Here is a 57,359-nt window from a genome sequence, read left to right as displayed (position 1 = left end):
GCTTTCGTGATGGATGCAAGAATAGAAGATATGGAAGCTTTGTTAGGCGATGTCGATATAATCATTGATGCAACAGATAATTTTGATATTCGATTTGTGATAAATGATCTATCACAAAAATATGATATTCCGTGGATTTATGGTTCTTGTGTCGGGGGGTATGGCATGAGCTATACGATTATTCCAAAGAAAACACCGTGCTTACATTGTGTACTTAAAAGTGTTCCAGTTACAGGAGCGACGTGTGACACAGTTGGAATTATTAGTCCCGCTGTCCAAATAGTGGCAGCATATCAAGTGACAGAAGCATTCAAAATTTTAGTGGAAGATTTCGCAGCAATTAGAAAAACTTTTTTAATGTTTGATATATGGAGTAATCAACATCATTCTATCAAACTAGGAAAAATAAAAGCGGACAATTGTCCTTCGTGCGGACCGCATAGAACTTATCCTTATTTATCTTATGAAAATCAAACAAAGACAGTTGTTTTATGCGGAAGAAATACGATTCAAATTAGACCGATGCATAATAGTTGTTACAACTTTGACCAGTTAGAAAAACAACTAAAAAAACACGGGAAAGTAGATCAAAACCCGTATTTGTTATCTTGCCAACTAGAGGATTATCGTGTGGTCATTTTTCAAGATGGTCGTGTATTTATTCACGGGACAAATGAAATTCAAAAAGCGAAACAAATATACTATCGTTTATTAGGATAACAGAAGGAGTGAGGGGAATGATGGAAAAAAGAATACCGATTGCATTTGGAGAGGCCGTCCATAAAGTAATGGAATTTGCCAATCGTGGTTTAAAAGAACTACTGCCACTTGAACTAGCTTATGGGCGTACATTAGCAGAGGATTTAATAGCTGATCATGATGTTCCTTCCTTCGATCGCTCACCATATGATGGATTTGCTATTAGGGCAGAAGATACTGCCTGGGCAAGTTATGAGAATCCAATTTTGTTCGAAGTAATTGGCGAAATTGGGGCAGGTTCCATATTTCCTCAAGAGGTAGGTCAATTTCAAGCAGTTCGAATCATGACGGGGGCACAAATTCCAAAAGGATGTAATGTAGTTGTGATGCTGGAACTGACCCGTCAATATGAGGATGTCGGTAAAGCCTATATGGAAGTGAAACGCTCATTCAAAAAAGGAGAAAATATTTCCTGTCAAGGTGAAGATACACGTAAAGGGACAATTCTTGCGAAGAGAGGTTCTTACATTAATCCAGGTATTTCAGCTCTCCTTGCTACATTTGGTTACAGCGAAGTGCCAGTTGCAAAAAAGCCTGTAGTTGGAGTATTGGCGACTGGGAGTGAGCTTCTTGATGTAAATGAATTACTACAACCTGGGAAAATTCGAAATAGTAATACGTACATGATATTGTCCCAAATTCGAAGAGCAGGGGGAAGAGTGAAATACTTTGGTAAGTTTAGTGACGATTTTGATACGTGCCACGCAGCCGTAAAAGAAGCGTTAAGTCAAGTGGATATGTTAATCACAACAGGTGGTGTTTCGGTAGGGGATTATGATTATTTGCCAGCTATATACGAAAAATTAGGGGTATCGGTTCTTTTTAACAAAGTTGCAATGCGGCCAGGTAGCGTCACGACCGTAGCACAATTAAATAAAAAACTATTATTTGGGTTATCAGGTAATCCTTCTGCTTGTTATGTAGGCTTTGAGTTATTCGTAAGACCTAGCATTCGTACCTATATGTTTAGTGAAAAGCCACATTTAAAAAAAGAAAAAGCATTACTAGGAGAAGATTTTTTAAAACCTAATCCATTTACAAGGTTTGTACGAGCAAAGCTCAAATATAACGAAGGACAAGTAATCGCCTATCCATCAGGGTTTGATAAGTCTAGTGCGGTTTCTTCATTAGCTGAATCAAATGCTTTTATCGTACTCCCAGGCGGTACAAGAGGATATAAGAAAGGGATGTTCGTAGAGGTTCTCTTATTAGAAGATAATCAAGGCAGTGAATGGCCTTGGATCAATATTATTCCATCCTATAAAGTGAAACTTTAATCAGTGGGGGATGGCCCCCCACTGATTATTAGTTGAACCAATCAGGCTTTTACGGGCAGTTGATCTCCCACATAACCTTTTTGTTTTCGCTGAGTTTTGAGGTGGAGTCTTACTGCACGCAAATAGCGGGATAAATAATAGAGCTTTAAAACAAGAGGAGGATCATGTTGATGGGACAAGTATTATTTGAAATTGTAGATACGCCTATTTTAGTCGAAGAAGTAACGAATAAGGTAGCAAGAAGAGAAGCAGGTGCCATTACAACTTTTATTGGAACAGTAAGAGAATTGACAAAGGGAAAAAGAACTTTGCATTTAGAGTATGAAGCGTATAAACCAATGGCAATAAAAATGCTTACTCAAATTGGTGAAGAAATTAAGAAGAGTTGGCCGGGTGCAAAGATAGCAATTATACATCGAGTGGGACGACTAGAAATAATGGATATTGCAGTTGTAATTGCAGTGTCGTCGCCGCATCGTAAAGTTGCCTATGAAGCGAATGAATACGCAATTGAACGCATAAAACAAATCGTCCCAATTTGGAAAAAAGAATTTTGGGAAGATGGAACAAAGTGGATTGGAGATCAGCTTGAAAATACGCCGTACCCGGAAGGGGAACCAAAGAAGGAAGAGTGAGAAGATGATTACAATTTTACTGTTCGCAAATTTGCGAGAGGAAGTCGGCTCAGACCAATTAGTAATAATAGAAAAACAAAAGATTAGTGTTCATCAATTAAAAGAATGGCTTAAAGATAGTTATCATTTACAATCGTTGGATAGAGTCATGGTGGCTATCAACGAAGAATTTGTAACTGACGAACATATTGTAAAATCCGGAGATAACGTTGCGTTTATCCCACCTGTAAGTGGAGGATAATGTTGTTTGTACTAAAAATTATCAAATAAAAATGAAAAGGACTGAGATTTATGCTTACTCATGAACAAATTATGAAAGTTCTAAGCCATGTTCAGGATCCAGAGTTGCACAAAAGTATCGTGGAATTAAACATGGTAAGAAATATTCAAATTGAGGGCACACATATTTACCTTGAAGTTATTTTAACGATTCAAGGTTGTCCATTAAAGGCAAAAATTCAACAAGATATTGAAGACTCTCTTCGGAACATTGGAGCCTCTAAGGTGTCTTTGACTTTCGGCTCCATGACACCGGAAGAACGGGCTGCATTAACAGAAACTTTAAAGAAAAATTCTAGAACGGAAACCGGCATGCCTAGTATATTGCGATCAGATTCAGGTGTACGTTTTATTGCTGTGACAAGTGGAAAAGGTGGAGTCGGAAAATCAACTGTGACGATTAACCTTGCTACTGCTTTAGCCCGTATGGGGAAAAAGGTTGGGATTTTAGATGCAGATATATATGGATTCAGTATCCCTGCTATGATGGAAGCTAATCAAAAGCCAATAATGATAGATCAGACAGCGATTCCGGTCGTTAGCCACGACGTTAAAATTATGTCAATGGGATTTTTTACAGAGGGTAATAACCCAGTTATGTGGCGAGGGCCAATGTTAAACAAATGGATTCAAAATTTCATTGCCAATACTCATTGGGGAGAATTAGATTACCTTCTTCTTGATTTGCCTCCTGGCACAGGAGATGTCGCGATTGATGTGGCTGCGATGATTCCTCATGCGAAGGAAATTATAGTTACGACTCCTCATAGTGTAGCTTCGTTTGTTGCTTCCAGAGTAGGGGTAATGGCAAAGCATACAAAACACGATATTTTAGGTATCGTTGAGAATATGGCATATTATGAGGAACAAGATGGTTCAAGGAATTATCTCTTTGGGAAGGGTGGCGGCGAAATGTTAGCAGAACAACTGCAAACAGAAGTGATGGGACAAATACCTTTTGCAAAGCCTGAAGAAAATAAAGGTTCGTCCGTATATGACGAAGATTCGCTTGTTGGAGAGATGTTTACATCTTTAGCTCAAGATCTTATCTACAAATGGAAATTAAATAGCAACATAGTAAAAGAACGGAACTTTTAAAAGAGAGGGATATAAGGAGGGATTTTAATAGAATGTGTAATATAGATCATTCTTTTGAAGATGTAATCAATAAACTTGAAACGCAGCAATATTTTTTATCCGAATTTTTGGTTAAAGACTTACATGAATTTCTAAAAAGCAATCATTCACAGAAAATATTAAATGAAATATTTCACCTTTTAAAAAAGTACGACCTAGCAGCTAAAGAAGAACGGGAGAAAAGAAATGAAAAATTAATGTTACTTATAAGTTAATTAATAGAATTTACAGCAGTATTTAACTTGTGTTTTCTTTAGTTAGCTTTTCGGAAAGGGTGAATCTTATGGATATCAAAAAGTAAAAGATAAAAAATTTTTTTACTAAATGAGTTATTATAAAATGCATGAAAAAAGCATGACAGCGAAATGTCATGCTTTTCTTGTTAGGCAACAAATGAGGATAGAAGAAACGTGGCAAAGTCAAATTTGAATATATACTGTCCTCATTTTAAAACTTCACATCATTAAGGATGCGAGGTTTTTTCGTTTGAAATATTTCACGCAGAGGGAATTATAAATGAGAATAGACGCAATGATTTAAAAGAAAATAATGGATAAATTGTTTGTCTCAATTCCTATCAAACTAATACTAAAAACCTTATCGAATTAAAATAAGGAACTTTGTTCTGGTACAAAAAACAGTTAGGTTTTTAAAGTTTCAAAATTTATATTGAAACTTGTAAGTTTTAGAAGTATCATATACATATTCAAACATTTGAAGATGTATATGATGATTTTTCAAATTAAGGATAAATAACGGAGGCGTTTGAATGGGAAACGAAATGCAACAATTTAAAGCTGATTTTTTTAAAGCCTTATCACATCCTTTGCGAATAGGTATTCTTGAATTATTATCAGAGGGCGAAAAAAGCGTAAATGAAATGCAAACGATTCTTAATAAAGAAGGTTCAGCTGTTTCTCAACAACTTAGTGTACTACGCTCAAAGAACATTGTTGTTGGTACGAAAGATGGAAAACGAGTTTTATATTCCTTGCGAGATCCTATGATTGTGGATTTACTGGTAGTTGCTAAGAAAATTTTTAACAACCATTTAATCGATACAATTTCAATGTTAGAAGAGTTGGATGAAACAGAACGTGAAGTGATGAGTAAGGAGGATTAGATTGAGTATTGAAGTTAAGAAAGAGGATATTATTCAATACGGAATGGAACTATTTCGCTCAATAGGAGCTCATCACGTTTGTAAAGTTTGTATTGAAAGTGGGAATTCTTGTTGTTTTTTATGCGAACATTTGCAAGAAGGAGTAGGATGTCAAAAGAGAAATACAGCTTGCACAGCTTGGCTATGTGGGATGCAATGTTTTTTATTTGATCAAATCGGAATATTGGACGAGTGGAATCGTTTCTGGAATGAAGTTCCAGGACAAATGTTTCGTAGAGATATTACCCCAGATATAGTAAAGGTTACATCGTTTATAGATATGAAAAAATTAAATAATCGAGATGGATTACTTTTAGCAGAAAGGTTAAAATCCTACATGCAAGAAGGTGGAGACATAGGGAAATTAGAACGACATTTAAGCAAAACGTATAGCCAATACTAGGCTGATATTTTCTTGTAACGAGATAAAGAACTCTTGTACAAAAGTATGAAACATACATTTAGGATTCAAATTTATCAAAAGAAAATATTCTTTCAGAAGAAATTAGATTTATTAAAAATAGAAAAGAAGGGTTTGTAATGAAAGGGTTATTTACAGGAAGATTTGAAGGATATTCATTGGGACATTTTCAAAAGGATCTTCTTTCTGGAATGATTGTAGGAGTTGTCGCGATTCCACTTGCAATGTCTTTTGCTATAGCCTCTGGTGTTAAGCCGGAGTATGGGATTTATACAACATGTATTGCCGGGATACTCATTTCGCTATTTGGTGGTTCAAAGTATCAAATAGGAGGACCTACAGGTGCTTTTGTTCCTATTCTTTTAGGGATTGTTATTACCTATGGGTATGAAGATTTACTACTTGCTGGTTTATTAGCTGGAATTATCTTATGTCTTATGGGGATTTTTAAGCTAGGATCTTTAATTAAGTTTATTCCGCGTCCTGTAACAATTGGCTTTACGTCAGGTATTGCTGTCATTATCTTTACAGGACAAATTTCCAGTTTCTTAGGTTTAACGGGTATCAAAAAACATGAAGAATTTATAGCGAACTTAAAAGAAATCTTTACTCATATTGATACTACTAATTTTTACAGTGTTTTAACTGCCTTGATTTGTTTGTTCACTATACTTATAACACCAAAAATTTTTCCAAAAGTACCAGGTTCATTAGTAGGGATTATAGTTTCAACTGTAATTGCAATTATATTTTTCTCAGGGCATATACCTACTATTGGCACAGCATATGGTACGATTCCAAATACACTTCCTCATTTTGGTATACCAGAAGTTACATTAGAGCGGATACAACAGTTAATTGGTCCAGCATTTGTTATTGCAATGCTGGGTGGTATTGAATCCCTTTTATCTGCTGTCGTAGCAGATGGTATGACAAATAGTAAACACAACAGTAATAAAGAACTGTTTGGTCAGGGTATTGCTAATATTGTTACACCGTTATTTGGAGGGATTCCTGCAACTGGAGCGATTGCTCGCACAGCAACCAATATCAAAAGTGGAGCCATATCTCCGATGTCAGGTGTGATTCATGGGGGATTTGTGTTATTTACGCTTCTATTGTTAGCTCCATATGCTTCGCATATTCCTCTTGCTAGTATGGCTCCCATTTTAATGGTAGTAGCTTGGAATATGAGTGAGCAAAAACACTTTGTTCACATACTGAAAATGAAGACAGGGGATTCCCTGGTATTACTTGTAACTTTTTTACTCACTGTATTTACTAGTTTGACAACTGCTGTGGAAATCGGTCTTATTTTAGCTATTATTTTGTTTACAAAACGTATGAGCAATATGCTCGTTATATCTAAAGTGCTTCCTGATCACACACAAAAGAACGAAAAATTGCTACCACATGTGGTAAGTAAAGCTCATGATTGTCCGCAAATTAGTATTTATACAATAGAAGGTCCGTTATTTTTTGGTGCTGCTCAGACGTTTGAACAAAACATTTTAGCAACCATTCATTATAAACCTAAAGTTTTAATTTTACGTATGGGAAAAGTTCCTTTTATTGATACAACAGGAGAATCATACTTTAGGAATATTGTCCAGCATTTTAAAAAACAAGGTGGCGTACTTCTCATTTCGGGAGTTCAATCAGAGTTAAAAACAACTCTAGACAAGAATGGATTATACGCTGAGATTGGAGAAGAAAACTTTTTTGATCATACAGGAGAAGCGATTAACTACGCTCTAGAGCATTTAAATACGAAAAAATGTATAGGGTGTAAGCATTTCGCTTTTCGTGAATGTACCGGGCTTTCTCAGCAATCCCAGGAAGGGAATACAATAAATAATAAAGCTAATGCACTAGATTTTTAAGAAGAAATGTATTATAAATCATGGATATAAAGGAGAATAAATAATGTCTGAATTTCAAGATCAAGTATTAAACATTTTAGAAGAAGTATGTGAAAATGATATCGTAAAAGATAACCCAGATGTGCAATTATTTGAAGAAGGGATTTTAGATTCTTTTGGTACGGTATCTTTATTAGTAGAATTTCAAGAACGTTTAAACATTGAAGTGTCTATCTCTGATTTTGATCGCGATGAATGGGCGACACCAAACATGATTATTAAGAAATTGAAAGAAATTCGATAAAAATAGAAGTTTGAGAAATGGATAAGAAACAGTTTAACTTCGTAATTGTTTTTCTTATGAAGTCGTAAAAAGGAAATTGAAAATAATTCATATATATTAGAATGATAACAAGTGGAGGAAATAAAATATGTCTAATTTACCAAATTGTCCTAAATGTAATTCGGAATACACTTATGAAGATGGGAATCTTTTCGTATGCCCAGAATGTGCTCATGAGTGGACTTTAGAATCAGAAACTGAAAATAGTGAAGATACAAAGGTAATCAAAGATGCAAATGGAAATGTACTAAACGATGGTGATTCTGTAACAGTCATCAAAGATCTTAAAGTAAAAGGAACTTCATCAGTTATAAAAATCGGTACAAAAGTAAAGAGTATCCGCTTAGTTGATGGAGATCATGATATTGATTGTAAAATTGATGGTTTTGGAGCAATGAAATTAAAATCTGAATTTGTTAAAAAGATATAAATGTTGCTTTATAATAAAAGATAAAAAATCTTTACTACTTGGAAAACATGTTGATTTCGCTATTTATTAGTAAAGAACTGTTTATATAACGATAGAGGGAAGGTGTTGTGATGATACGCAACACCTTCTTAAATATTGATGCGGAATTATATAATAACAGGAAAATTGAGTCTCTATTAATATTTGTATATCTAAAAAAAAGAAAAGTTAGAAAATAGTATTGCAATATATTATCCTTGGGACTATAATAAATGAAAAGAATACCTAACTTTTAAGTTAAATATTCAGAATCTTCAATTAGTTAAATTTGGAAATGAGATACGTTATTTTTAATGGAGGTTTTATGATGACGAACAAAGTACCATTTTCGTTCATAGTAGTTATTGGATTAATGTTGTTTGCTCTCTTTTTTGGGGCAGGAAATTTAATTTTCCCTGCGATGCTTGGACAATCAGCGGGAACAAATGTTTGGTCAGCGAATGCAGGATTTTTAGTGACTGGAGTTGGACTACCGTTACTTGGTGTATTAGCATTTGGAATTTCAGGTAAAGAGGATTTACAATCGCTGGCAAGTCGTGTTCATCCTGTTTTCGGAGTTGTGTTTACAACAGTTTTGTATTTAGCAATTGGTCCTTTGTTTGCTATACCGAGAACGGGTAATGTTTCCTTTGAAATTGGTGTTAAACCTTTTGTACCAGAAAGTTTAGGTTCTATGCCTTTAATCATTTTTACAATTATATTCTTTAGCATTACATGTTTTTTTTCGCTCAATCCTGCGAAAATTGTCGATATTGTTGGGAAAATCTTGACGCCAATCAAATTAACGTTCATTGGAATTTTAGTAATTGTTGCTTTTATTCACCCAATAGGGGATATGCAAGCACCTGTTGAAAATTATACATCTCACGCATTCTTTAAAGGTTTTCAAGAAGGATACTTAACAATGGACACGCTTGCATCTTTCGTATTTGGCATTATTATCATTAATGCTATTAAAGAAAAAGGTGCGAAGACGAAAAAACAAATTATGGTTGTTTGTGCAAAAGCAACAATTATTGCAGCAACGACATTAGCGATTATTTATACAGCGCTTTCTTATATGGGAGCTTCAAGCGTTGCGAAGCTTGGACATTTAGATAATGGAGGAGCAGTGTTAGCGAAGGTTTCAAATTACTACTTTGGTTCATATGGCGGAATACTGTTAGGATTAATGATTACAGTAGCTTGTTTAACGACTAGTGTAGGGCTTGTCTCAGCATGTTCTTCATTTTTCCATAAATTATTTCCAAAGGTATCTTACAAAAAAATCGCGATTATGTTATCTGTGTTTAGTGCAATTGTTGCGAATGTAGGATTAACACAATTAATTGCTATTTCTGTTCCTGTATTAACAGCTATATATCCATTAGCAATTGTATTAATCTTCTTAACGTTTTTACATCCATTATTTAAAGGGAGATCAGAAGTTTATCAAGCAAGCTTACTTGTAACATTTATTATAAGTTTATTTGATGGACTTGGTGTAGCTGGAGTAAATATTCAAGTAGTTAATCAGCTGTTCACTCAAATTCTTCCGATGCATGAAGTAGGGCTCGGATGGATTTTCCCAGCTATTATTGGTGGACTTATTGGATATGGGATTAGTTATTTACGAATGAAAAGTGAAATTCATTCTAACGTAGCGAGAGTAAATAAGTAGTTATATGTACCAAAAAAAGTTATAGAATTCGTTTCTATAACTTTTTTATTATTATAGGAGATGAATAGCGAGAGTTTTTATAATAATTTAGATGTATAATAAATATAGAGATCTGGATCATTTATAGATGACAATTTGATTAAGATGTCTTTTATAAAAGAAGTAAAATGAAGCTAGGAGAAACGAAATGAATAAAAAAATTGATCATATTGGTATTGCTGTTCGTGATATAGATAGTAGTATACGTTTTTATGAAAAAGTCTTATCAGGAACATTAATAGATCGTTACATAAGTGAAGCGATAGGTGTTGAGAGTGAAGTGGCTATTCTTGAAGTGAACGGAGATAGAATTGAGTTACTTGCGCCGACGAATAATACAACTTCGCCAATTGCTAGGTTTATAAAGCAAAAAGGAAAAGGTGTACATCACATTGCTTATCGTGTAGATAATTTGGATCAAGCTTTAGAAGAATTAAAACAACAAGGAATTCGAACGTTGGAGCATACACTCCGTATAAACAAGCATGGTAGAAGATTAATTTACCTCAATCCAGCAGATACAGAGGGGACAATTATCGAATATTGTGATTACCCAGAGGAACAATAATGTGTATATGAAGTGTGATAAAAGGTGTCGCGGCAGCAAGTTTAGAAGCCTGGACAATCGCGACAACACTTACTGCAGTAACGCATCGATTAGATAGAGTAGGTTGTATAATATTGATTAAAAAACAAAAAGGTGTTACGCATTGGCGTAATACCTTTTTTGTGAGGAATTACGCTGTATGAAAGTGGATTCCACACTTTCTTCGCAAATAATTCACTGTTTCTTTTCGTTTTTAAAAACTTTTATTTATATATTATGTGTTATAATCGTAACTAACTTTCTAAAGATAAGTTATGTTTGTATAAATAGTAGCTTTATAAGTGTAAGTTAAAGGTGGTGTGTGAACAGTTCATAATGAGAATTTATATTTTATTATTTGATATTTAATGAGGTTAATTTCTAAAAAAAGAGAGTAAAAATAGTGGTACTTTATTAACTTCCAAGTGAAATATAGTGATGCAAAAGAAAGAAGTGAAATGAATGTGAGTGTATTAAGAAAACTAGGAATCTGGAGGGTAATGGTATGTGTGTTACTGATACTGGCACCGAGCGCGGCTTCCGCTCATGCTTATACTGTTAAATCAAATCCTGCAGAAAATGAAACATTAGAAAAAGCACCTTCCGTTGTAAGGATTGAATTTGATGAAATGCTTCAATCCTCACACTTTAATACAGTATTCGTAAGGGATGCTTCAGGGAAACGAGTAGATTTAAAAAATGCTCATATTGATAAAAAGAATCCCAAATTATTAGAAGCTGGAGTGGAACAAAATATACCAAATGGTACGTATTCCATTCAGTGGAAAGCTATTTCTGCTGATGGGCATCCCATTCAAGGGGTCATTCCGTTCCGTATTGGAACAGAGGGAAAGGGAACGAGTGATATACAAGCCGAAGTTCCCTTACATATCAAATCTATATTTTGTTAAAGTTTGCTGTTTAGAGATTCCTCTAACATATCTTCTAACTCGTTCTTTGTCTCCCCAGTGCACAATTATTTATTGAACTAAATACATTTATGCATAGTTTTTCCAAATTATATTTGATAATATAGATAAACGGACATTAAATACATAATATATTAGTAGTTAGGGAGGTATTAGAATTGAAAAGAACACCTGAATTTATACTAGGTTTAATTGGTGGTATTTTTGGAGTTATAGGTTCTTTTATTATATTGATGATAGCTATAACTGCTATGGATGGTTATATTGATTATAAACTTTTAACTTATTATTCTGTTTTATTAATTATTCAAATGGGGCTGTTAGTTTTAGCATGTTCAGTAAATAAGGTTAACAATATAGCCTATGGACTTTGTATGATATTACTCCCATTAGTAACATTGGTTATGTCATTATTCCTTTTACTTATTCCAGTAATTCTTCAAATTATTTCTGGTGGATTTGCATTTCGATCTTTAAAGCAAGAATCTCATTAAAACATTTAGTTATTACGAAATAACAGTAATTATATATAAGGATTAATTTAAATAATATTTTTGAAGGATGGTATTGTAATTTGAAACGCACTGTAGAATTTGTAATCGGCTTAATCGGAGGAATCTTAGGACTCTTACTTTCTTTATTTATTGTAATTGGTAGTATTTCCTACACTAGTTCTGGAGGTATTGAAGAATATATTATCATTACTTCTAGCATCGCCTTAATTATTCAAATAGGCCTATTAGTATTAGCTTGTTGTGTTAATAAAATAAATAATAAAACTTATGGTATTTGTATGATTGTATTAAGTATAATTTCATTGTTTTTAGGATTATTTATATTATTTCTTCCAGTGGTTTTACAAATCATTTCAGGTGCATTTGCATTTAGAACATTAAAACAGGAATATAATTAAAACTACAACCGACTAATAAATCTAATAAAAAACTTCCTTATCATACAAATAATAGGGTGTTTTTTTGTTGTATGAAGGTACAACGATAGAATTCATTTTGAAATATAATCTAGGCACGTAATAAACAAATAGGTAGAAAAGGGGTATTAAATTGTTACCTACAGTATTAGATTATGCAGTTAGAACTGTATTCTTTGTTCTTCAAACGTTCCAATCTCTTCAACTGGTAATCGAGAAGTATATGCAAGATTATAATTATGATCGTTATCAATGGACACTCAAAAAGATGGTTCCGGTACAATACCGGAACCATCTTTTAAGTGCCTAATTTTTAAAGGTCTTTTTATTAAACTGTCCATTTTATAGGGTACAGTTCATAGGCTCTTTCTTTTTTATCCCGCATTAACGGACAGTAACACTCTCCCCTCAAAATTCAGCGAAAGCAAAGAAGTTAGGTGGGAGATGAACTGTCCGTAAAAGCCCGATTGGTGAGGGCTAATAATCAGTGGGGGATGGAGAAAACCCCCACTGATTAAAGTTTCACTTTATTAACATTTTTTGGGTTCAATAGACTGTTTCATGATGAGCGATTTCGGTTTTATATTTACAAAGCAAATGCTTACGACAATAAATAGAAGTCCAACAAATAAGCTAATTGTAATCGCCTCATGTAGGAAAATAGAACTTATAATAATTGCGATAAGTGGAATAAGAAATGTATAGGCACCAACTTTACTTGCTTCTCCAGCTCCGACAAGTGTAAAGTAAGCGAGCCAGCCCATTGCGATAACAAAGATTGAGATGAATAGTAGTACGATTACAAATGGTATGCTCCAAGCGATGCTGGACCAGCTTTCAAATTCTGAACCGAAGCCAATTAAGCAAAATCCACCGATAATAAGTTGAAGTGTCACCATCCAAATTGCGTTTACACGGTTTCCAGTTTTTTTGATAAACACTGTACCAAGCGCCCATCCAATTGCACATCCTAAAGCAAGTAAGATGCCGATGACAGAAATATGTCCAGTTAAGCTACTAGAGCTAATAACAGCAACGCCCGCAAATCCAAGAATAAGACCAAAAATTTTCAAGCCATACATTGCTTCTTCCAGCCAAATCCAAGAGAAAATTCCAAGTAAGACAGGCTGAAGAAATACAATAGCGGAAAAGAGTCCAGCGGGCATATACTGAAGCCCTACAGTTTGTAGTCCGTAAAATAAAATAATGTTGAGTAGAGCTGAAATAAAGTATAAATGCCAAGTTTCTTTTAGATGTAACTGTTTGTATTTTGGCAATGCAAAAATAAGTAGAATGAATCCTCCAATTATTGTTCTAATTCCTGCAAACAATACGGGCGGTGTATAATGCAGAGCGAATTTAGATAAAGGCCAATTAATCCCCCACATAAGAACGAGAAATGAAAGGATTATGACCGTTTTTGTTCGTGAAAGCTGTGTCACGATAATACCTCCTTGTTGTATATCATTTCACTATGATATGATATTGAACACGATAAATAAAATGAATCTTTTTTATAAGGAGTATAAGTAATTTGTTATGACCATTACACAACTTCAAGTTTTTATAAAAGTAGTTGAACTAGGAAGTTTTACGAAGGCAGCTCGAGTTTTAAATATGACACAACCAGCTGTGAGCCATGCTATTTCTAGTGTTGAATCGGAACTCGGTGTAACGCTTATTATACGCGATAAAAGGAAAGGTCTAATTCTGACTGATGTAGGAAATCGGATTCTTGTTCATTTTCGAGAAATTTTAAATGGCGTTGAGAAAGTAGAACAAGAGGTTGCGATGGAGAAAGGGCATGAAGTCGGGACGATTCGAATCGGAAGCTTTCCAAGTGCATCAGCATATTTCTTGCCTAGAATGATTAATATCTTTCGTGAAAAATATCCGAATTTAGAGCTAGTTCTCCATGAAGGAACACTGAAAGAAGTAGAAGAGTGGCTATTATCACGTGTAATTGATGTCGGAATTGTTATTTTGCCCAATAAAGAAATGGAGATTGTACCGTTAACGAGGGGGAAAATGGTTGTTGTCCTGCATAATGATCATCCTCTTTGTGAGAAAGAAGCTATTACAATAAATGATTTAGAGGGTGAACCAATTATTTTATTTAAGGGAGGATACGAACCACCAATTATTGATATGTTTAAACAAGCAGGTGTACCACTTCGGGTTGAGTATGCGGTGTCTACCGTTACAACATCTTTAAATATGATTCAAGAGGGGTTAGGTTTAGCGATATTAGCTGAATTATCTTTAACGAATTTACCTCCAAATGTCAAAACGAAAGAATTAGCACCTCAAGTATGGAGGGAAATTGCTTTAGCTGTTCCTTCATTAAGGGAATCTTCACTAGCTGTTCAACTATTTATTGAAGAGTTCCAAGGGCTATTCGCAGAATGATAAAGAGCGTCTCATATATGATAATGAGATGCTTATTTGTTTTTAACTATAATAATGTCCAAAAAAATCTATAAAAAGGATTGACTTATTTTTTAGTTGTAACTATAATGATTACATCGAGGTGGTGATCATGATGAAAATTAGTAGCCGCTTTTCTATAGCTGTTCATATTTTATCTATTTTGAAAAATAATTCATCTTCTATTTGTACTTCAGAATTTATCGCTGAGAGTGTAAATACAAATCCGGTTGTAATTCGAAAAATAATGTCTGACTTAAAACGGGCTGAGTTTGTTTATGTAAATCGAGGGCCAGGTGGGGCTGAACTATTAAAGGATTTAAATGAGATTACATTATTAGATGTGTATCATGCAGTAAATGTAGTTGAGGCAGATAAGTTATTTCATATTCATGAACAACCCAATCCAGATTGTCCAATTGGAGCAAATATTCAAGCTGTATTAGAAGTGGTTTTGGTTCAAGCGCAATCTGCAATGGAAGAAGTTTTAAAAAATATCACGATGGAGAATTTGTTTGAATCGTTACAAGAGAAAATAAATGCTTGAAATAAGGATTGAAACATGCAAAGTTCTATAAAAAAGAGAGTGCATATTTTTTTTATATAAATGTAACTACTTTGGTTACAACTAATGACAATTAATGAAGGTAAGGTGTAATTATATGACTGTAAAAATGAAAGTGTACTCTGATTTTATTTGTCCATTTTGTTTTTTGGCAAAGGGCCCATTGGATGAAGTAGCTAAGGAAAAAGATGTAGAAATTGAATGGATGCCATTCGAATTACGTCCAAGTCCATATGCAAAAATTGATCCATGGCAAGAACCAGATAAATTAAGTTCTTGGGATTCGTTTATTCTTCCTACTGCGAAAAAGTTAGGAGTTGAGATGAGTTTACCACGTGTTTCACCTCATCCATATACACACTTTGCGTTTGAAGGATATCAATTTGCGAAGGAACATGGTTTGGAAAATGCTTTTCATCATCGAGTGTTTACAGCATTTTTCCAGGAAGAACAAAATATTGAAGAGATAGATGTACTAACAAAGTTAGCAGGTGAAGTAGGGCTTCCTGAAGCTGAATTTAAAGAAGCTTTAATAACTCGTAAATATAAAGAGAAACATCAAAAAGCAATCCAACACGCATATGATGAAGCAAATATTATGGCTGTTCCAACGGTAATGATTGGAGACGAAGTAATTCAAGGTCTTGCTAGTAAGGAAATGCTAGAAAGAGTAATTGATAAAGAAATACAAAAGGGAAAAACAAATTCATTTGATGGAATGCAATGTACAACTGATGGATATTGCTAATACTTGTCTTCAATTGAAGAATCAAATCTATTTGTTTAAATAAATTATACAACTTATATACTTGGAGGAATTAACATGTCAGTAACTAGAACAAATTTAAAAGATGCAATCGTGAACCGTCGTTCAATCCGTAAAGTAACAAAAAATGCTACGATTACAAAAGAAAGAATTCAAGATGTTTTAAAAACAGCTTTACACGCACCATCATCTTTCAACATGCAAAGTGGTCGTATGGTTGTATTAATGGATGCAGAGCATGAAAAGTTCTGGGATATTGTAAAAGAAACACTTAGAGCGCGTGTGCCAGCAGAAAATTTTGAAGCAACTGTTGAAAGACTAAAAGGTTTCCATGATGGAGTGGGGACAGTATTATTCTTTGAAAATCAAGCAACTGTAAAACAAATGCAAGAAAATGCACCTTTATATAAAGAGCAGTTCCCATATTGGTCTCACCAAGGGAGTGCAATGTTACAATATGCTGTTTGGATGTCATTATCTGCAGAGGGAATCGGAGCATCATTACAACACTACAATCCAATTGTAGATGCTGAAGTGAAAGAAACATGGGATATTCCAGCAGAATGGAGCTTAGTAGCACAAATGCCATTTGGTGAGCCAAATGAACAACCAGGAGAAAGAACGTTCTTACCTACTGAAGATGTAGTGAAATTTTATTAAAATGTACGACTGAAAGTATAAATATATATAGCAGAAAAAGAAGCTGTTTTGACAAATAGCTTCTTTTTTTATGTAAATGATTTTAAGGATTAATTGAAAAATATAAATAAAGTTGTTTAATCTTTTATGGGAAATTTGGTTTTAAAACCGAAGGCATTCTAAAAAATGACAAATTCCGTTCTGCCGACCAATACTATAACACCGTTGATGTGGGAGGATTTCATGTGTGATGTCTTGTGCACAGTCTGTATTTTACTGCGCAATAAAAGAATGAAACAACTTTATTGTAAATTAAACGACTTTATTTGTAATTAAAAACCTTTATCCCGCATTAGCGGGCAGTAAGACCCCCACCTCAAAATTTGGCAAAAGCAAAGAAGTTAGGTGGGGATGAACTGCCCGTAAAAGCCCGATTGGTTCAACTAATAATCAGTGGGGGATGAAGAAGAACCCCACTGATTAAAGTTTCACTTTATTGTTCAGGTACACTAATACTTAATTTGATATGGTATGAGTATGAACTCTTCGTTTAGGGAAGAAATATAATAAATAATATTTGCTCGATTCAATGAAAGTTTATAAAAGGATGTGTAATTATGAATAAAGAGAAGAAATATACAGTTGTAGGCACAGATATTGATGAAGTGAAACGTTTAAATAAAAATTCTGGGTTAACGTATAATCAAGTAAAGGAGTTACTAGCAAAGCGGATGAAGCGGAAATAAGGAAATAAAATAGTAGTCATGAATCATACGTTTATCTCGCTATTTGCGGGCAGTAATCCCCCCTCAAAATTCAGTGCAAGAAAAGAAGTTAGGTGGCAGATGAAGCCCCCGCTGATGGAAGTTTCTAGTTATGGCTTATTTGTTTCTGTATTTTGAATAAAAACTCTTAAAATATCAGAAAATGATAGAATTATTTTGAATAGGTTATGTATATCAGTAGTTATCCAAAAAATGAAAAAGACTAAGATTGTGTGTTGTGATGTATATACTAATATAGTTTTACGCTTTGATATGGAATAAGAAAATAAGACAATTAAAAAGAAAAAGAGGACACTTTCAAATTAGTGAGAAAGATTGTCTTTAGAAGTTCATAAAATGTCTTAATATAGTAACAAATAAACGGTTAGTACTTTCATGAATATATGGAATTTCCATCCGTCGAAGGGGGAGAGTGAGACTTAATGATTCAAATGAAAAATTTCTTTCAAAGTAGAGGGTTTCAGAGGCTTCTTATATTAGTCATTTTAGCCCTTATATTATACGGGCTAAAAAGTATGATTAATTTAATATTGATTACCTTTATCCTTACGTTTCTAATGGATCGCTTTCAAAGATTTATTTCTGAAAAACTTAATCGTTTTGTACGGATAAATAGGAAAGTAATTATCGCCTTTTTATACATTGTTTTAGTTACGTTTATTGTTGCTACGTTATATAAATATTTGCCTGTATTAACGATACAAATTTCACAATTGATTTACCAGTTCAAATTGTTTTTTAAAAATCCCCCTGATAATGAAATGATAAGATATGTGTTTTCTGCAATTAATCAGATGGAAGTATCAAAATATATTGAACAAGGTGTGGATGTTATTTATCAATCTTTGGCGAATATTGGAAAAATAAGTTTACAAATTTTACTTTCCCTTATTTTAAGTTTATTTTTCTTATTAGAAAAAGAGCGTATCATTGTTTTTACTTCAAAATTTGAGGATAGTAAACTTAGTATTTTTTATGAGGAAATTGCATACTTTGGTCAGAAATTTGCGCGTTCATTTGGAAAAGTCATTGAGGCACAGTTTTTAATTGCCGTTGTAAACTGTATTCTTTCTGTCATTGCACTAGTATTTTTAGGTTTCCCGCAGCTACTTGTATTAGCGGTTATGATATTCTTGCTTGGTTTAATTCCTGTTGCAGGTGTTATTATTTCACTATTTCCACTTTGTATCATTGCGTATAATATTGGTGGAATTGCATATGTCGTATACATATTAATTTTTATTGCAGTTATTCATGCAATTGAAAGTTACTTCTTAAATCCGAAATTTATGTCCGCAAAAACGAATTTACCCATTTTTTATACGTTTATGGTTCTTATCTTTTCAGAGCATTTTTTAGGAATATGGGGACTCATTATTGGAATTCCAATCTTTATCTTTTTACTTGATGTGCTTGAAGTGTACGATGGAGAGAAATCGGACCTAAATACGGAATGAATTTTTAAGCTATGCAAAAAGCAATCCAAGTATTTTGGATTGCTTTTTTTGCAAGGTCATAATTAGCATGTATTTTACAGTATAGGAGCCATTGTTTCTTTTAGTACTTGAACAGAGTGATCGAACTTTAATTCTTCATCTTCACTTAATTCAACTTCTAAAATTTCACGAACACCTTGACGATTCAAGACTGCAGGAACACCGATATAAACATCTTTTTGTCCATATTGACCTTCAAGATATGCAGATACAGTTAATACGCTATTTTCATCATTTAAGATTGCTTTTGTTACACGTAAAAGGGACATACCGATTCCGTAGTATGTTGCACCTTTTCGTTCAATGATGTGATAAGCAGCATCGCGAACATTTATAAAGATTTCATCTAAATCTTGTTGATTAAGGTCATTATCTTTTTCAAGAATCGTTTGTAGTTTTTGAATGCCGATTGATACGTGGCTCCAAACTGGAAGTTCTGTATCACCATGTTCACCGATGATGTAAGCATGAATATTGTGAGAGTCAATATTGAAATATTCTCCTAACATATAGCGGAAACGGGCAGAATCTAGAGTTGTACCAGAACCAATTACACGTTCTTTTGGTAATCCAGATTCTTTCCAAGTTACGTAAGTTAAAATATCTACAGGGTTTGTAGCAATTAAGAAGATACCATCAAATCCGCTATCCATAATACTACGAACAATTTGTTTAAAGATTTTAGCATTTTTTTCAACTAAATCTAAACGTGTTTCACCTGGTTTTTGTGGTAAACCAGCAGTAATTACAACAAGATCTGCATCTTTACAATCTTCATAGCTGCCTTTCCAAACTCTTGTTGGTGCTGGAGCAAAGGGAACTGCATGACTTAAATCCATTGCTTCTCCTTCTGCTTTTGCCTCGTTTACATCAACGAGAACAAATTCTTCTGCAACACCTTGGTTAATCATGCAGTAAGCATAACTACATCCTACTGCACCAGTTCCTACTAATACAACACGGTTAATACCTTTTTTCATATGATAATTCCTCGCTATTTCAGTAATTTTGATATGTAAGAAAGAACATGTCTTACTCCTATAGATTCTAACCTAGTTTATTACATTTCATAAAAGATATTCAAGTATTTCAAAATACATCCGTTTATATAGTTGTGAATCATAGGGAATGAAACATGAGTATCCTCTCTTGAATGTAATCTTTATTAAGAGAAGAAAATTAGGATGCTGAATCCATTAACAATGGAACAGATAATTTATATTATTCATACTATACTTATGAAGACAGAGCATCCGAAATATATATAGGAATACAAAACAACCGGAGTGTTTTGTTTACAAATTGCAGTTATTTTAATAAAATAATAAATATAAATCGTAATAATTACGCTTTAAAGTATATTAAAAGCATAGAAATGGATGGTCGGTCATATGAGTAAAGTAGAAATTCATATATTAGGTGGTTTTTTAGGAAGTGGGAAATCCACATTGCTACAAAATTTACTACTAACAGAAAAGAAGAAAAATCGAAAAGTTGCTGTTTTAATGAATGAAATAGGAGAATACTCGGTGGATACAGATATTATAGGGAAAGAGAATATTTTAAGAGAACTTTTAAAAGGTTGTATTTGTTGCACGTTAAAAGATGAACTTGAGATTCAGTTACATTCTTTATATCAACAAGAGAGACCAGATGTAATTTATATAGAAACAACCGGAGTTGCTCACCCAATTGAAGTATTAGATGCATGCTTGTCACCTATTTTAGCTCCTTATCTTGACGTGAAATCCATCGTTGTTGTATTAGATGCAATGAGATGGTTAAATCGTGATACACTAAGTAAAAATATTCAACAACTTTTAAATGAACAAATCAAATACGGAAGTCATATCCTCATTAATAAATCAGATTTATTAAAAGATGAGGAGAAGAAAAAAGTTTTAGAAGAAGTAGCAGCAATTAATAAACATGCGAAATTGTATGAAACACAGTATTGTAATATATCTTTAGAGGATATAGAAGGTGTGGAACTTACAGAAAATGAAGAACATGAAACATTACATATGAAGCAGCATTTACATATACAAACGATGACATATCAATTTACAAAATCAATCGATCAAGATCAATTATATGAATGGCTTTCCAATTTATCGCAGGAAATTTATCGTGTAAAAGGATTTGTAAAATTTTATGGAGATAAATATCCGCACTTATTACAATACTCATTTGGTGTACCAATTTTATTGGAACAGGACTTTGGGTTTCCCACAAACTTGGTGATTATTGGTGAGAGTTTAGATAAGAAACAATTGGCAGAAGGATTAGGTGGTTTAGAGAGTAACTCGATTTCATAATTTTTGTTGATATAGAAAAGCAGCGTAGAATTATAGATTCTACGCTGCTTTTGCATGTATAAAAATGATAGTGATTGGAAAGTTAATATTATTTAAAGGAAGCGTAACCTTCATATGCTATAACAACTCTACTATTAATTAAACTTGCTTCTTCCAATGAAATAAGATAAACAGTATCTGTGATCTGCTCAGGTTGAGTTAATTTATTTCCTGTTACCTTTGTTTTCATTACATCAATTACCCCTGAATCGTTATAGCCTTGAATGATGGGTGTATCGACAATGACACCCGATTGCTACTGCAACCACGCCAATACCGTACCGAGCCAATTCTAAAGAAGCTAAGAGCTTTGTGAATAGATTCATACATGAAATGTAAATCGCACTGCATACTTTGGGTTTTTGAAGTGGATTATATTAGAATTGACTAAGGAGTAATCGTTCTGTGTTGTTCATAATTGACATTATTAGGGTGAATATGAATTTTTTAAGTATAGGTTAAGAAGGTTGAAAGTAATATGCTTTGATCCAAGGAGAATAAGATGAATAAGAAATATAGTTTTAAAAGAACTATTATGATTCCAGATTCAATAGCCGTTGGTTTAAATAATTTACTAAATTTAAGGAATAAGAATACTACAAATAAGAAGCGTTTTGTGGATTTTCATATACTATTTGATAAGAAAAAAACAATTGAAAACTTCCGTAATCTTTCTGAAGTATACCCAGCCCAAAAGGTGAAACGTAAAGGACATATTTCTCGATTTGATTATGATTTGAAGGATATGAATGTTACGTACAGCTATAATGGGAAACAATCAACTCTTGATGAGTTTCTTAAAAACACGACGGCGACAGGCTTTTTCATTATGAAAGATCATAAAGTTGTAAATGAGCGATACTTTCATGGAAATACGTGCAAATCTCTTAATACTTCATGGTCTGTAGCAAAATCTTTTTTATCTGCTTTAGTAGGTATAGCGATTGATGAAGGGGATATTAAATCAGTAAAGGATCCAATCATTGCTTATTTGCCAGAGTTAAAGGACTCCGGATATAAAAATGTTTCTATTAAGGAATGTCTACAGATGTGCTCTGGTATTTATTTCAATGAAGATTATCATAATTTGTCATCAGATTTTTATATGCTGATGCAAGCGTCATTGACTGCAAGTAAGAGTGTAAATGAGTATATAAATCAATTTAAGTATAAAGAATTTTCTGGGAAATTTTCTTATAAAAGTATAGATGCGCAAGTGTTAGGCATGTTGATTGCAAAAGCAACTGGACGGAACTTAGCGCAATATTTGCAAGAGAAAATATGGGAACCGCTTGGAATGGAGTCCCATGCATTTTGGAATATAGGTAGTGATGGGAGCATGATATCTTATTCTTTCTTGAATGCTACGTTGAGAGATTTTGCTAGATTTGGATTACTCTACTTACATAATGGAAATTGGAAGGGGAAACAGATTATTTCTCAAGAGTGGATTCGAGAATCAACCATACCTGAAAGATATAATCTACTGAAAGATAATCAATCTCATTTCACTGATAATTATCAGTATCAATGGTGGACTCCTGGACCAGATTATATAGTTGGAGAATTTCTTGCTATAGGAATTTGGGGGCAGAATATTTATATAAACCAACCAGAAAACCTTGTTATTGTGAGAACAAGTGCTGATCCTAGTTTTGAAAAACATCACTACGAAATGTATGCTGTTTATCGTGCAATAGTAGACTTTTTACGTAAAGAGTCTTAAGAGTAGTGCGATTGGGGGAAAAGATTAACTCATTTTGGAAGTTAGTCTTTTTTGTAGGGCTAATATATTAGAGGAAGAGAACAGTTATTTTAATGTATTTGTTCAAGGGATGATATGTATAATGCGAATAATTGTATGAATATTTACAAATGTATTGGAAGGGATTTGGAAATGTCTGGCGAATGTAGAGGTACTTCGAGAAATTTCTATTGACAACATAGTTCACATTGTTAAAAACAAGAAGTCATGATTACGGATGGTTACTTTGGCGTATTTGATTCTATCAGAAAGTAAAGTATGGGGAGGATCACAATGTCAGCAAAAAAACGTAAGTGGCTAAAAATGGTGTTTACGGGATGTATTCTTGGTTCATTATTAGTAACAGCAGGATGTTCAGGGGAAAAAGCAAGTACAGATGATGAGAAGACGATTAAGGTAGGTGTTCTTGCTTCGTTAACAGGACCGCTTGAATCATATGGGAAACAAACGGTAAACGGGTTTGAACTAGGGCTAGATTACGCAACAGGCGGAACAGGGAAAGTAGATGGGAAGAAGATTAAGTTTGTTGTAGAAGATACGGAAACAAAAGCGGATGTAGCAGTTAAAAAAGCTACGAAACTATTAGAGGAAGACAAGGTTGATTTTCTTGTTGGATCTTCGAGTTCAAGTGATACATTAGCAGTGTTACCACTAGCGGAAGAATATGAAAAAATAATGGTTGTTGAACCTGCAGTTGCAGATAGTATTACGGGGAAGAACTGGAATAAATATATTTTTAGAACAGGCAGAAATTCATCTCAAGATGCAATTGCTGGTGCTGCATCCATCGCTAAGAAAGATGTAAAGATTGCAACACTTGCTCCAGATAACGCCTTTGGTCGTGAAGGAATTGCTGCATTTAAAGCGGGAGCGAAGAAGCTAGGGGCGAATATTGTAAATGAACAATATGCTGATACGAATTCTACTGATTTTACTGCAAATATTCAAAACATCATTAGTTCAAAACCAGATTATTTATTTGTTGTTTGGGCTGGTGCGAATTCACCATGGAAGCAATTAAAAGATATGAATGTAGAAGCGCAAGGGATTAAGATTTCAACGGGGGCACCGGATATACCAGCATTAAAGACGATGGATGCATTAGTGGGCATGCAAGGATTTTCAGTATATTATCATACACTTCCGAAAAATAAAGTGAACGAGTGGCTAGTGGAAGAACATAAGAAACGTTTCAATGGAACAGTTCCAGATTTGTTTACAGCTGGAGGAATGTCAGCGGCAATTTCCATCGTTGAAGGATTAAAGAAAACAAAAGGCGATACAGATGTTGATACGCTTATTAAGAAAATGGAAGGAATGGAATTTGAAACACCAAAAGGAAAAATGAAATTTAGAGAGAAAGACCACCAAGCTTTGCAAGCGCTTTATTCTGTAACGCTACAAAAACAAGAGGGTGTTGATTATCCAGTACCTGTTCTAGAGCGAGAATTAACAATGAAAGAAACAGAGCCACCAATTCAAAATAAATAGATTGAATATTCGGTAATAAAAAGATGTAAAGAGAGGAGGTTATCTCTCTTTACATCAACTTCTCTTTTTCACCCTGAAAATATGAATTCTTTGAGGAGGGTATAGAGTGAAGAACTTGTTAGAGACTAGAAATCTTTGTGTCTCATTTGGAGAACATCATGTCATTAAAGACGTAAATTTGATGATACCAAAAGGAAAACTTATTTCTATTATTGGACCCAACGGAGCAGGGAAGACAACTCTATTTAACTTGTTAAGTGGACAGATTTCTCCAACAAAAGGTGAGATTTATTTTAAAGAACGTGACATTACAAAGTTATCGATTCCAGAGCGAACCCGCCTTGGTATGGGACGCTCTTTCCAGCTTACAAATATTTTTCCGGAATTAACAGTGATTGAAAATGTACGCTTAAGTGTACAGTCGTTTGTTCAAGATTATTATAGTTTTTTTCCAAACTTCTCACGATTCAAGCAGCAGATGGGAGAGGCGAGACGTCTTTTGAAGACAGTATTGCTTCACGAAAAAGAAGAAGTGCTAGCGAAAGATTTAGCACATGGGGAAAAGAGGAAATTAGAACTGGCCATGCTGCTAGCGCTCAGAACAGATGTATTGCTACTTGATGAACCAACAGCGGGTATCTCTGTTGAGGAAGTCCCAGCTATTCTTCAAGTGATAGAGAATATAAAGAAAAATCGTGAGAATACAATTGTACTTATTGAACACAAAATGGATATGGTTCTACATGTATCAGATCATTTAATTGTACTATTTCATGGCGAGTTATTGGCCGAAGGGTTACCAGAAGAGATTATGAAGGATGAACGTGTACAAACGGCATACTTAGGGGGATTATACGGTGACACTATTAAAAGTGGATAATATAGAAACGTATTTGGATCAGTTTCATATTTTGCAAGGCGTTTCTTTTATGGTTGAGAAAGGAACAATCACCGTATTGTTCGGAAGAAATGGGGCTGGAAAAACAACGACTTTACGTTCAATTATGGGGTTTAATCGGATTTCTAATGGAGAAATTTATTATTGTGATGAGAAAGTAAATGGTTTATCTACTCATCTGATTTCGCGAAAAGGAATGGGCTATGTGCCAGAGAATCAAGGGATCTTTCATGATTTAACGGTAGAAGAAACATTTGCTCTCGCTGGAGTAAAGAAAGGGATAGAATATGCAGAAAAGGTAGAATGGATGCTCGATTTATTTCCAGATTTAAAACAATATTGGAATAAAAAAAGTGGGCTGTTGAGCGGAGGACAAAAGCAAATGCTGGCGATTTCAAGAGCGTTCATTAATAGTGATGGATTGCTATTAATTGATGAGCCAAGTAAAGGATTAGCGCCGATTATGATTGAAAAGTTAATGTCGGCTATTTTGAAAATGAAAGAGAAAACGACTGTTTTGCTTGTAGAACAAAACTTTATGATGGCAAGCCAGATAGGTGATTATTTTTACATCATGGACAATGGAAAAATCGTGCATAACGGTCCAATGAATGAACTGAAAGAAGATAAGGAAACATGTCATAAGTATCTGGGGATTTCTTAACATTGATACGGAGGAGGTATGGAACGTGGATGTGTTAGTTAACTTATTTGTAAATGGCGTTTCGACAGGTATGCTTATTTTCTTATTAGCATCGGGACTTTCACTTATTTTTGGTTTAATGAGTGTACTCAATTTTGCTCATGGTGGATTGTTTGCCTGGGGAGCTTTTACAGGGGTTTGGTTATTCAATATGACTGGTAGCTATGTACTTGCATTAATAGGTGCGATTTTGATGGGAATGTTTCTTGGTTTCGTTTTAGAAAGATTCCTTATTCGTCCTGTTTATGGAAATCATGTTCGACAACTTCTCGTTACACTTGGTGGAATGCTTGTACTTAGTGAATGTATAAAAGTATTTTGGGGACCGAATCCAATTAGTGCTAAATTACCAACATGGTTACAAGGAAGCTTGACATTTGATGGAATTATATTAATAAAGTATCGATTGTTTGTTATTATTGTTGGGGTACTTATTTATATTGGCCTGATGTTGTTACTACGTAAAACAAAAATTGGTCTTATGATTCGTGCGGGTGTAATAGATAAGGAGATGGTTCAAGCTCTTGGTATTAACATAAAGGCGATATTTTCATTTGTCTTTTTATTAGGGGCTGGAATGGCCGCGTTAGGGGGATTTCTCCTTGCTCCATATTCAGGAGTTATTTTTGCTGAAATGGGTATGCAGTATGCAATTTTAGCTTTTATTGTTGTCATTATCGGAGGATTGGGAAGCGTGCAAGGTTCAGCGATTGCGTCTTTAATTGTTGGATTGGCTGGAGCGTTTACGGCTTATTATTTACCTGATTTATCACTCGCAATAAATATGTTAATGTTGTTGTTTTTCTTGGTAGTCAAGCCAACGGGGCTCGTTGGTGAAAAGGGGTGAAAAGGTGAATAATACATTTAATCGGGCCGGGATATATTTTGGGCTAGTTGTATTGATTTGTTTAAGTGTATTCCCTTTCGTAAATGATTCACGGAGCTTACTCATTTTGTTTACACAAGTTTTCATCTTTGCTATATTTGCAATGAGTTTTGATATTCTTCTTGGATATACAGGAATTGTTTCATTCGGTCATTGCATGTTTTTTGGAATAGGTGCTTATTGTGTTGCACTCTTACTAGATCGACAAGAGGTTTCTATAGCAAGCTTTTTAATCGGTATTGGGATAGCTGTTGTACTATCAACGATAATCAGTTATATAATCGGTATGCTTTCTTTACGATTAAAAAGTCATTTTTATGCAATGTTAACACTTGCAATTTCCCAACTATTCTTTGTACTTGCTGAAAAATGGCGGTCTTTCACACATGGAGGAGATGGCTTTACATTCCGTGTACCTGATATGTTTCGTGACCGTTTTACATTTTACTATATTACACTCATATGTCTAGTCGTCATCTTTCTATTGCTTCGCTTATTTACACAATCTTCTATTGGAAAAGTGTTAAAGGCAATTTCGCAAAATGAGCAACGTGTAGAAGCACTTGGATATAAAATTCTCCACTATAAAATTATTGCGAGCATAGTTGCGGGAGTAGTAGCAGCGCTTAGCGGTGGTTTATTTGTTATCACATTACGCTTTGTAAATACAACTGTTTTTTCAATTGAAATGACTTTAAATGCTCTGTTAATGACAATGATTGGGGGAGTTGGCACATTAGTTGGAGCAATCGCTGGCGCAGGGATTATTGAATTTTTAAAGTATTATTTATCAGAACTTGCAGCGCAGTATCCAATCTTTGAGAGATGGACGATCTTTCTTGGGTTACTATATATTATTGTGTTATTAGGTTTCCCAACAGGGTTAACTGGTACGGTTAAAAAAATAAGAAGTATAACAAAAAAGAAGGGGGCAGAGAAAAGTAAGGAAGTTGAGCATAGTACATGAAACTCCGTCCTTGAGATTTAGAGAGAAATGTGGAAGATAGGTGAAAGTTAGCCATCAGCGGTGGAACCTTCCGTTGATGAAGATATCACCTTATGAGATGGATAAAGGAATGTGAAATCGTATGTGATAAAAGTACAAATTCTTGATGTGTCAAGGTTTGTGCTTTTTATTTTGGAGATTTTTAGATGAGTGATTAGTATGACTATGGGAAATGGGCGTTTTATTGAATGAAGAGTATCGTACTATTTGTAAATGGGTTTAGAACTCAGCAGGTAAAGGCAATACTGAGCCATATTAGGAATGTATGTGAAAGGATGATTGTATGTTTGAGGAAGAAGGCATAGTTTTAATTATGGAACCTGTGGATGAAAGAGATCTTAGGAAATTCATTTTGACTATACCTCAGTCAGTTTATAAGAAAAAAGAAATTTCCTTACAATATGGAGCGGCTATAGGGGAAGGATACACAAATATTATTGAGGAAATTATCGGTGTACATATAGAATCAGAACTTGTAACAGTTATAGGATATGTAGGGAAGTAAACGTTAGTATAAAGGAATCGGCATACTTAATTGTATCTTAAGTATGTCTTTTTTCGGTTGTATACAAATTTGAAATAGGCACTGCGACAAGTAAAGAAATGAAGGAGTTTTTGAAAAACTATGTACTAACAGTAGGTAGCATGAAAGAGTGTGATGTAGTAGAAGGTACGATTTCTGAATCGTTAACAGGTTATACCGTATTACTAATAGATGGAATGGGAGAAATACTACTATTAGAAACACAATTATGGAAATCAAGGAGTGTTAACAGCTAGAGAAAAATCAACAAACGAGCCTGTTGTATATGAAATTCGTTCCATGAAAACCCCGTATGTTTTTCAAAATTGATTATGAAAAGGAAATTGAAAAGTCCTGCTAGAATATATAAGTTGAGGTAATGAAAATGGAAATGAAGTAGCTAGTATTCTAGAATGACAGTATAGCGAAAGGGATAGGTGTTTATAAATATAGTAGAAGAAACGTTAGTATTCAGCTAGGAGGTAAAAAATGAAGTTGAAAAAGACGATATTACTTGTGTTTTTAATTACAATCGGTTTAATGGGCTGCTCTATGATTGAAGAGGGTAAGAATTCAATTGATTATGCTCAAAAGGCGACAGACTATGTTAATAAAGTAAGTGCGTTTGCAAATGAAGCGCCGGGGTTAGTAGAAAAAGCAATCAATGATAGTGCTGCTCGAAAAGAATTAGAGACTAAGCTCGGAGATATTCAAAAGGATATCCCAGCTTTTAATGAATTGACACCCCCGGATGTAGCGAAGGACATCCATCAGCAAATTGTTGGATATAACGAAAAATTAAATGCATTAATTGATACAACTATGAAAAAGATAGAAGAAGGGAAAATAGATGTAGAACAATTTAAAAACTCAGAGCTTATGAAGACAGTGCAACAAGTTCAAGATTTAAAAGATAAAGTTCAAAATTTAGGGCAGTAGAGAGGATATGAAAAAAGTCCGTTATTTATAACGGACTTTTTTAACGCGAGAATATTATAATAAGGCGTGTACTTGTTATTGGATAGAAAAAACGACGATCCCAATTATAATAATAATGTTACCAATGACTTTTCTTTTTGTTATTTTCTCTCCTAAGAAATACCAACCGAATACTAAAATAATGACATAGCTAAGAGATTCTAATACAGGAGCCTGTTTTAATGGAACACCTTTTAGTGCAATAACGTTTAGCCCAGCATTAATTACAAATAAAGAATAGCCGATAATAACATAAGGGTTGACATATTCTCTTAATTTGGAATCATATTCTTGTAGAGTTGCTTTTTTGAGTAAAATTTGTGAGTATTTTGCTAAAATAATACCGAAAATATATAACAATATATAATTATTCATCTTTCGTCACCACCACAATTCCAATCATAATGATAGCTGCACCGAGTAAATTGTTCCATTTTATCGTCTCACCTAAAAAGATAACGGACCATAACATGGACCATAATATGATGATCCCTCGGTGGGAATATGCTTTAGAAATTTCAAAATGTTTAATTACCTGTTGCCAAAGAATAGCATAGCCAAATAAAATTACAACAAGTCCAAAATAGGCGATGAAAAACGAAATGGATGAAACAGGGAATTTAGCTGCCCATTTCATATAAAGCAGGATGATAGAATATAGCAAGAAAGCTACATGTAAAAATACATAATTTTTCATAGTCGGTTTCATATATTCACTCTCTTTTAGATGTAAATACATTAATTTGAAAAGAATGCATTTCATCTATGTTTTCTTATTACATGGAATGTGGTTTGAAATGGTTTTTTGTTTTATAATGTGTATACTTTGTCTATCTCTTCACATTCCAAGGTATATAATACCACTCGTTTCCTTATATTCGTTATGTAATTTCTATTTCATTATTAAAGTAAAGATATTCATAGAATCATTAAACTTCATATTTGTTTTTTCCATTGCTCAATGATTCTTACTCTTTTATTGGTTGCATCCATCTCCACTTGTACACCAATTGGCATCGTCATCATCGGATGGGTATGGCAACAATCAAAGTCTGCTAGAAATGGAATGTTACGATTTTGGAGTACTTCTAATAATATTTCATAAGGTTTCCGATGTGTACCATAATCATCAAATTGCTCATGCTTTCCAAGAATGATTCCTGAAACTTTATCAAATACACCGTTAATTTTAAGTAATGAAAAACTTCTTTCAATGGTAGCTGCATCTTTGGAGCTATCTTCAATAAAGAGAATATCTCCTTCTTTAATACCAGGCATAAATGGGCTACCCCATATACCTTGTATTGTATTTAAGTTGCCACCAATTAGTCTTCCAGTTGTTTTTCCGCCATTTACACAAATCCACTCGTTTTTTCTTAGTTCTTTGTCCTTTGTTTTTTCTTCCCAGTTTATAAAGTCATCTGTCCAAAATAAAGGTTGCTTTACCTTGTAAGGAATTTCTTGTTCTTCCATTAAAGCTTCTGCAAAGTATGTATAAGTGGAATCCACAAAAGGCTCAAATTCACCAAAAGAAGGAACAAGTGCTGGTCCATAAAATGTAGTAATGCCTGTTTGTGCATAGATTCCAAGTAGTAAAGCTGTAGTGTCTGAATACCCAATCATAATTTTGGGATTTTCTTTCAATGCTTTGTAATCAATATAAGGTAAAAGAGAATTTGAATTCATCCCGCCAATTGTTGACATGATGCATGTAACATTCAGATTTCTAATTAATGCATTTAGTTCTTCAGCACGTTCTTGAATGCTTCCTGAACGATAAAAATCCTGCTTACCTGTAAGGCTGCCTTCCAATATATGGAACCCTTTATCTTGTAAATATTTTTTAGCTCGATTAAATCTTTTGGGAGATGTATATGTTACAGGTGAAGAAGGAGAGTAAATGCCAATAGTATCTCCTTTTTTTAAGGGATTAAGTAGTATCATTGTATCAAACCTTTCTTGTTTCGATTAGGAATTTAAGTAGTTTCAGGATTTAATATTTGAAAATTTATATTATTAAGTTTTTGATAGTGTAACATATTCTTAACAAATAATCTTGAAAAAATAGTTATCGTAGATTATTTACTGTTTGACCTTGACGGTTTAAAGACATTGTTGTTATGGTTAAATTTGAAATTATAATAGGTAGAGTAAAAGGAGTTTTATTGATGAAAAGGTTAGGATGGAGAAGCGTAACAATACTCTGTGCTATTATTTTAGGTTCATGTTGGTTCTTTTTCCAAGGGAGTATTCTAGAGAAGAATGGTATTAATGTTTCCAAAGCAAAAGAAAAAATGACAATAGATGGTCCGCCCCTACAAGTAGCAGAGTTACCAAAAACAGGATTAACTGAAAAGATGATCCCACAAAAATATGTACCAGTAGTTGAAGCGAAAGCAGCAATGATCATTGATGCAAGTAATGGGCAAGTCATGTATAAAAACAATGAAGAAGAGCTACTTGCCCCGGCGAGTATGTCAAAGATGATGACAGCATATATTCTTTTAGAAAACATACATAAAGGAAAGGTCCATTGGGAAGATCAAGTGAAAATAAGTGCGAAATCGGCACAAGCAGAAGGTGCGAGAATTCCGGTACAAACGGGGGATGTATTAACGGTTAAAGACCTATACCATGCGTTAATGATCCAATCGGCCAACAATTCTGCAGTTGCTTTAGCGGAACATATAGCAAAAACTGAGCAAGATTTTGCCCATCTTATGAATCAAACAGCGAAACAACTGGAGTTATCAGAAGCAACCAAGTTTGTAAATGCTTCTGGATTGCAAGAGCCTGATGGAAGTGAAACGAAGATGACTGTAGCTGATGTAGCGAAGTTAGCGTATCACCTTGTAACAGATTACCCGGAGATATTAGATGTTACACATTTACGTCAAAGTCAGTTAGCATTTAAAAGCACGATGGTTGCGAGTACGAATGAAATGTTGAATCCGGCCAACCAAGGACTTTACTTAGAAGGAATGGATGGACTGAAAACAGGCTTCACTGATAGTGCGGGTTATTGCTTTACTGGGACTGCCAAACAAGGTGATAAGCGACTTGTAACAGTTGTTATGGGTACGAAGAGCCAAATGAAACGTTTTACAGAAACGCATAAACTAATGTCCTATGGTTTCGAGATTGTTAAGTAGGTGAGGGATCTATTATGAAAGAAGACGGCTTGTTTAAAACTCGGATTGAGTGGAAAATAAGCTGTTTTTTTATTTTAAGGGAATATAAAAGGTATCAAAAACAAAAACTAAAAAGTATGAGTGCTATTGTTTGAAAATGTTTTTCTATGTAGATATAATAAAGTTATAAACTTATTATTAATAAGTTCGGGGCGGGATATACCATAATACAGATTAGTAAGCCTCAAAATAAAAATTGGAGGGAATTAGTATGGCAAAAGATTTTTATTCAGCAATTGAAGACAGAAGATCAATTTATGCAATTAGTAAAGAGCAAGTTGTTTCTGATGAGAAAATTCAAGAAGTAGTGAATCATGCCGTAAAGTATACACCTTCATCTTTTAATTCTCAGAGTGCAAGGGTTGTTGTGTTATTAGGAGAACAACATGATAAACTATGGGATATTACGAAAGAAACATTACGAAAAATTGTACCAGAAAATAATTTTGCACCAACCGAAGAAAAAATGAACGCATTTAAAAGTGGCTATGGAACAGTTTTATATTTTGAAGACAGCAAAGTAATAGAAGATCTTCAAGAAAAGTTTGCATTATATAAAGACAATTTCCCGACTTGGTCCCAGCAATCATCAGGAATGCTACAGTTTGTGATTTGGACAGCATTAGAAATTGAAGGGTTTGGTGCAACGTTGCAACATTATAACCCATTAATTGATGAAGAAGTAAGAAAAGAATGGGATATTCCAGAGACTTGGAAGCTGATCGCTCAAATGCCATTTGGTAAGCCAGTTGCGCCAGCAGGTGAAAAAGAATTTCAGCCGTTAGAAACTCGTGTGAAATTTCATAAATAAAATGGGAAAAGGATTGCCTATATAGGTAATCCTTTTTTGTTTTGTACGAGACCAATAAAAGATTTTTAAAATCTTGTGACTTCTAGTCATTAGAAGTTCAATTCAAGGTATCATTATGGGTATGGAATGACAGATAGCGAAATCCATCATGTGACGCAGTGGTTTCAAAATAAATGAAATAGACAAACAGGGAATGCGGTTATTAGTAATTCCCTGTTTGTGCGATAAATTATTAAAAAATAATTATAATTTATAAGGATTCTTATGATTTAAATTATTACTTTGATTTTCAATAGTAACTTTTAATTCGGATTTTTTTGTTTCAATGGTTGGGATTTTTCTGAACGTTACCAAGGATAGCGTACGAACCAATGCATAGTGAAAATCGATATAATGCTTCGAACCATTATCAATAATTTGTTCCATGGATAATACTCCTCCTCCTAATTATTTGAACTATATTGGTTATTTTAACAATATAAGCATAAAGATTCCAAATAATCAGGTCTTCAAATAATCTAAAATATATTTACTGATAAGGAGTAACGTTACAATGATAAATAAAATTCGTACGTAAGATACTCCTTTTTTTATAGCGAAATTTGAGCCTACGAAAGCCCCGAAAATCATTGCAACTCCCATTGGAAGTCCATATGCAAAATTAACAACATCTAAATAAAGAAAAATGATAAGTGCAGCGATGTTACTACCAAAATTTAAAACTTTGGCATTTCCAGCTGATTGCACAAAATCAAATCCAATGATCAAAAATGTAAATAACAAAAAGGATCCTGTTCCTGCCCCGAAAAATCCATCATAAAATCCAATGATAAAAATAACAGAAGAGAAGATAACTCTTTTTTTTACACTCATTCCACTATAACTTGCATCTTTTCCCCACTCTTTTTTCATAATCGTATAAATCGCAACGGCAATTAATAGAACAAGTACTAATGGTTTTAATATTTCAGATGAAATGTGTTTGACTACAAAGGCGCCAAGTATAGCCCCGATAAAAGTTAAAGGGAATAGCTTAGAGACCAATTTGAAATTCACATTTCCAGATCGAATAAATGAAATGGTACTCATAAGTGATCCCATTGAGCTTGCCAGTTTATTAGTTGCAATAGCTGTTGAAGGTGGGAGGCCGGTGAATAATAAAGCTGGTATAGAAATTAATCCACCGCCACCTACAACAGAATCGATAAAGGCAGCTAAAAAACCTGAAGCAATTAAAAAAAACATTGTATAAAGATTGATGTCCTCCATATGTATTTCCCCCATCCTAGAATAGTCACTACTAAGATAGTATCTGTTTAATTGCTTTGTGTAAATGAAAATTTGATAATGCCTCTTTAATATTTACTCCAACCACTTTTGTGTTTACTATTAAAGTAATAATTACTGTCAATGTTGCGGCAAGTACAAAATATGCGGGAGGCTTACAATGGAAGATTTACTACAAAAAATTCAAATGCTTGGCTTAAATCAATATGAAACAAAAGCCTATGTTTCATTAGTTCAACAAGGAGCTTCTAGTGCTTATCAAGTTAGCAAAAATTCTGGAGTCCCTCGTGCACGTATATATGAAATATTGAATACCCTTGAACAAAAAGGCATTGTAATGAAGGAAGAAATAAATGAAGCAGTACAATATTCTCCTTTACCTGTAGATGTGTTTTTAGAGGCAGTAAGAGAGAAATGGGAAGAGACATACACGTATGTAGAAAAAGAATTAAAAGTATTTGAAAAAAAAGAACCTGAGGTGGATCCGAGAGTAACCACTTTGAAAGGTGAAGAAAATATACTAGCTTTCTGCAGAATATTAATTCGAAGAGCGAAAAAAAAGATTATTTTGTCAATTTGGGATACTATGTATGAAAAACTATTAGTAGACTTAAAAGAAAAAGAAAGAGAATGTAGTTTAAAGGGTATTGTCTTTGAAGTTGACGATCCGTTGCAAGGATTAGAAATTCATAGAAAAACAAGTTACGTTAATAATATTGGAAGTCATAAATGGTTTATCTTATCAATTGATGGAAAAGAAATGGTATATGGTCACTCGATAGAACAAAAAGGAAATGCTTTTTATACAGATGATCCTGTTCATATATATTTACTAGAAAATTATATATGGCATGATATATTAGTAAATCGTTTAGTAAGGGATAGCGATCAAAACATGGATTCTTGGATTGCTCCAGAACGAGAAAAGTTCTTTTTCATATAAATATAATTTTTTAGGATACTATATAGTTGATAAATGGCGGAATTTTTGTAATGATAAGAAGGTGACTCATGAAAAGAACTATTTTGTAAGACCAGTAGAAAAACCAATTGTTTACTTAGATATCATGATTTTATTAGTGAAGTAAGTAAAGAATGGATACTACTAGAAGCTTTGATTCGTTTTGTAATAGAAAAAATTAAATGTTTTATTGCGAAAACGCTGTATATGAAGCTGGAATTCACATGAAGTTCACGTGAAGTTCACATTGATAATTTAAAATAGTTGACGTGTGAAAAAGAAAGCCCTTGTATAAAAATGGAATTTAACATGAAATCATTTCCAATGTTTTGGTAGGATATTAAAATCATTTTTTTAAGAGGGTAGTAGGGAAAGGGAGTTAATACAACTTATGAAAAAAGTACTAGCAGGTTTAGCGGCAGCTTCTGTAGCCGGTGCAGTAGTTCCTGGAATGGATGCTGCTCACGCACAAGTTTCAACAGACGCGCTAAAAGAAATCGATGGACAAACACAAAAACAAACACAAACAGTTGATCCGAAAGTAACTGAAACACAAACAGTAGAGAAAAAATCTGACATTAAATACACAGTAACAGCTGATGTATTGAATGTACGTACAGGTCCTGGTACAGGAAATGATATTATTTCTAAAGTACAAGAAGGACAAGTTCTACAAGTAACTGGTGAAGAAAATGGTTGGTTTAAAGTAAATGTAAACGGTAAAACTGGCTATGTAAGCAGTGATTTTGTAACAACTGGTGAGAAAACAGGAACTGCTGTTCAACAAGGAACAGGTAACTATACGGTAAACGTTTCTTCACTTAATGTACGTACAGGTCCTAGTGCTTCTCATACAGTTGTAGGTACTGTAGGCAAAGGACAAACTGTACAAGTTGTCGGTGAAGTACAAGACTGGTTTAAAATTAACCACAACGGCGGAACTGGCTATGTAAGTAAAGACTTTGTAACAAAAGGTGGTACAACTACAAATGTAAGTACGGAAACAGAAAAGCCAAACAACAATGAAATGACAATCCGAAAAGACGGCTCATATGTTGTTGATACAGGAGCTTTACGTGTACGTACAGGCCCGGCTACATATAATGCTGTAATTGGTGGCGTAGTACAAGGCCAAACATTACAAGTTATTGGTGGAGAAAACGGTTGGTATAAAATTAACCACCAAGGAAGAACTGGCTATGTAAGTGCAGACCATGTTAAGTTTGTAAAAGGTGGTACAGCAAATGTAACTACGCCTTCTCGTCCAGCTACTGGCGGTGAGCAAGGAAATACACAAACAGAAAAACCACAAACAGAAAAACCGACAACACCATCTGCTAATGGCTCATCAATTGTGTCTATTGCACAATCGCTAAATGGTTCACCATATGTATATGGTGGTACAACACCATCTGGTTTTGACTGCAGTGGCTACGTTTACTACGTATTAAATAAAGCAGGTCATTCTGGTGGACGTCAAACTGTTGCTGGCTACTGGAGCAGCAAGACGCATACTAGTAATCCACAACCAGGTGATTTAGTATACTTTAAAGATACTACTGGTGCTGGTGCAGGTATGACTCATATGGGTATTTACTTAGGAAATGGTCAGTTCATCAGTGCAGAAACTGAAAAAACTGGTGTAAGAATTAGCTCAGTAAATAACTCTTACTGGAGTAAGCATCTAGCAGGTTACACAAAAGCATAATAAGAACCGTATTCTTACATATTATAAGAAAAAGCTTTCTAGGAAACTAGAAAGCTTTTTCTGTTTTAGATGTCTTTATGCGTCCAGTAAAAATTTGGAATATAAATCATGGAAGTAGCTAGGACGGAATAAGTTTGCGGCATGGCCGGCTAGTGGAATTTCTTTATATAAAACGTTTGGAAGAATGGATTTTAAATCAAATAAACAGGATTTATAGAGATGATCGTGTTCACCCATTACCCATAGAATAGGTTGTGATAGTTCTCGTAGTCGAGATTTTAAATCGAATTCTAGACGGTGTTTGAGCGATTCGACAATAATCGATGAATGCAATTGTAATCCAAACCGATAATAAATGTTTTTTGAAATAACCGCAAAAGGACTTGCTTTTAGTATACCACTTGGGAAAATTGTACTCGCATATTGATAAAGCCAAGTGGAATATTCATTTTCACGGTTGTCCCAAAACTTTCGAAAGACGTTATATAAAAGGGAGGGATTATTGTAATGACCTCCAATATGACAAAGACTTAATACTTTCTCTGGATATTTGTGAGCGAATATAGTGGCAATGTAACAGCCATAGCTTAGGGCACAAATATGAGCTTGCTGGATACCTTCTTTCTCATACAGGTCTGATAATTGCTGTACTAATCGATCTAAAGAAAAGTCTATTGCTTGCCCTTTGTCTTCACCATGACCTAGTAAATCATACGTTATAATATTGTAAGAAGGAGAAAATCGTTTATATTCTTTTTTGAAGGCACGACGATTTCCGACTAATCCATGAATGAATATAATGGTCTTTTTTTCAGAATTCTTTTTTGCTTGCACGGTATACCCCTTTCGGTGAATGAAGATTAGTGAGATGCGTATGCTATGAAAATATATATTTTTATAGTTATATATGGGTAATCATTCTAAATTCTTTTTGCGTAGACTATAGAATGGTAATTTTTTATTTTTTTATTAAGTACCAGGTAATAATATCAGATGATTATATCTGTTGTAAAGATAAGATTTGATGTGTTTTATTACCAAATCAGTAGATTAATCGTTTGACGGTTTACATTCATATCGTATTCTAATTTTAGAAATAACCGTTTGGTTTGAAAGAAGGCAAGGTTCAAGCTTTAATTACACCAGTTATGTCATTTGTTTTAATGGCGTTACTTGTCATTATTGTAGGATATGGTGGAATGCGAGTTTCTAGTGAAGCATTAACAATTGGAGAACTTGTGGCATTTATTTTATATTTAATGCAAATTGTTATGCCAATGAGTCAACTTTCTATGTTCTTTACACAATTCCAAAAGGCAATTGGCGCAACGGAACGCATTAATACAATTTTAGAATATGAAGTGGAACATCATATAGAAGGTGAAAATGTGGATTTTGAATATAACGAGGAAGAGAAAGTACTACAAAATATTCAATTTACGATTGAATCAAGAAAAGTGACTGCAATTGTAGGTCCAAGTGGTAGTGGGAAAACGACATTGTTTTCTTTATTAGAACGTTTTTATAAAGCTGATTCATCACGAAATCGTGCACATGGAGGTAGTGGTTTAGGATTGGCAATTGTGAAGAAAATGATTGATCTTCATAAGGGAGAGACCCGGATAGAGAGTGTAGTTGGAAAGGGAACGGAATTTATCGTTTTGATTCCTGGGAGTAAACATAGCACTTGAAAATAGAGAAGTGGGGGCAGAGGAAACTGTCTCTTACTTCTCTATTTGTTTAGTAAGAAATAAAAAAAATTATAGGTTACCTAGAAGTAACCTACGCACATCAAAGTGCATAATTGCATTTAGGATGATATACATATAGAATTCATGGTATGAAAAAGCAACTTAGAATGATTGAGGAGTGTTATATTTGGCAGAATTATTACAAGGAAAAAATGCATTAATTACAGGAGCAGGAAGAGGGATTGGCCGTGCTGTGGCAATTGCTTTAGCAAAAGAAGGTGTGAACGTTGGTCTTTTAGCACGCTCAGAAGAAAACTTAAAAGCAGTTGCGAAGGAAGTAGAAGCAGAAGGTGTAAAAGCTGTTATTGCTACTGCTGATGTATCTTCATATGAAGAAGTTACTACTGCTATTGAAACATTAAAAAAAGGATTAGGTTCTATTGATATTTTAATTAATAATGCGGGTATTTCTAAGTTTGGCAAATTCTTAGAATTAGATGTTGCTGATTGGGAAAAAATCATCCAAGTAAACTTAATGGGTGTATATTACGCAACTCGCGCAGCGCTACCAAGCATGATTGAACAACAGTCTGGTGACATTATTAATATTTCATCAACAGCAGGACAAAAAGGTGCACCAGTAACAAGTGCATACAGTGCTTCTAAATTTGGTGTTCTTGGTTTAACAGAATCGTTAGCAATGGAAGTACGTAAACACAACATTCGTGTAACAGCTTTAACACCAAGTACTGTTGCAACTGATATGGCGGTAGAATTAGGATTAACAGATGGTAACCCTGAGAAAGTCATGCAAGCAGAAGATATCGCTGAGTTTATCGTAGCGCAGCTGAAATTAAATAAACGTACATTTATTAAATCTGCAGGACTTTGGTCTACTAATCCGTAAGAAGTTGTATATGAATAAAAAAGGTTTGGTTTAAAGCCAAATCTTTTTTTATTTATTTTTTTAATTCTGAATTTTACGAACTGTAATGAGGGATGAAAGTTATTGAAGGATTATCCTATACAATTCGAAGGGAATGGTATTTACGTGAATAATATTGATAAATGGAAAGCTGTTGATCATTTTATTACGGATTTACTTATACCAACTGATTCTATTCTTGAAGAGGTACTTCTGTATAATTACAACAAAGTCGTGGATTATACAAGAAGGTTGTAGAATATACAACATAGTTATGGACTTTACAACAAAGTTGTAAATTGAAGAATACAATTGATAAATTATATAGATAAAAAGCATGGCTATTTTTAAGTCATGCTTTTATCTTGTTAATGAGTTACTTGCAATGTATACTACCTGTAATTAATCAGAAAGAGATTTGGTTCGTACTGCTTTATAATTTGGTGATGATTTTGAAGTTCTTCTCAGTCAAGCTAGGGATGTTGAATCAATGTTGTATCAGAAACAACCAACATACTCAATTATTTCGAAAATGAATAAAGATAGTGAAAATGCTACTATTGAGTTAAGAAAATTTAAAAAGACAGGACTGGAACTTATTCAAACATATCAAATTAAAAATGTAATTAATCCGCTATTAGCTGATCATGTGACAAGGGAAGCGGAGCACTTTCTCTTTATGATTCATGTTTTGGAACAACGATTAAAACAAAAACAAATCGAAAGATTTTTGAGTCTACATAGTTGTAAAGAAGGAGTGTCCATAATAAAAATCTGTATAAACATAGGATATGAATTTTTAAAATTTTATTTTAAAGCTAATGTACCATTTTCTTGTAATGCAACACCAAACCAGACTTACTAATATCCTTTTTATTAGACTATATGTGGGAAAATTATTACTTAAAGAAGAAACATTTGATTACTAAACTAAACAGCTATCGGTATATCGATAGCTGTTTAGTTTAGTAATAGATATTGTTATAGTGTAGACATTATGCACTTGGCATAGGAGTTGGAGTTGGTTTTGCATATCCTTCTTTATATTGGTTGTCAATGTATTGACGAATTTCAAGTGTAGACATTCCATTTTTCTTTAGTGAGACAGATTGCAGAGCAATGTCTAAACAATTGGCACATGTTGTCGCATGAGAGTCCCAGACGATTTCACCACTTTCTTTCACTTCACGAACAAAGCAATTTTTGTTGCTCTTATGACCAACGCTTTCTCCACATCCACAATAACAAGGAATCCATTCTAATAATTCATGATCTTCTCCTGCCATTTGATAAATTTTTTGCATCTGTTCAGGCTTCGTAGATAGGAATGAAGGGAGAGTATCAGCTCCCTTTGTTGTTTCTGTAATATCAGTTACGGTATGGTCATCTCCCATGGTATGTTCCTGAGTACTTTTTTGTGTTTCTTTTGGTTCTGAGGAAGATTTTTTCTCTTCATTTGAACTGCATCTTGCTAAAGCAATTAGAATAGACAAGCAGATTAATAGTAGGATAGAAAAAAGTGGTCTTTTCATATTTGTTCGCTCCTTAATTTTTATTTTGTAAATTAACGAATGGTTTTAATATCCTGAATAATTTCTTTATATGGTGTGTTTGTAAGAGCTGAGTAGCTCTTTACGACAATTCCATTCTTATCTACAAGATAAAGTTTTGTCCCATGAATGACTTGTGTTGTGCTTGCTGGTTTATCTACAAATGCTTGGAAGCTATTTTTAGCAAAAGAGGTGATTTCTTCTTGTGTATAATTGGTTAGAAAGTGCCATTTGGAAACATCGGTATCATAGCGTTCCATAAATTCTTTTAGTTTTTTTGGTTTGTCCACAGTAGGGTCTACACTGAATGAAACAAATTCTACATCATTGATTCCTTCTTCTTTCAACATGTTTTTAAGTTTTGTCATATTGGCTGTCATAGGTGGACAAACGGTTTCACAACTTGTGAAAATAAAGTCTGCGACCCATACTTTCCCTTTTAAGTCCGATAGCCCAAAAGGTTTTCCGTTTTGATCGGTATACGAAAACTTCTCTACTTTCCAGTCCAATGAGTCCTTCAATTTTGGTTCACCACATGCACTTAAAAATACAATCATGCTGACAATCATCAGTAATCTTATAGTACGAACTTTTTTCATATGTATCCCCTTTCATTTCTTTATTATGTATAAGGAGGCTATGTGATAGCCTCCTAACAGATTACTTGTTTTGTAATAAGCGCATACTATTTAAGATAACAAGAAGTGCGGCCCCTGTATCGCTAAGTACAGCAATCCAAAGTGTGAGCCAACCTGGGAAGATAAAAGCAAGTGCAATAAATTTAATAATCAATGAGAACCAGATGTTCTGTTTGATTATGTGTAGTGCTTTACGGCTTAGTTTCATTGTATAAGGAAGCTTTTCAAGGTTATCTGCCATAAGTACAATATCTGCTGTTTCCATTGCTGTATCAGTTCCAGCACCACCCATGGCAATCCCAAGGTTCGCTGTAGCAAGAGCAGGAGCATCATTGATGCCATCTCCAATCATAGCCACAGTTTTCCCTTCAGATTGGAGATGTTTTACAGAGCGAACTTTATCTTCTGGAAGTAAATTAGCAAAGTAACGATCCACTTTTGCTTTCTGGGCAATGTGATTAGCTGTTCCTTCATTGTCTCCCGTTAACATAACAGTTTCTCGAATGCCTGTTCGTTTTAATTCTTGGATTGTTTGATAAGTTGTCGAGCGGATGGAATCAGCTACAGAAATCATTCCAAGAATCGTATGATTTGTTCCGATAAGTACTACCGTTTGACCAATTCGTTGCATTTCTTGAATCGGTTCTTTCCAAACTTGAAGAGAGGTACCTAAATCATCAAATAGAGCAGCATTTCCAGCATAATAGGTTTCTCCATTGATATTTACTTGCGCACCTTTTCCTACAATTGCACGGAATTTCTTTCCTTCTTGAACGGAAATTTGTTGTTCCTTTGCGTATGTTGTGATTGCTCTTGCGATTGGGTGATTAGAATATTCCTCAATCGTTGTCGCAATTGATAATAATTCATTTTCAGGGCAATCTAGGCTTCTTACATGCATTACCTGTGGTTTCCCTTCAGTCAATGTTCCTGTTTTATCAAAAGCGATAGCATTTAATGAGCCTGCTATTTCTAAAGCTGTACCACCTTTGATGAGTACACCATTTCTCGCAGCATTTCCAATAGCAGATACAATTGCGACAGGGGTAGAGATGACTAAAGCACAAGGGCATGCAACAACAAGAAGTTCTAGTCCTCTATAAATCCAATCCATCCATGTACCCATGCCAAGGAGAGGAGGGAGTATCATTACGCTAATCGCTAATAGAAAGACGATTGGTGTATAGATTTTTGCGAAACGATCAACAAATGCTTCTGTAGGTGCTTTCTTTTCTTGTGCTTCCTCGACAAGGTGAATAATTCGTGACAGTGTAGTATCCTCAACGAGTTTTGTTACCGTAATCTCAAGAGAGCCTTCTTCATTAATCGTTCCTGCATACACGGAATCACCAATTTGTTTATCAATAGGGATGGATTCACCAGTAATAGGTGCTTGGTTTACAGTAGAATTTCCTCCTATAACGGTCCCATCCAATGGGATTTTTTCACCTGGTTTCACTACAATTGTTGTGCCTACTGTAATATCTTCTACGGATGTTTTGACAAGTTCCGTTTCAACTTTTACCCATGCTTCAGAGGGAGCTAAATCAATCAATCCACGAATTGATTCGCGCGTACGTTCAATAGATTTATTTTGTAGTGTTGCTCCTAATGCGAATAGCCAAACAACCGTTGCACCTTCTAACCATTGTCCAATTAGAGCAGCACCAATAGCAGCAGATATCATGAGAACATTCATATCTAGTGCCTTACTTCTTAAGGCATAAAAAGCACTTTTTGCAGGTTTATATCCTCCAATTAGGGTACTAGCTGCATAAAGAAGTGTAATGAGAAGGGGGGATGTATTTGCAAAACCACTGAAAAATCCTAAAGCTAAAAATAGTCCTGAGAGAATCAAAGTTGTATCTTTAGATTTTGAATTTGGTGTTGCTCCCCTACGACTTCCTGCTAAGGATGCCTCAAACCCTGCGTTAGAAATTTCTTTTATAATGTCATCTGCACTTCGGTCATGACGAATATGCATTTTTCCAGTAGCAAAGTTTACGCGGACTTCTTGAACGCCTGAAACATTTTGTAGATGTTTTTCGATTGTTAAAGCACACGCACCACAATCCATCCCTCCGACCAGATATGTTTGTACGCCATCACCTGTTACTTTCGGTGTATCACGAGGTAGTGTGTCTTCACATGAACTATCACTACAACAAGAAGAAGCTTTTGGTGTCACTTCTTCTTTTGGTGTGGCAGATGAAGAACAGCATAAAGATACCTTTTCTGGTTTGGGCCCACAACAAGAATCAGAAGAGTCATTTTCTGTTTTCGCAGTATCGGTGCTATTACTACAACAGGAAGCCTTTTTAACAGTGAGTACAATTGGACTCTGATTTTGAGAAGAGCAACATGATGATATTTCCTTTGTTACTTCTTTTTTGATGGGAGTCAGTGAAGAATCACTACACGAAGAAGTTTGACAACAACTCGTTTGTTTCTCTTTCTTATCAATCATAACAACTCGCTCCCTTTTGAGATAAGCATGCATCGTTTTTATCACATGATGCTACCTCGTTCTGCACTTCATGAAATACAACATCAAACATTGTAAGTAATTGTTTGATTTGTGTATTTCGTAAAGAATAGTAGACATACTTTCCTTCTTGTCTTCCCAGGATAATACCGCATCCTTTTAAACAGTTTAGGTGTTGAGATATATTCGACTGATTTCCTTTGATAATCTCTACAATTTCAGAAACCGTTTTTTCCCCATCCATCATACATTGAAGAATCTGAAGTCTTGTTTTATCAGCAAAGCCACGAATAAACTTGGCTTTTATATCTAAATCATTTGTATTGCACAATTGTATTCACTCCAATCGTATTAGTCATTACTAATATGTTTATTCTTCATTCATATTAGCATTGACTAATATGTGTGTCAAAATATTTTTAAAAAGTCTGAAAAATATACATTTGCTCTATTTTTAACTATGAAGATTTAAGGATAAACTGGATAAAAATCCCTTGACGTGCAAAAAGGGAATACTATAATGAATGAAAATATATGAACATATGAACAAATGTTCATATAAAAAACTTGAAAAGTAAGTAATAGAGGTGGACTCATGTTAGATGTTATTATAATTGGTGCTGGGCAAGCTGGTTTAAGCATGGGTTACTACTTGAAGAAAGAAGGCTATTATTTTGTAATATTTGAGGGAGAAAAAAGAATTGGAGATTCGTGGAGAAACAGGTATGACTCTTTGGTTCTATTTACACCTAAGTCATATAGTTCACTGCCAGGGATGAAGTTACAGGGAGATAAAAATGCGTTTCCTACAAAAGATGAAATTGCAGATTATCTTGAAATGTATGCTATTCGTTTTTCGTTACCAGTATAGTTGGAAACGACTGTACATAAAGTACAAAAAATAGAAAGTACATTTGAAGTATCTACCGATAGGGGAGTATTTCTTTCTAAACATGTCATTATCGCATCTGGTTCCTTTCAGAAACCATATATTCCTTCAATTTCTCAAAACCTCTCACAAGGGGTGTTTCAGATTTATTCTTCTCAATATCAATTACCAAAGAAAATTCCAGATGGCCCTGTCCTTGTAATAGGAGGAGGAAACTTTGGTACGCTAATTGCGACTGAACTTGCAGAAAGTCAAGATGTAACGATTGCTATTAGCTATCCATTTAAATTTTTACCACTCAAAATCATGAACAAAAGCATCTTTCATTGGTTAGAAAAGATTGGTCTCTTATATGCAGGAACTAATACAAAGCGCGGATTATGGTTTCGAAAACAAAGTGCTCTATTTTTGGTTTTGACTTAAAAAATTAATTCGTGGAGGAAATATTGAGGTCAAACCAAGGATTATATTATATTGGATTGCCGTGGCAACATCAAAGGGGCTTAGCACTTATTTGCGGAGTAGGGAAAGGTGCTAAGTTCTTACATTTAGTTATAAAAGAAAAGAATGGAGAATGGGTTGGTTTTTCTGCTGTGCATTCACATACTTCTTTATTTCTTTTATACTTAAATCGAATCATATAAGATATATCGAAAGTAGGATGAGTAAAAATGAGTGACTATGAAAATAAAGCATTGTTAAAAATTCTAGGGCCTTTGGAGCTTGAAGTAATGAAAGTTATTTGGATTAGAAAAGAAGCAACAGTTCAAAATGTATTAACAGAATTAAATAAGCAAAATGATTATGCTTATACAACTATTATGACAGTAATGAATCGATTGGATAAAAAAGGGGTTCTTACGCGTAGTAAGTTGGGAAAGGGATATGTATATAAACCACAGTACACCCCTAATGAACTCATCCAACAAAATTCTTCTGAACAAGTGGAACATCTTCTCCATCATTACGGAGATATAGCTATTACGCAATTTGTGGATGCTGTTGGACATAATCCTGATCAACTTCATAAGTTAAAGGAACTTATTCAAAAATTAGAGCAGGTTGAAAAATAATGTATCGATTATTTCCAACTTTAAATATATACGTTTTATGGTTAGTTGATGTTACGACTGTGTTTATAAGTTCTTGTTTTGTTTTACATTATCAAACAATGCCAGGTTGTATGGGGATGGGCAGTATATTGGACTGTTGCAACATTCAATTGAATCATTGGCTTACCTTTATACCGATTATTGTAGGAGTTCTTTTTATATGTTTAGTTGGGACCTTTTTGTTTTTGTTTAAAAAGACGAAAAAATTTATTGCTGAGTTAGCTTTATATCAAATAGATTGTTATGAATCAATTGTAATCGAAGCTTTTCAACGAAAACATTCTGTAAAAGTTCAAATAGTAGAAGTTGCATATCCATTAGCATTTACACATGGATTTATTCGCCCTCATATTTTGGTTAGTACTGGTTTAATTGACTTATTGCAAACCTATGAATTAGAAGCTGTATTAGAACATGAGTATTATCATTATCAAAACAGAGATCCATTCAAATTATCAATAGGATACAGTTTGGCACGTGTTTTTTCATTTTTACCAATCTCTCAAAAGTTTTATACACGCTATCTGATGGAAAAAGAAATCAACGCAGATACTTTTGCTATCCGAGAGGTAGGAATGAAGCCTGTTGCATCAGCACTATATAAGTTAATGACAAATGTACCTCCTTCTTCATTTGCAATGGCTCATTTTCAAAATCATTCTTTTCGGGATACTAATACTAGAATTGAGGTTCTTCTGACAGGGAAATATAAGCGGCCATCTATTGCATTAGTAGATTGGATGGAATCTAGTATTCACATTCTCTTAATTGTTTTACTTATAGCAGGTGTGTCATTTTTGTGACAAATTCTCTTTTCTATAACAATTATCTACTACAATATCGTAGTAGATGGTGGTTTTATCATCTAGATTATAAGATGTTGGGAGAGGAAAATAATGAAAAAGCTTATTTTAGGCGCTTCATTTATTTCATTAATGGCATTTGGCGGAACGGCTTTGGCTGCTAGTCCAACGTCACACAAAACAACGAATCAAGAAGATTGTATGACAATGAGTATGAAGGACTGTATGACGATGATGAAAGATTGTATGTCTAAAGATGACTGTAATACAATGGGCATGGAAGACTGCATGGAAATGATGAAGAATATGCAAAAATAAATGTCTATATACGGACTGTAACGATACCATCCATGATATAGACTGTGAGTAAGACGCATACTAGATAAAAGTAAAGCATAAATAAGAGCTGGTAAAGGAATAACCAGCTCTTATTTATGCTTGTTTCTATAGAACGGGAATAGTTAGATACAATTATGCATGTAGAGACAAACAGTGCCATCGTGTGAATTATTTCCTATTACAAATGGTTATAACAATAGTATGGCACTATAAACACATAAAGAAGGGAAAAATTCGTATGAAAAGCTTTCGTATTATTAGTTTTTTTGTTCTTATTAGCGTAATTCTTCTATTAACAGCATGTGGATCTAAACTAAGAGACCAGTTAAACTGGAAATTAGATAATTTTTCATATACTGATCAGAACGGAAAAAAATTTGGACGGGATGATTTAAAGGGGAAGGTTTGGGTAGCAGATTTTATTTTTACAAGTTGTAAAACAGTATGCCCACCTTTAACAGCTAACATGGAAAGGCTTCAAAGAATGTTAAAAGATGAAGGAGTTCAAAATGTTGAGTTTGTATCATTTAGCGTAGATCCAACTGTAGATACTCCTTCAAAACTCAAAGAATTTATGAGCCGTTATGATATGGATGAATCCAAGTGGCATTTTCTTACTGGTTATTCGCAAGAAGAGGTTACCGAGTTTGCTAAGAAAAACTTTCAAACACTTGTAGATAAACCACAAGATTCTGATCAAGTCACTCATGGAACAAGCTTTTATCTTGTAGATCAGACTGGAACTGTTGTAAAAAAGTATTCAGGTCTCTCAAACCCTCCTTATAAAGACATAGTCAGAGATATAAAGAGAATTCAATAAAAGTACTTTAGTAATTATTGATAATAAAAAACATATAAAGCGAAAAAGAGCTGGTGGTATGCCAGCTCTTTCTTTTTAAGTAATGTCGCACACATTTGTTCACACATCATGGCACAGTCTTGAAGAGATTTCATAGTTTTACATGCATTTGTACGGTATCTACTCTATATTCCATCCATATACCCCGTTATTTAGATAGTCATTAATTAAGGTATGTTTACCGTAGTATAGTTATGCCTTTGTGTAAGGAACTAATAAAGATGAACCATAATTCGATACAAGAGCCATCTTCTGAGTACATGGGTTTTTCAACAATCTTTTTAATCAACTGTAAAGATGAATTGTTTTCAGTTGATTATATAAGTAGTTAGTTATATACTTATTTCGAAGTAGAGGAAATTAAAATAAATCCTTTTAATGAATATTACGTTTAATTTCCGCTCAACATATAAGTATATGCTTATTTAACTATAAAAGGGTAGGTGTGGTATGGAAAAAACAGTTATAGAATTAACAAGAGCATCGCAGTTATTAAAACTATTAGGAGACAAAACAAGACTAACAATTGTATCTATTCTCAAACAACGTGAGTGTTGTGTCTGTGAACTTCTTGAAGTATTTGATATGAGTCAACCTTCTATCAGTCAGCATCTTCGAAAGTTAAAGGATTTAGGCTTAGTGCAAGAAGAGCGTAGAGGTCAATGGATTTATTATTCTTTAAATCAGGCAAGTGATTTATATACGCTTTTAGAAGATATTTTAGGCCATGTACCAGATCAAATAGAGAAAATCAAACAAATTGAGAAGAGCAATCCTACACTCCGGTGTGGTTGTTAATAAATAGTTAGAAAGGGAAGTGAGAAGGATGAGAAACACGGGGAAAAAACGTCTATCTTTCCTAAATCGATATCTAACCCTTTGGATTTTTCTTGCGATGGCAGTAGGGATCGGAGTTGGATATCTATTCCCTGGGTTCGTTGATGGAATGAATAGTCTACAGGTAGGAACAACTTCTATCCCACTTGCGATTGGCTTAATTTTAATGATGTACCCGCCGCTTGCTAAAGTACGCTACGAAGAGATGGGGCGCGTTTTTAAAGATGTAAAAGTATTAGTATTATCACTCGTGCAAAACTGGATTATTGGTCCGGTTTTAATGTTTACTTTAGCAATTATATTTTTACAAGATAAACCAGAATATATGGTTGGATTAATCATGATTGGTCTAGCACGTTGTATCGCGATGGTGATTGTATGGAATGACCTTGCGAAAGGTGATACAGAATATGCAGCAGGGTTAGTTGCTTTTAACTCTGTATTCCAAATGTTATTTTTCTCAGTATACGCGTATGTGTTTGTAACAGTCATTCCAGAATGGTTAGGAATTGAAGGAGCTGTTGTAGATATTACAATGGCAGAGGTTGCAAAATCAGTCTTTATTTATTTAGGAATTCCTTTCATCGCAGGAATGTTAACACGTTTTATCTTTGTAAAAACAAAAGGGCGAGAATGGTATGAAAAAGTATTCATACCAAAGATTAGCCCCATTACATTAGTCGCATTATTATTTACAATCATTGTGATGTTCTCATTAAAAGGAGAAGTGATTGTTAGCGTACCATTTGATGTTGTACGTATTGCGATTCCATTACTTATTTATTTTGTAGTGATGTTCTTTGTTTCTTTCTTTATGGGCAAAAAAATCGGTGCAAGTTATGGGGTATCAACAACATTAGCATTTACAGCTGGAAGTAACAACTTTGAATTAGCAATCGCTGTAGCTGTAGGGGTATTTGGAATCCAGTCTGGTGCAGCGTTTGCAGCAGTTATCGGTCCTTTAGTAGAGGTTCCAGTTATGATAGCTCTTGTAAATGTAGCACGGTGGTTCCAACGTAAATACTTTCAAACACAACCAAAATAATTATTGATATAAAGGTGGAATTAACATGGAAAACAAGAAAACAATTTACTTCTTATGCACAGGAAACTCTTGTCGTAGCCAAATGGCAGAAGCTTGGGGTGAAAAATATTTAGGTGACAAATGGAATGTACTTTCTGCTGGTATTGAGGCGCACGGAGTAAATCCGAATGCAATTAAAGCAATGAAAGAAGTAGACATTGATATTACGGACCAAACATCTGATATCATTGACCGTGACATTTTAGATAAAGCAGATCTTGTTGTAACACTTTGTGGTCATGCAAATGATGTATGTCCAACAACACCACCCCATGTAAAACGAGTTCACTGGGGATTTGATGATCCAGCTAGTCAAGATTGGTCTGTATTCCAAAAAGTTCGTGATGAGATTGGCGAACGTATTAAAAAATTCGCTGAAACAGGAGAATAATTGAAAACAAAATAAGCCGAGAATTCTTTTTCGGCTTATTTTGTAAAGAAGGGGAGAAATCAGAGATGAAAAAAATTGAAATTTTTGATCCTGCTATGTGTTGTTCTACGGGGGTTTGTGGACCAAGTGTTGATCCAGAATTAATTCGTATTTCAGTAGCTGTTAATAATTTGAGGAATAAAGGAATTGATGTGACACGCTATAATCTTGCGAGTGAGCCGGATGCTTTTGCAAATAACAGTGTTATTAGTCAATTATTAATGGATAAAGGACCAGACGTGTTGCCTGTAACTTTGGTAGATGGAAAAGTAGTAAAAGAAAAAGGTCATCTTACAAATGAAGAACTTGTACAGTTAACGGATATAACGGAAGAAGAGTTGAGTCAAAAGCCAGTCATACGTTTAAAGCTAAACGTGAAAAAATAGAGAAAGAAGTGAAAGGCAATGACAAACTTATACAATCCAAACACAATAACATTCACACCATTTTTATTCTTTACTGGTAAAGGCGGAGTAGGAAAAACATCTACTGCATGTGCAACAGCAATTACTTTAGCTGATATGGGGAAACGCGTTTTGTTAATTAGTACTGACCCAGCTTCTAATTTACAAGATGTGTTTGAAATCGAACTAACCAACAAGCCGAAAGTAATTCTTAATGTTCCGAACTTACAAGTAGCTAACCTGGATCCAGAAACAGCGGCTTATGAATATAAGGAACGTGTTGTTGGCCCATATCGCGGGAAATTACCTGACACAGTAATTGCGACGATGGAAGAACAATTATCTGGGGCTTGTACTGTAGAAATTGCAGCATTTGATGAGTTCTCTACGTTACTTACAAATAAAGAGTTAACATCGAAATTCGATCACATTATCTTCGATACAGCACCAACAGGTCATACGTTACGTCTTCTTCAGCTCCCAACGGCATGGAGTGGTTTCCTAGAAGAAAGTACACATGGAGCTTCTTGTTTAGGACCATTAGCAGGTCTTGGAGATAAAAAAGAGTTATATAGTCAAACAGTTCAAGCATTATCTAATCCGAAACAAACAACATTATTGCTTGTTACACGTCCTGATAATTCTCCGTTACAAGAAGTGCAACGAGCAGCTAAAGAATTAAAAGAAATTGGTGTAAGCAACCAATATCTACTTGTAAATGGCATCTTGAAAGACTATGTGCAAGATGATGGTGTTTCAAAGGCATTGTTTACGAGACAATTACGTGCGTTAGAAAACATGACAGAAGAATTAAAAGGTCTTCCGATTTATGAAATTCCATTAGTACCGTTTAATGTTACTGGCATAGAGAATATGAGAAATTTGGTGCGACCAATAGAGAATCTTTCAATTTTAGATGAAGAACAACAAGAGGTTGCTGTACCTTCTCTTCAAAATTTGATTGCGGATCTTTCTGAGACTGGAAAAAGAGTTATTTTTACAATGGGAAAAGGTGGAGTAGGAAAAACAACTGTAGCCTCTGCAATTGCAGTTGGTTTTGCTGAAAAAGGCCATCATGTACATTTAACTACAACTGATCCAGCAGCCCACATTGATTATGTCATGCATGGAGAACAAGGGAATATTACGATTAGTCGAATTGATCCGAAGGTAGAAGTAGAAAATTATCGTAAGGAAGTCATTGAGAAAGCAAAAGAAACGGTAGATGAAGAAGGTTTAGCTTATTTAGAAGAAGATTTACGTTCCCCTTGTACAGAGGAAATTGCAGTCTTCCGTGCTTTAGCCGACATTGTTGAGAAAGCAAATGATGAAATTGTGGTAATTGATACAGCGCCAACAGGTCATACATTATTGTTACTGGATGCGGCACAAACGTATCATAAGGAAATTGTACGCTCTTCCGGTGAAGTACCACAGTCTGTGAAAAACTTATTACCTCGTCTTCGCAATCCAGAGGAAACAAGTGTTGTCATCGTAACATTAGCGGAGGCTACGCCAGTACATGAAGCAAGCCGTCTACAAGGAGACTTAAAACGTGCAGATATTAATCCAAAATGGTGGGTTATCAATCAAAGTTTTTATGCAACACATACAAGTGATCCAGTGTTAAGAGGAAGGGCACAGTCTGAAGTACAGTGGATTCAAGCGGTTCAAAAGGAATCACAAAATAACTGTGTTATCATCCCGTGGCAATCGGAAGATATTGTGGGATATGAGAAGCTTAAATCTTTAGTAAAATAAAAAATTTGAATAGTTATTGTGAAGGGGAGAAATGAAAATGAATATTACAGATAAAGCAAAAGAGTTTATTGAAAGTGCTATGAAAGAAAACGGTGTTTCAACACTACGTTTTACATTTGAGGGTGCTGGATGCTGTGGACCAAGCTACGGTATTAATTTAGGAGAAGCGCAAGAAAATGATGTAACAGAAACAGTAAATGGTATTGAAGTTGCCATGGATCCAAAGGTTGTTGAAATTGTAAATACATTGACACTAGACTATGTAGAAGATCAACAAGGTGCAGGTCTTGTGATAAGTGGCGGATCGAATTGCTGTTGAACCGTGTGTTACTGCTACTGTGATCCAAACTGTAGGGAGTAAGGGGTATGATGGATTTGTAATTGCGCTTGTAACAGAAGGATGAGGTCTAGATGCCAATTATAGATCTACTAGACTAGGAGGGGGAAATAAAAAATGTTTGATATGTTATAACATGGATGGAAAACAGGGAACTCTTCTCGTGCTCCTCCAAAATGAATGCAGTACAATGCACTAATAAAATTTGGAGGCTATAAAAATATGAGAAGTGAAAAAGAAATGATGGGTTTAATATTAAATGCAGCAAGAGAAGATGAGCGTATTCGTGCAGTGATTATGAATGGTTCTCGTGTGAATCCGAATGTGAAGAGAGATTGTTTTCAAGATTACGATATTGTATATGTTGTGAAAGATATACAGTCATTCACATCTGATCACAGTTGGATAAATAGATTTGGAAAAATAATGATTGTACAAATGCCAGAAGAAAGCACTTTAGTTCCACCCGAAGAGGATGGAAGCTTTCCTTATTTGATGCAGTTTATAGACGGGAATCGAATCGATTTGACTTTAGTTTCAGTAGAAATAATAGATGAAATTCTTGGTGGAGATAGTTTGAGTGTACTTCTTTTTGATAAAGATGGTGCTATTGAGCCATTTCCACCAGCAAATGATTCGGATTACTGTATAAAAAGGCCAACAGCAAAAGAATTTGCAGATTGCTGTAATGAGTTTTGGTGGTGTAGTACAAATGTAGCAAAAGGGTTGTGGAGAGAAGAACTTCCTTATGTAAAAGGAATGCTTGAAGGTCCTATTCGAAATATGCTGATGCAAATGCTAGAATGGCATATTGGGATAAAAACAAATTTTACAGTAAACGCCGGAAAGTTTGGGAAGTATTTTGAACAATATCTTGAGGATGATTTGTGGAAACAATATATAGAGACATTTTCAAATGCAGATTATGAGAATATTTGGAAGTCATTCTTTGTAATGGGGGATTTATTTAGGGAAACTGCAATCGGAATTGCTAGATATTTTAGTTTTGAATATCCACAAGGTGACGATGCTAGAGTAACAAGCTATCTAAAACATGTGAGATCTTTACCAAAAGATAGTCAAACAATTTATTAAGTATATGATAGATAGAAATAAGACCGTTCCAAAATGGGACGGTCTTATTTCTGTTCAAGAACATGAATCATCCTGACAAAATAAGAATGAACTGCATATAAAATTTTAGGGAGGTTTTATTAATTATGCATTATTTTTATCCATCAGAGATACTAACTCCTTTTCAATGGGTTTCAGAACGTAATACGCCTTTATATAATATGTATTCTTATTTGCCATACTCAAATGTATTTTATTATCAAAACTATTTGAGTGTAACGCCTGATTTGCTAAATGCTGGTTTGAAGAATGAGGTTCAAGGTGCAGAAGAAGATAGAGGCTCGTGGACACCTTTTTCTTGGGTTGAAAAATATGCTTATGCATTTTCTGGTCCATATAATAAAGCGGAAGTTGCCCTTACATTTGATGATGGACCAGACTTTGTATTTACTCCGCAAATACTAGATAAGTTAAAAAGTTATGGTGTGAAAGCTACTTTTTTTCTTCTTGGTGAAAATGCAGAAAGATATCCTGATGTAGTAAAACGAATTGCAAATGAGGGTCATACTGTTGGGAATCATACGTATAACCACCCAAATTTAGTTAAAGTAAGTGATGAAGAATATCGTAATCAAATTGTAAGAACGGAAGAGATATTGCGGAAGTTGATAGGGTATGCACCAAAGTTTATACGTCCGCCTTATGGTGAAATACGTGAAAAACAATTAGATTGGGCGACAGAACAGAATTTTATGATCGTACAATGGAGTGTAGATACAGTTGATTGGAAAGGAGTAAGTGCAGAGCAGGTTACAAATACTGTGTTAGGGAATGCGTTTCCAGGAAGTGTTATACTCCAGCATTCTACACCGGGAGGACATTTGCAAGGATCTGTGGATGCGCTAGATCGAATCATTCCTGAACTGAAAGCGAAAGGGTCACGTTTCGTGACGCTTCCTAACATGTTTCATACGTCGAAACAGAGAAAGTAAATGACCGATAAGGTGGACCTATAAATATAAAATACTGTATTCAGCTTGTACATCATTTAAAAAAGAGTGGTGTATTTTTGTTTTTGGAAAATATAGGTTTTCGATTGGTTTTTGTTGTATAATAAAACTATAAACTGACAAATAAGTTTGAAAATATGTGTGTGGATGTGGAGGGAATAAGATGACATATGCGCTTGTAAATATAGGAATGAGCTTGTTAATCGGTATTATATTTATACTATCCGCACTCATATTGCAAAAAAATCCACCAACAGATATTAACGCAGTATATGGATATCGAACAAAGCGATCAATGAAAAATAAAGATTTGTGGGATGTTGGAAATCAATATAGCGCTGAAGTTATGAAACAAAATGGACTTTTAATGATTTTAATAGGAAGTTTAATCGGATTGCTATTTTGGTACCCACATACAATGATTGCTATTTTAATCCTTATGATAGTATTAATCATTCGTTTGTTTATACGGGTGGAGAAGAAATTAAAGGTACTGGAGAAACAATAAACTTTACTTGTGAAATTTTCAAGCTGTTCTATTAAGGAAGTACAAATAGTTTTGACCCCTGCACTATTTAAGTGGGGGTCAATTAAATTTTAGAAGTTATTGATTTTTAGCATATCTCGTCCTTTTTCTACGACAAATTCATAATATTCAAGCTCATATGGATAAATATCTTCAAATGTTATTGTAATAGATTTAGCGCTTTTGTTTAAAACTGGAATGCCTGTTGTAGATGAGATTTCTCCTTTTAAAAGCTGTAAAAAAGAAGTCGCATTTACTTTCATTACATCTTCAACTTCATCACCTGGAGCAAATGGAAGTGGTTTTGTAACAGCATGAAAATACATATGACACATTTCACGGTCAATGAAATGCGGGATTTCATGGTTGATTTTAAAAATGCCTTTGTACTCTAAATCAGTAGCTTGAAAGGAAAGTCCTAATTCCTCTTTTACTTCACGAAGACCCCCTATTCGTACATCTTCATCATGCATAATATGTCCCGCTGATGTAATATCCCATTTTCCTGGGAAATCTTTCTTGTTTTTAGCACGTAATTGGAAGTGTAGAAAGATGTCTTCATTATCTTTTTCTACAAACCAACAATGGAATGTTTCGTGCCAATCACCGTCACGATGTACATCATCACGTAGTTTTTTTCCAATTTTGTTTCCTTCTGTATCAAATATCGTTAACCATTCTGCCATTGATATTCCCCTTTCTGCATAGTTTATTATACAATGAATGTATGTAATTTTGGGAAAATAACGATAATTAAGTAGGGAGTGTATATGGAATGGGACTAGGCGAGAAAAAAATAAATTCGCTCATTTCAACAGAAGAAGAATTACGTCTTATTTTAGGATATCCAAGTGAACGCGCGGTGAAAAAAGT

At 34.3% G+C, this 57,359-nt stretch carries 67 protein-coding genes and 5 pseudogenes (2 of these 72 running past the window's edge); 58 read left to right on the top strand and 14 right to left on the bottom strand.

Features of this window, described 5'->3' with window-relative positions; translation table 11 throughout:
* The 18 genes and pseudogenes from C568_RS0109850 to C568_RS35285 form a co-directional block, all read left to right on the top strand.
* Positions 1-720 carry the 3' portion of a molybdopterin-synthase adenylyltransferase MoeB gene (locus C568_RS0109850; RefSeq protein ID WP_018781388.1) on the top strand. 297 nt of this gene lie to the left of the window's left edge, so only the last 720 of its 1,017 coding nucleotides appear in the window; its start codon lies beyond the left edge, outside the window; it ends in the stop codon at positions 718-720.
* A 20-nt stretch (positions 721-740) separates the two neighbouring features.
* Complete coding sequence (locus tag C568_RS0109845) at positions 741-2,036, top strand: molybdopterin molybdotransferase MoeA (RefSeq protein ID WP_029427103.1); 1,296 nt, start codon at positions 741-743, stop codon at positions 2,034-2,036.
* 170 nt (positions 2,037-2,206) lie between these two features.
* Complete coding sequence (locus C568_RS0109840; RefSeq protein ID WP_018781386.1) at positions 2,207-2,671, top strand: molybdenum cofactor biosynthesis protein MoaE; 465 nt, start codon at positions 2,207-2,209, stop codon at positions 2,669-2,671.
* A gap of 4 nt (positions 2,672-2,675) precedes the next feature.
* Positions 2,676-2,912: a molybdopterin converting factor subunit 1 gene (gene moaD, locus C568_RS0109835; protein WP_018765405.1), complete on the top strand. Its 237-nt coding sequence runs from the start codon at positions 2,676-2,678 to the stop codon at positions 2,910-2,912.
* Between the two features lie 50 nt (positions 2,913-2,962).
* The gene (locus C568_RS0109830; RefSeq protein ID WP_018781385.1) at positions 2,963-4,048 is read left to right on the top strand and encodes a P-loop NTPase; all 1,086 of its coding nucleotides are present in this window, start codon (positions 2,963-2,965) and stop codon (positions 4,046-4,048) included.
* A gap of 32 nt (positions 4,049-4,080) precedes the next feature.
* Entirely contained in the window at positions 4,081-4,302 is a 222-nt protein-coding gene (locus tag C568_RS0109825; protein WP_006094539.1) for a hypothetical protein, read from the top strand.
* A gap of 554 nt (positions 4,303-4,856) precedes the next feature.
* On the top strand, positions 4,857-5,210 hold the full coding sequence (locus C568_RS0109820; protein ID WP_003196899.1) for an ArsR/SmtB family transcription factor: 354 nt from the start codon (positions 4,857-4,859) through the stop codon (positions 5,208-5,210).
* Position 5,211: 1 nt separating this feature from the next.
* Positions 5,212-5,652 (top strand): hypothetical protein, encoded by a 441-nt coding sequence (locus C568_RS0109815; RefSeq protein ID WP_006094540.1) that lies wholly within the window; start codon positions 5,212-5,214, stop codon positions 5,650-5,652.
* A gap of 137 nt (positions 5,653-5,789) precedes the next feature.
* Positions 5,790-7,553: a SulP family inorganic anion transporter gene (locus C568_RS0109810; protein WP_018781384.1), complete on the top strand. Its 1,764-nt coding sequence runs from the start codon at positions 5,790-5,792 to the stop codon at positions 7,551-7,553.
* A 43-nt stretch (positions 7,554-7,596) separates the two neighbouring features.
* Positions 7,597-7,836 (top strand): D-alanine--poly(phosphoribitol) ligase subunit DltC, encoded by a 240-nt coding sequence (dltC, locus tag C568_RS0109805; protein WP_003196905.1) that lies wholly within the window; start codon positions 7,597-7,599, stop codon positions 7,834-7,836.
* Positions 7,837-7,963: 127 nt separating this feature from the next.
* Positions 7,964-8,305, top strand: coding sequence for a zinc ribbon domain-containing protein YjdM (locus C568_RS0109800; RefSeq protein ID WP_003196906.1), 342 nt, complete (start codon positions 7,964-7,966; stop codon positions 8,303-8,305).
* 346 nt (positions 8,306-8,651) lie between these two features.
* On the top strand, positions 8,652-10,004 hold the full coding sequence (gene brnQ, locus C568_RS0109795; protein WP_018765410.1) for a branched-chain amino acid transport system II carrier protein: 1,353 nt from the start codon (positions 8,652-8,654) through the stop codon (positions 10,002-10,004).
* Positions 10,005-10,191: 187 nt separating this feature from the next.
* On the top strand, positions 10,192-10,611 hold the full coding sequence (locus C568_RS0109790) for a VOC family protein (protein ID WP_003196910.1): 420 nt from the start codon (positions 10,192-10,194) through the stop codon (positions 10,609-10,611).
* A gap of 14 nt (positions 10,612-10,625) precedes the next feature.
* Positions 10,626-10,793 carry a hypothetical protein gene (locus C568_RS34680; RefSeq protein WP_003196912.1) on the top strand — a complete coding sequence of 56 codons (168 nt, stop codon included), beginning with the start codon at positions 10,626-10,628 and terminating at the stop codon, positions 10,791-10,793.
* 294 nt (positions 10,794-11,087) lie between these two features.
* Positions 11,088-11,507: pseudogene (locus C568_RS0109785) on the top strand (copper resistance CopC family protein); the annotation flags it as partial.
* Between the two features lie 209 nt (positions 11,508-11,716).
* The gene (locus C568_RS0109780; protein ID WP_018781382.1) at positions 11,717-12,052 is read left to right on the top strand and encodes a DUF4064 domain-containing protein; all 336 of its coding nucleotides are present in this window, start codon (positions 11,717-11,719) and stop codon (positions 12,050-12,052) included.
* A gap of 80 nt (positions 12,053-12,132) precedes the next feature.
* Positions 12,133-12,471, top strand: coding sequence for a DUF4064 domain-containing protein (locus C568_RS0109775; RefSeq protein ID WP_018781381.1), 339 nt, complete (start codon positions 12,133-12,135; stop codon positions 12,469-12,471).
* 151 nt (positions 12,472-12,622) lie between these two features.
* Positions 12,623-12,799, top strand: a complete 177-nt coding sequence (locus C568_RS35285) for an IS3 family transposase (RefSeq protein ID WP_018781380.1) — start codon at positions 12,623-12,625, stop codon at positions 12,797-12,799.
* A gap of 220 nt (positions 12,800-13,019) precedes the next feature.
* Here C568_RS35285 and C568_RS0109765 read toward each other — a convergent pair whose 3' ends face one another.
* Positions 13,020-13,931 (bottom strand): DMT family transporter, encoded by a 912-nt coding sequence (locus tag C568_RS0109765; RefSeq protein ID WP_018781379.1) that lies wholly within the window; start codon positions 13,929-13,931, stop codon positions 13,020-13,022.
* 97 nt (positions 13,932-14,028) lie between these two features.
* Between C568_RS0109765 and C568_RS0109760 the strand changes: the two genes are divergently transcribed.
* The 6 genes from C568_RS0109760 to C568_RS0109735 all read left to right on the top strand — a co-directional run bounded on the left by C568_RS0109760 (position 14,029) and on the right by C568_RS0109735 (position 19,128).
* Positions 14,029-14,898, top strand: a complete 870-nt coding sequence (locus C568_RS0109760) for a LysR family transcriptional regulator (protein ID WP_003196930.1) — start codon at positions 14,029-14,031, stop codon at positions 14,896-14,898.
* A 133-nt stretch (positions 14,899-15,031) separates the two neighbouring features.
* On the top strand, positions 15,032-15,463 hold the full coding sequence (locus C568_RS0109755; protein ID WP_018765415.1) for an Rrf2 family transcriptional regulator: 432 nt from the start codon (positions 15,032-15,034) through the stop codon (positions 15,461-15,463).
* Positions 15,464-15,578: 115 nt separating this feature from the next.
* Complete coding sequence (locus C568_RS0109750) at positions 15,579-16,229, top strand: DsbA family oxidoreductase (RefSeq protein WP_003196933.1); 651 nt, start codon at positions 15,579-15,581, stop codon at positions 16,227-16,229.
* Between the two features lie 75 nt (positions 16,230-16,304).
* Positions 16,305-16,907 carry a nitroreductase family protein gene (locus tag C568_RS0109745; RefSeq protein WP_003196936.1) on the top strand — a complete coding sequence of 201 codons (603 nt, stop codon included), beginning with the start codon at positions 16,305-16,307 and terminating at the stop codon, positions 16,905-16,907.
* A 596-nt stretch (positions 16,908-17,503) separates the two neighbouring features.
* Positions 17,504-17,632 carry a hypothetical protein gene (locus C568_RS36085; RefSeq protein ID WP_003196938.1) on the top strand — a complete coding sequence of 43 codons (129 nt, stop codon included), beginning with the start codon at positions 17,504-17,506 and terminating at the stop codon, positions 17,630-17,632.
* Positions 17,633-18,093: 461 nt separating this feature from the next.
* On the top strand, positions 18,094-19,128 hold the full coding sequence (locus C568_RS0109735) for an AI-2E family transporter (RefSeq protein ID WP_003196941.1): 1,035 nt from the start codon (positions 18,094-18,096) through the stop codon (positions 19,126-19,128).
* Between the two features lie 74 nt (positions 19,129-19,202).
* Here the strand turns inward: C568_RS0109735 and C568_RS0109730 are convergent, their stop codons facing one another.
* Positions 19,203-20,147: an L-lactate dehydrogenase gene (locus C568_RS0109730; protein ID WP_018781378.1), complete on the bottom strand. Its 945-nt coding sequence runs from the start codon at positions 20,145-20,147 to the stop codon at positions 19,203-19,205.
* Between the two features lie 411 nt (positions 20,148-20,558).
* Between C568_RS0109730 and C568_RS0109725 the strand changes: the two genes are divergently transcribed.
* Positions 20,559-21,485, top strand: coding sequence for a CobW family GTP-binding protein (locus C568_RS0109725; RefSeq protein ID WP_018781377.1), 927 nt, complete (start codon positions 20,559-20,561; stop codon positions 21,483-21,485).
* 88 nt (positions 21,486-21,573) lie between these two features.
* Here the strand turns inward: C568_RS0109725 and C568_RS34675 are convergent, their stop codons facing one another.
* A complete protein-coding gene (locus tag C568_RS34675; protein ID WP_018781376.1) occupies positions 21,574-21,714 on the bottom strand; it encodes a hypothetical protein in 141 nt (46 codons plus the stop codon).
* Positions 21,715-22,026: 312 nt separating this feature from the next.
* Between C568_RS34675 and C568_RS0109715 the strand changes: the two genes are divergently transcribed.
* The 9 genes from C568_RS0109715 to C568_RS0109675 all read left to right on the top strand — a co-directional run bounded on the left by C568_RS0109715 (position 22,027) and on the right by C568_RS0109675 (position 29,735).
* Complete coding sequence (locus C568_RS0109715) at positions 22,027-23,250, top strand: serine hydrolase domain-containing protein (RefSeq protein ID WP_018781375.1); 1,224 nt, start codon at positions 22,027-22,029, stop codon at positions 23,248-23,250.
* A gap of 312 nt (positions 23,251-23,562) precedes the next feature.
* Entirely contained in the window at positions 23,563-24,780 is a 1,218-nt protein-coding gene (locus tag C568_RS0109710; protein WP_006094551.1) for a substrate-binding domain-containing protein, read from the top strand.
* Between the two features lie 106 nt (positions 24,781-24,886).
* Positions 24,887-25,660, top strand: coding sequence for an ABC transporter ATP-binding protein (locus tag C568_RS0109705; RefSeq protein ID WP_018781374.1), 774 nt, complete (start codon positions 24,887-24,889; stop codon positions 25,658-25,660).
* Complete coding sequence (locus tag C568_RS0109700) at positions 25,638-26,342, top strand: branched-chain amino acid ABC transporter ATP-binding protein (RefSeq protein WP_018781373.1); 705 nt, start codon at positions 25,638-25,640, stop codon at positions 26,340-26,342. The genes C568_RS0109705 and C568_RS0109700 overlap by 23 nt, the downstream gene beginning before the upstream one ends.
* Positions 26,343-26,367: 25 nt before the next feature.
* On the top strand, positions 26,368-27,228 hold the full coding sequence (locus C568_RS0109695) for a branched-chain amino acid ABC transporter permease (RefSeq protein ID WP_003196956.1): 861 nt from the start codon (positions 26,368-26,370) through the stop codon (positions 27,226-27,228).
* A gap of 4 nt (positions 27,229-27,232) precedes the next feature.
* Positions 27,233-28,234, top strand: coding sequence for a branched-chain amino acid ABC transporter permease (locus C568_RS0109690; protein WP_006094554.1), 1,002 nt, complete (start codon positions 27,233-27,235; stop codon positions 28,232-28,234).
* A 322-nt stretch (positions 28,235-28,556) separates the two neighbouring features.
* A complete protein-coding gene (locus C568_RS0109685) occupies positions 28,557-28,778 on the top strand; it encodes a hypothetical protein (protein WP_003196960.1) in 222 nt (73 codons plus the stop codon).
* Positions 28,779-28,876: 98 nt separating this feature from the next.
* Positions 28,877-29,053, top strand: a complete 177-nt coding sequence (locus C568_RS0109680) for a spore germination protein (protein WP_003196961.1) — start codon at positions 28,877-28,879, stop codon at positions 29,051-29,053.
* Between the two features lie 232 nt (positions 29,054-29,285).
* Positions 29,286-29,735, top strand: coding sequence for a DUF6376 family protein (locus C568_RS0109675; RefSeq protein ID WP_003206858.1), 450 nt, complete (start codon positions 29,286-29,288; stop codon positions 29,733-29,735).
* A gap of 75 nt (positions 29,736-29,810) precedes the next feature.
* Here C568_RS0109675 and C568_RS0109670 read toward each other — a convergent pair whose 3' ends face one another.
* From C568_RS0109670 to C568_RS0109660, 3 genes are all read right to left on the bottom strand, one after another.
* Positions 29,811-30,149, bottom strand: coding sequence for an EamA family transporter (locus C568_RS0109670; RefSeq protein ID WP_018781371.1), 339 nt, complete (start codon positions 30,147-30,149; stop codon positions 29,811-29,813).
* Positions 30,142-30,483: an EamA family transporter gene (locus tag C568_RS0109665; protein ID WP_018765426.1), complete on the bottom strand. Its 342-nt coding sequence runs from the start codon at positions 30,481-30,483 to the stop codon at positions 30,142-30,144. Before C568_RS0109665 ends, C568_RS0109670 begins: the two co-directional genes overlap by 8 nt.
* Before the next feature lie 227 nt (positions 30,484-30,710).
* Positions 30,711-31,718 (bottom strand): S66 family peptidase, encoded by a 1,008-nt coding sequence (locus C568_RS0109660; RefSeq protein WP_018781370.1) that lies wholly within the window; start codon positions 31,716-31,718, stop codon positions 30,711-30,713.
* A gap of 224 nt (positions 31,719-31,942) precedes the next feature.
* Here C568_RS0109660 and C568_RS0109655 point away from each other — a divergent pair, with 224 nt between their 5' ends.
* Together C568_RS0109655 and C568_RS0109645 are read left to right on the top strand one after the other, a co-directional pair.
* Entirely contained in the window at positions 31,943-32,926 is a 984-nt protein-coding gene (locus C568_RS0109655) for a D-alanyl-D-alanine carboxypeptidase family protein (protein ID WP_018781369.1), read from the top strand.
* A gap of 250 nt (positions 32,927-33,176) precedes the next feature.
* Positions 33,177-33,776 (top strand): nitroreductase family protein, encoded by a 600-nt coding sequence (locus tag C568_RS0109645; RefSeq protein ID WP_018781368.1) that lies wholly within the window; start codon positions 33,177-33,179, stop codon positions 33,774-33,776.
* 243 nt (positions 33,777-34,019) lie between these two features.
* Here C568_RS0109645 and C568_RS0109640 read toward each other — a convergent pair whose 3' ends face one another.
* The gene (locus C568_RS0109640) at positions 34,020-34,202 is read right to left on the bottom strand and encodes a hypothetical protein (RefSeq protein WP_018781367.1); all 183 of its coding nucleotides are present in this window, start codon (positions 34,200-34,202) and stop codon (positions 34,020-34,022) included.
* 75 nt (positions 34,203-34,277) lie between these two features.
* The gene (locus C568_RS0109635) at positions 34,278-35,045 is read right to left on the bottom strand and encodes a sulfite exporter TauE/SafE family protein (protein ID WP_018781366.1); all 768 of its coding nucleotides are present in this window, start codon (positions 35,043-35,045) and stop codon (positions 34,278-34,280) included.
* 178 nt (positions 35,046-35,223) lie between these two features.
* Between C568_RS0109635 and C568_RS0109630 the strand changes: the two genes are divergently transcribed.
* The gene (locus C568_RS0109630; RefSeq protein ID WP_018781365.1) at positions 35,224-36,006 is read left to right on the top strand and encodes a TrmB family transcriptional regulator; all 783 of its coding nucleotides are present in this window, start codon (positions 35,224-35,226) and stop codon (positions 36,004-36,006) included.
* A 409-nt stretch (positions 36,007-36,415) separates the two neighbouring features.
* On the top strand, positions 36,416-37,732 hold the full coding sequence (gene entFM / locus C568_RS0109625; RefSeq protein WP_006094561.1) for an enterotoxin EntFM: 1,317 nt from the start codon (positions 36,416-36,418) through the stop codon (positions 37,730-37,732).
* A gap of 75 nt (positions 37,733-37,807) precedes the next feature.
* On the opposite strand, the gene C568_RS0109620 is transcribed toward entFM, so the two are convergent.
* Complete coding sequence (locus C568_RS0109620; protein ID WP_003196982.1) at positions 37,808-38,566, bottom strand: alpha/beta fold hydrolase; 759 nt, start codon at positions 38,564-38,566, stop codon at positions 37,808-37,810.
* 269 nt (positions 38,567-38,835) lie between these two features.
* Here C568_RS0109620 and C568_RS0109615 point away from each other — a divergent pair.
* From C568_RS0109615 to C568_RS0109600, 4 genes and pseudogenes are all read left to right on the top strand, one after another.
* Positions 38,836-39,423, top strand: a pseudogene (locus tag C568_RS0109615) (ATP-binding protein); the annotation flags it as partial.
* A gap of 187 nt (positions 39,424-39,610) precedes the next feature.
* On the top strand, positions 39,611-40,330 hold the full coding sequence (locus C568_RS0109610) for a 3-ketoacyl-ACP reductase (protein WP_016114516.1): 720 nt from the start codon (positions 39,611-39,613) through the stop codon (positions 40,328-40,330).
* A 102-nt stretch (positions 40,331-40,432) separates the two neighbouring features.
* Positions 40,433-40,606 carry a hypothetical protein gene (locus C568_RS34670; RefSeq protein ID WP_018781363.1) on the top strand — a complete coding sequence of 58 codons (174 nt, stop codon included), beginning with the start codon at positions 40,433-40,435 and terminating at the stop codon, positions 40,604-40,606.
* A gap of 148 nt (positions 40,607-40,754) precedes the next feature.
* Positions 40,755-41,075, top strand: a pseudogene (locus tag C568_RS0109600) (DUF2935 domain-containing protein); the annotation flags it as partial.
* A gap of 268 nt (positions 41,076-41,343) precedes the next feature.
* On the opposite strand, the gene C568_RS0109595 reads toward C568_RS0109600, so the two are convergent.
* From C568_RS0109595 to C568_RS0109580, 4 genes are all read right to left on the bottom strand, one after another.
* Positions 41,344-41,880: a PCYCGC motif-containing (lipo)protein gene (locus C568_RS0109595; protein WP_018781361.1), complete on the bottom strand. Its 537-nt coding sequence runs from the start codon at positions 41,878-41,880 to the stop codon at positions 41,344-41,346.
* Between the two features lie 32 nt (positions 41,881-41,912).
* Positions 41,913-42,497: an SCO family protein gene (locus C568_RS0109590; protein WP_018781360.1), complete on the bottom strand. Its 585-nt coding sequence runs from the start codon at positions 42,495-42,497 to the stop codon at positions 41,913-41,915.
* A gap of 61 nt (positions 42,498-42,558) precedes the next feature.
* Entirely contained in the window at positions 42,559-45,003 is a 2,445-nt protein-coding gene (locus C568_RS0109585; protein ID WP_018781359.1) for a heavy metal translocating P-type ATPase, read from the bottom strand.
* Positions 44,996-45,352: an ArsR/SmtB family transcription factor gene (locus C568_RS0109580; RefSeq protein ID WP_018781358.1), complete on the bottom strand. Its 357-nt coding sequence runs from the start codon at positions 45,350-45,352 to the stop codon at positions 44,996-44,998. The genes C568_RS0109585 and C568_RS0109580 overlap by 8 nt, the downstream gene beginning before the upstream one ends.
* Before the next feature lie 264 nt (positions 45,353-45,616).
* On the opposite strand from C568_RS0109580, the pseudogene C568_RS32765 reads away from it, so the two are divergent.
* From C568_RS32765 to C568_RS0109500, 15 genes and pseudogenes are all read left to right on the top strand, one after another.
* Positions 45,617-46,554, top strand: a pseudogene (locus C568_RS32765) (flavin-containing monooxygenase).
* Between the two features lie 27 nt (positions 46,555-46,581).
* On the top strand, positions 46,582-46,983 hold the full coding sequence (locus C568_RS0109560; protein ID WP_016114525.1) for a BlaI/MecI/CopY family transcriptional regulator: 402 nt from the start codon (positions 46,582-46,584) through the stop codon (positions 46,981-46,983).
* Complete coding sequence (locus C568_RS0109555; RefSeq protein ID WP_018781357.1) at positions 46,983-47,825, top strand: M56 family metallopeptidase; 843 nt, start codon at positions 46,983-46,985, stop codon at positions 47,823-47,825. The genes C568_RS0109560 and C568_RS0109555 overlap by 1 nt, the downstream gene beginning before the upstream one ends.
* Before the next feature lie 93 nt (positions 47,826-47,918).
* Positions 47,919-48,143, top strand: coding sequence for a hypothetical protein (locus C568_RS0109550; RefSeq protein ID WP_018781356.1), 225 nt, complete (start codon positions 47,919-47,921; stop codon positions 48,141-48,143).
* Positions 48,144-48,402: 259 nt separating this feature from the next.
* Positions 48,403-48,984, top strand: a complete 582-nt coding sequence (locus tag C568_RS0109545) for an SCO family protein (protein WP_018781355.1) — start codon at positions 48,403-48,405, stop codon at positions 48,982-48,984.
* A gap of 489 nt (positions 48,985-49,473) precedes the next feature.
* Positions 49,474-49,821 carry an ArsR/SmtB family transcription factor gene (locus C568_RS0109540; RefSeq protein WP_016114529.1) on the top strand — a complete coding sequence of 116 codons (348 nt, stop codon included), beginning with the start codon at positions 49,474-49,476 and terminating at the stop codon, positions 49,819-49,821.
* A gap of 28 nt (positions 49,822-49,849) precedes the next feature.
* Positions 49,850-50,905 (top strand): ACR3 family arsenite efflux transporter, encoded by a 1,056-nt coding sequence (gene arsB / locus C568_RS0109535; protein WP_018781354.1) that lies wholly within the window; start codon positions 49,850-49,852, stop codon positions 50,903-50,905.
* A gap of 25 nt (positions 50,906-50,930) precedes the next feature.
* A complete protein-coding gene (arsC, locus tag C568_RS0109530) occupies positions 50,931-51,335 on the top strand; it encodes an arsenate reductase (thioredoxin) (protein ID WP_018781353.1) in 405 nt (134 codons plus the stop codon).
* Positions 51,336-51,400: 65 nt separating this feature from the next.
* A complete protein-coding gene (gene arsD, locus C568_RS0109525; protein ID WP_018781352.1) occupies positions 51,401-51,760 on the top strand; it encodes an arsenite efflux transporter metallochaperone ArsD in 360 nt (119 codons plus the stop codon).
* 18 nt (positions 51,761-51,778) lie between these two features.
* Entirely contained in the window at positions 51,779-53,539 is a 1,761-nt protein-coding gene (gene arsA, locus C568_RS0109520; protein WP_018781351.1) for an arsenical pump-driving ATPase, read from the top strand.
* A gap of 37 nt (positions 53,540-53,576) precedes the next feature.
* A complete protein-coding gene (locus C568_RS0109515; protein ID WP_016114534.1) occupies positions 53,577-53,858 on the top strand; it encodes a HesB/IscA family protein in 282 nt (93 codons plus the stop codon).
* Positions 53,848-53,943 (top strand): annotated as a pseudogene (locus C568_RS34165) (methyltransferase); the annotation flags it as partial. The gene C568_RS0109515 and the pseudogene C568_RS34165, both read left to right, overlap by 11 nt.
* A gap of 155 nt (positions 53,944-54,098) precedes the next feature.
* A complete protein-coding gene (locus C568_RS0109510) occupies positions 54,099-54,971 on the top strand; it encodes an aminoglycoside 6-adenylyltransferase (RefSeq protein ID WP_018781350.1) in 873 nt (290 codons plus the stop codon).
* 125 nt (positions 54,972-55,096) lie between these two features.
* A complete protein-coding gene (locus tag C568_RS0109505) occupies positions 55,097-55,942 on the top strand; it encodes a peptidoglycan-N-acetylglucosamine deacetylase (RefSeq protein ID WP_018781349.1) in 846 nt (281 codons plus the stop codon).
* 181 nt (positions 55,943-56,123) lie between these two features.
* Positions 56,124-56,468: an SdpI family protein gene (locus C568_RS0109500; RefSeq protein ID WP_006094567.1), complete on the top strand. Its 345-nt coding sequence runs from the start codon at positions 56,124-56,126 to the stop codon at positions 56,466-56,468.
* A gap of 89 nt (positions 56,469-56,557) precedes the next feature.
* Here the strand turns inward: C568_RS0109500 and C568_RS0109495 are convergent, their stop codons facing one another.
* Complete coding sequence (locus C568_RS0109495; protein ID WP_003196996.1) at positions 56,558-57,172, bottom strand: NUDIX hydrolase; 615 nt, start codon at positions 57,170-57,172, stop codon at positions 56,558-56,560.
* A gap of 89 nt (positions 57,173-57,261) precedes the next feature.
* On the opposite strand from C568_RS0109495, the gene C568_RS0109490 reads away from it, so the two are divergent.
* Positions 57,262-57,359, top strand: the 5' end (the start) of a protein-coding gene (locus C568_RS0109490) for a pyridoxamine 5'-phosphate oxidase family protein (protein WP_003196998.1). Its footprint extends 541 nt past the window's final position; only the first 98 of its 639 coding nucleotides appear in the window; its start codon is at positions 57,262-57,264; the stop codon falls past the right edge of the window.

It is taken from the genome of Bacillus sp. 95MFCvi2.1, assembly GCF_000374965.1.
GTDB lineage: Bacteria > Bacillota > Bacilli > Bacillales > Bacillaceae_G > Bacillus_A > Bacillus_A pseudomycoides.
Note: the sequence above shows the minus strand (reverse complement) of the source record. Positions and strands in the feature narration are given on the sequence as shown.

What these genes read in the sequence shown, in the direction of transcription:
- C568_RS0109845 (WP_029427103.1), top strand. Translation starts at nt 741, where the DNA reads ATGGAAAAAAGAATACCGATTGCATTTGGAGAGGCCGTCCATAAAGTA.
- C568_RS0109745 (WP_003196936.1), top strand. Translation starts at nt 16,305, where the DNA reads ATGTCAGTAACTAGAACAAATTTAAAAGATGCAATCGTGAACCGTCGT.
- C568_RS0109555 (WP_018781357.1), top strand. Translation starts at nt 46,983, where the DNA reads ATGTATCGATTATTTCCAACTTTAAATATATACGTTTTATGGTTAGTT.
- C568_RS0109725 (WP_018781377.1), top strand. Translation starts at nt 20,559, where the DNA reads ATGAGTAAAGTAGAAATTCATATATTAGGTGGTTTTTTAGGAAGTGGG.
- C568_RS0109800 (WP_003196906.1), top strand. Translation starts at nt 7,964, where the DNA reads ATGTCTAATTTACCAAATTGTCCTAAATGTAATTCGGAATACACTTAT.
- C568_RS0109825 (WP_006094539.1), top strand. Translation starts at nt 4,081, where the DNA reads ATGTGTAATATAGATCATTCTTTTGAAGATGTAATCAATAAACTTGAA.
- C568_RS0109505 (WP_018781349.1), top strand. Translation starts at nt 55,097, where the DNA reads ATGCATTATTTTTATCCATCAGAGATACTAACTCCTTTTCAATGGGTT.
- C568_RS34675 (WP_018781376.1), bottom strand. Translation starts at nt 21,714, where the DNA reads ATGAAAACAAAGGTAACAGGAAATAAATTAACTCAACCTGAGCAGATC.
- C568_RS0109540 (WP_016114529.1), top strand. Translation starts at nt 49,474, where the DNA reads ATGGAAAAAACAGTTATAGAATTAACAAGAGCATCGCAGTTATTAAAA.
- C568_RS0109585 (WP_018781359.1), bottom strand. Translation starts at nt 45,003, where the DNA reads ATGATTGATAAGAAAGAGAAACAAACGAGTTGTTGTCAAACTTCTTCG.
- C568_RS0109655 (WP_018781369.1), top strand. Translation starts at nt 31,943, where the DNA reads ATGAAAAGGTTAGGATGGAGAAGCGTAACAATACTCTGTGCTATTATT.
- C568_RS0109790 (WP_003196910.1), top strand. Translation starts at nt 10,192, where the DNA reads ATGAATAAAAAAATTGATCATATTGGTATTGCTGTTCGTGATATAGAT.
- moaD (WP_018765405.1), top strand. Translation starts at nt 2,676, where the DNA reads ATGATTACAATTTTACTGTTCGCAAATTTGCGAGAGGAAGTCGGCTCA.
- C568_RS0109810 (WP_018781384.1), top strand. Translation starts at nt 5,790, where the DNA reads ATGAAAGGGTTATTTACAGGAAGATTTGAAGGATATTCATTGGGACAT.
- C568_RS0109510 (WP_018781350.1), top strand. Translation starts at nt 54,099, where the DNA reads ATGAGAAGTGAAAAAGAAATGATGGGTTTAATATTAAATGCAGCAAGA.
- C568_RS0109495 (WP_003196996.1), bottom strand. Translation starts at nt 57,172, where the DNA reads ATGGCAGAATGGTTAACGATATTTGATACAGAAGGAAACAAAATTGGA.
- C568_RS0109590 (WP_018781360.1), bottom strand. Translation starts at nt 42,497, where the DNA reads ATGAAAAAAGTTCGTACTATAAGATTACTGATGATTGTCAGCATGATT.
- C568_RS0109735 (WP_003196941.1), top strand. Translation starts at nt 18,094, where the DNA reads ATGATTCAAATGAAAAATTTCTTTCAAAGTAGAGGGTTTCAGAGGCTT.
- C568_RS0109685 (WP_003196960.1), top strand. Translation starts at nt 28,557, where the DNA reads ATGTTTGAGGAAGAAGGCATAGTTTTAATTATGGAACCTGTGGATGAA.
- C568_RS0109595 (WP_018781361.1), bottom strand. Translation starts at nt 41,880, where the DNA reads ATGAAAAGACCACTTTTTTCTATCCTACTATTAATCTGCTTGTCTATT.
- C568_RS0109760 (WP_003196930.1), top strand. Translation starts at nt 14,029, where the DNA reads ATGACCATTACACAACTTCAAGTTTTTATAAAAGTAGTTGAACTAGGA.
- C568_RS0109545 (WP_018781355.1), top strand. Translation starts at nt 48,403, where the DNA reads ATGAAAAGCTTTCGTATTATTAGTTTTTTTGTTCTTATTAGCGTAATT.
- C568_RS0109680 (WP_003196961.1), top strand. Translation starts at nt 28,877, where the DNA reads ATGAAGGAGTTTTTGAAAAACTATGTACTAACAGTAGGTAGCATGAAA.
- C568_RS0109660 (WP_018781370.1), bottom strand. Translation starts at nt 31,718, where the DNA reads ATGATACTACTTAATCCCTTAAAAAAAGGAGATACTATTGGCATTTAC.
- C568_RS0109560 (WP_016114525.1), top strand. Translation starts at nt 46,582, where the DNA reads ATGAGTGACTATGAAAATAAAGCATTGTTAAAAATTCTAGGGCCTTTG.
- C568_RS0109630 (WP_018781365.1), top strand. Translation starts at nt 35,224, where the DNA reads ATGGAAGATTTACTACAAAAAATTCAAATGCTTGGCTTAAATCAATAT.
- arsD (WP_018781352.1), top strand. Translation starts at nt 51,401, where the DNA reads ATGAAAAAAATTGAAATTTTTGATCCTGCTATGTGTTGTTCTACGGGG.
- C568_RS0109670 (WP_018781371.1), bottom strand. Translation starts at nt 30,149, where the DNA reads ATGAATAATTATATATTGTTATATATTTTCGGTATTATTTTAGCAAAA.
- C568_RS0109840 (WP_018781386.1), top strand. Translation starts at nt 2,207, where the DNA reads ATGGGACAAGTATTATTTGAAATTGTAGATACGCCTATTTTAGTCGAA.
- arsC (WP_018781353.1), top strand. Translation starts at nt 50,931, where the DNA reads ATGGAAAACAAGAAAACAATTTACTTCTTATGCACAGGAAACTCTTGT.
- C568_RS0109820 (WP_003196899.1), top strand. Translation starts at nt 4,857, where the DNA reads ATGGGAAACGAAATGCAACAATTTAAAGCTGATTTTTTTAAAGCCTTA.
- C568_RS0109640 (WP_018781367.1), bottom strand. Translation starts at nt 34,202, where the DNA reads ATGGAACAAATTATTGATAATGGTTCGAAGCATTATATCGATTTTCAC.
- C568_RS0109830 (WP_018781385.1), top strand. Translation starts at nt 2,963, where the DNA reads ATGCTTACTCATGAACAAATTATGAAAGTTCTAAGCCATGTTCAGGAT.
- C568_RS0109665 (WP_018765426.1), bottom strand. Translation starts at nt 30,483, where the DNA reads ATGAAACCGACTATGAAAAATTATGTATTTTTACATGTAGCTTTCTTG.
- C568_RS36085 (WP_003196938.1), top strand. Translation starts at nt 17,504, where the DNA reads ATGAATAAAGAGAAGAAATATACAGTTGTAGGCACAGATATTGATGAA.
- C568_RS0109675 (WP_003206858.1), top strand. Translation starts at nt 29,286, where the DNA reads ATGAAGTTGAAAAAGACGATATTACTTGTGTTTTTAATTACAATCGGT.
- C568_RS0109710 (WP_006094551.1), top strand. Translation starts at nt 23,563, where the DNA reads ATGTCAGCAAAAAAACGTAAGTGGCTAAAAATGGTGTTTACGGGATGT.
- C568_RS0109645 (WP_018781368.1), top strand. Translation starts at nt 33,177, where the DNA reads ATGGCAAAAGATTTTTATTCAGCAATTGAAGACAGAAGATCAATTTAT.
- arsA (WP_018781351.1), top strand. Translation starts at nt 51,779, where the DNA reads ATGACAAACTTATACAATCCAAACACAATAACATTCACACCATTTTTA.
- C568_RS0109515 (WP_016114534.1), top strand. Translation starts at nt 53,577, where the DNA reads ATGAATATTACAGATAAAGCAAAAGAGTTTATTGAAAGTGCTATGAAA.
- entFM (WP_006094561.1), top strand. Translation starts at nt 36,416, where the DNA reads ATGAAAAAAGTACTAGCAGGTTTAGCGGCAGCTTCTGTAGCCGGTGCA.
- arsB (WP_018781354.1), top strand. Translation starts at nt 49,850, where the DNA reads ATGAGAAACACGGGGAAAAAACGTCTATCTTTCCTAAATCGATATCTA.
- C568_RS0109750 (WP_003196933.1), top strand. Translation starts at nt 15,579, where the DNA reads ATGACTGTAAAAATGAAAGTGTACTCTGATTTTATTTGTCCATTTTGT.
- brnQ (WP_018765410.1), top strand. Translation starts at nt 8,652, where the DNA reads ATGACGAACAAAGTACCATTTTCGTTCATAGTAGTTATTGGATTAATG.
- dltC (WP_003196905.1), top strand. Translation starts at nt 7,597, where the DNA reads ATGTCTGAATTTCAAGATCAAGTATTAAACATTTTAGAAGAAGTATGT.
- C568_RS0109755 (WP_018765415.1), top strand. Translation starts at nt 15,032, where the DNA reads ATGAAAATTAGTAGCCGCTTTTCTATAGCTGTTCATATTTTATCTATT.
- C568_RS0109715 (WP_018781375.1), top strand. Translation starts at nt 22,027, where the DNA reads ATGAATAAGAAATATAGTTTTAAAAGAACTATTATGATTCCAGATTCA.
- C568_RS0109500 (WP_006094567.1), top strand. Translation starts at nt 56,124, where the DNA reads ATGACATATGCGCTTGTAAATATAGGAATGAGCTTGTTAATCGGTATT.
- C568_RS0109550 (WP_018781356.1), top strand. Translation starts at nt 47,919, where the DNA reads ATGAAAAAGCTTATTTTAGGCGCTTCATTTATTTCATTAATGGCATTT.
- C568_RS0109730 (WP_018781378.1), bottom strand. Translation starts at nt 20,147, where the DNA reads ATGAAAAAAGGTATTAACCGTGTTGTATTAGTAGGAACTGGTGCAGTA.
- C568_RS0109635 (WP_018781366.1), bottom strand. Translation starts at nt 35,045, where the DNA reads ATGGAGGACATCAATCTTTATACAATGTTTTTTTTAATTGCTTCAGGT.